Source organism: Candidatus Kinetoplastibacterium crithidii (ex Angomonas deanei ATCC 30255) (assembly GCF_000319225.1).
Lineage (GTDB): Bacteria > Pseudomonadota > Gammaproteobacteria > Burkholderiales > Burkholderiaceae_B > Kinetoplastidibacterium > Kinetoplastidibacterium crithidii_B.
Genome location: NC_019815.1, coordinates 519045 through 576715 on the forward strand (window position 1 = coordinate 519045; position 57671 = coordinate 576715).

General features: G+C 31.0%; 58 protein-coding genes and 1 pseudogene (2 of these 59 cut by a window edge). 31 read left to right on the forward strand and 28 right to left on the reverse strand.

Features of this window, described 5'->3' with window-relative positions; translation table 11 throughout:
- Together CKCE_RS02405 and gpmA are read right to left on the reverse strand one after the other, a co-directional pair.
- Window positions 1–1002, reverse strand: the 5' portion of a protein-coding gene (locus CKCE_RS02405) for a S41 family peptidase (protein ID WP_015389176.1). Its footprint begins 357 nt before the window's first position; the window shows 1002 of its 1359 coding nt (coding positions 1–1002); its start codon is at window positions 1000–1002; its stop codon lies off the left edge, out of view.
- A gap of 55 nt (window positions 1003–1057) precedes the next feature.
- Window positions 1058–1801 carry a 2,3-diphosphoglycerate-dependent phosphoglycerate mutase gene (gene gpmA, locus CKCE_RS02410; protein ID WP_015389177.1) on the reverse strand — a complete coding sequence of 248 codons (744 nt, stop codon included), beginning with the start codon at window positions 1799–1801 and terminating at the stop codon, window positions 1058–1060.
- 128 nt (window positions 1802–1929) lie between these two features.
- Between gpmA and CKCE_RS02415 the strand changes: the two genes are divergently transcribed.
- From CKCE_RS02415 to CKCE_RS02425, 3 genes are read left to right on the forward strand one after another with little or no spacing between them, the layout of a single operon-like run.
- On the forward strand, window positions 1930–2352 hold the full coding sequence (locus tag CKCE_RS02415; protein ID WP_015238733.1) for a rhodanese-like domain-containing protein: 423 nt from the start codon (window positions 1930–1932) through the stop codon (window positions 2350–2352).
- A gap of 53 nt (window positions 2353–2405) precedes the next feature.
- The gene (secB, locus tag CKCE_RS02420; protein ID WP_015238734.1) at window positions 2406–2822 is read left to right on the forward strand and encodes a protein-export chaperone SecB; all 417 of its coding nucleotides are present in this window, start codon (window positions 2406–2408) and stop codon (window positions 2820–2822) included.
- A 19-nt stretch (window positions 2823–2841) separates the two neighbouring features.
- Window positions 2842–3897 carry an NAD(P)H-dependent glycerol-3-phosphate dehydrogenase gene (locus tag CKCE_RS02425; RefSeq protein ID WP_015238735.1) on the forward strand — a complete coding sequence of 352 codons (1056 nt, stop codon included), beginning with the start codon at window positions 2842–2844 and terminating at the stop codon, window positions 3895–3897.
- Here the strand turns inward: CKCE_RS02425 and CKCE_RS02430 are convergent.
- Window positions 3894–4379, reverse strand: coding sequence for a tRNA (cytidine(34)-2'-O)-methyltransferase (locus CKCE_RS02430; protein ID WP_015238736.1), 486 nt, complete (start codon window positions 4377–4379; stop codon window positions 3894–3896). The genes CKCE_RS02425 and CKCE_RS02430 overlap by 4 nt on opposite strands.
- A 98-nt stretch (window positions 4380–4477) precedes the next feature.
- Here CKCE_RS02430 and CKCE_RS02435 point away from each other — a divergent pair, with 98 nt between their 5' ends.
- Window positions 4478–5365, forward strand: coding sequence for a methyltransferase domain-containing protein (locus tag CKCE_RS02435; RefSeq protein ID WP_015238737.1), 888 nt, complete (start codon window positions 4478–4480; stop codon window positions 5363–5365).
- Here the strand turns inward: CKCE_RS02435 and CKCE_RS02440 are convergent.
- From CKCE_RS02440 to def, 4 genes are all read right to left on the reverse strand, one after another.
- Window positions 5362–6054 carry a response regulator gene (locus CKCE_RS02440; RefSeq protein ID WP_015389178.1) on the reverse strand — a complete coding sequence of 231 codons (693 nt, stop codon included), beginning with the start codon at window positions 6052–6054 and terminating at the stop codon, window positions 5362–5364. The genes CKCE_RS02435 and CKCE_RS02440 overlap by 4 nt on opposite strands.
- 290 nt (window positions 6055–6344) lie before the next feature.
- On the reverse strand, window positions 6345–7685 hold the full coding sequence (gene rsmB, locus CKCE_RS02445) for a 16S rRNA (cytosine(967)-C(5))-methyltransferase RsmB (protein ID WP_015238739.1): 1341 nt from the start codon (window positions 7683–7685) through the stop codon (window positions 6345–6347).
- A gap of 12 nt (window positions 7686–7697) precedes the next feature.
- A complete protein-coding gene (fmt, locus tag CKCE_RS02450; protein ID WP_015238740.1) occupies window positions 7698–8666 on the reverse strand; it encodes a methionyl-tRNA formyltransferase in 969 nt (322 codons plus the stop codon).
- Between the two features lie 25 nt (window positions 8667–8691).
- Window positions 8692–9198 (reverse strand): peptide deformylase, encoded by a 507-nt coding sequence (gene def / locus CKCE_RS02455; RefSeq protein ID WP_015389179.1) that lies wholly within the window; start codon window positions 9196–9198, stop codon window positions 8692–8694.
- 114 nt (window positions 9199–9312) lie between these two features.
- Between def and CKCE_RS02460 the strand changes: the two genes are divergently transcribed.
- A complete protein-coding gene (locus tag CKCE_RS02460; RefSeq protein WP_015238742.1) occupies window positions 9313–10014 on the forward strand; it encodes a YggS family pyridoxal phosphate-dependent enzyme in 702 nt (233 codons plus the stop codon).
- A 102-nt stretch (window positions 10015–10116) separates the two neighbouring features.
- A complete protein-coding gene (ilvA, locus tag CKCE_RS02465; RefSeq protein WP_015238743.1) occupies window positions 10117–11625 on the forward strand; it encodes a threonine ammonia-lyase, biosynthetic in 1509 nt (502 codons plus the stop codon).
- A gap of 55 nt (window positions 11626–11680) precedes the next feature.
- On the opposite strand, the gene cydC is transcribed toward ilvA, so the two are convergent.
- From cydC to CKCE_RS02485, 6 genes are read right to left on the reverse strand one after another with little or no spacing between them, the layout of a single operon-like run.
- Window positions 11681–13369 carry a thiol reductant ABC exporter subunit CydC gene (gene cydC, locus CKCE_RS02470; protein ID WP_041572049.1) on the reverse strand — a complete coding sequence of 563 codons (1689 nt, stop codon included), beginning with the start codon at window positions 13367–13369 and terminating at the stop codon, window positions 11681–11683.
- Window positions 13366–14211, reverse strand: a complete 846-nt coding sequence (locus CKCE_RS04025) for an ATP-binding cassette domain-containing protein (RefSeq protein ID WP_015238745.1) — start codon at window positions 14209–14211, stop codon at window positions 13366–13368. The genes cydC and CKCE_RS04025 overlap by 4 nt, the downstream gene beginning before the upstream one ends.
- The gene (locus tag CKCE_RS04030) at window positions 14211–15104 is read right to left on the reverse strand and encodes an ABC transporter transmembrane domain-containing protein (protein WP_015238746.1); all 894 of its coding nucleotides are present in this window, start codon (window positions 15102–15104) and stop codon (window positions 14211–14213) included. The genes CKCE_RS04025 and CKCE_RS04030 overlap by 1 nt, the downstream gene beginning before the upstream one ends.
- Window positions 15105–15128: 24 nt before the next feature.
- Window positions 15129–15230, reverse strand: coding sequence for a cytochrome bd-I oxidase subunit CydX (gene cydX / locus CKCE_RS03945; RefSeq protein ID WP_148283284.1), 102 nt, complete (start codon window positions 15228–15230; stop codon window positions 15129–15131).
- Window positions 15231–15249: 19 nt separating this feature from the next.
- Window positions 15250–16404 carry a cytochrome d ubiquinol oxidase subunit II gene (cydB, locus tag CKCE_RS02480; RefSeq protein WP_015238747.1) on the reverse strand — a complete coding sequence of 385 codons (1155 nt, stop codon included), beginning with the start codon at window positions 16402–16404 and terminating at the stop codon, window positions 15250–15252.
- A gap of 40 nt (window positions 16405–16444) precedes the next feature.
- The gene (locus CKCE_RS02485; protein WP_015238748.1) at window positions 16445–18001 is read right to left on the reverse strand and encodes a cytochrome ubiquinol oxidase subunit I; all 1557 of its coding nucleotides are present in this window, start codon (window positions 17999–18001) and stop codon (window positions 16445–16447) included.
- A gap of 647 nt (window positions 18002–18648) precedes the next feature.
- Between CKCE_RS02485 and lptC the strand changes: the two genes are divergently transcribed.
- The 4 genes from lptC to hprK all read left to right on the forward strand — a co-directional run bounded on the left by lptC (window position 18649) and on the right by hprK (window position 21611).
- The gene (gene lptC / locus CKCE_RS02490; protein WP_015238749.1) at window positions 18649–18897 is read left to right on the forward strand and encodes an LPS export ABC transporter periplasmic protein LptC; all 249 of its coding nucleotides are present in this window, start codon (window positions 18649–18651) and stop codon (window positions 18895–18897) included.
- A gap of 1 nt (window position 18898) precedes the next feature.
- Window positions 18899–19357 carry a hypothetical protein gene (locus tag CKCE_RS02495; RefSeq protein ID WP_015238750.1) on the forward strand — a complete coding sequence of 153 codons (459 nt, stop codon included), beginning with the start codon at window positions 18899–18901 and terminating at the stop codon, window positions 19355–19357.
- Between the two features lie 62 nt (window positions 19358–19419).
- Complete coding sequence (gene lptB, locus CKCE_RS02500; protein ID WP_015238751.1) at window positions 19420–20175, forward strand: LPS export ABC transporter ATP-binding protein; 756 nt, start codon at window positions 19420–19422, stop codon at window positions 20173–20175.
- A 506-nt stretch (window positions 20176–20681) separates the two neighbouring features.
- Window positions 20682–21611 (forward strand): HPr(Ser) kinase/phosphatase, encoded by a 930-nt coding sequence (gene hprK, locus CKCE_RS02505; RefSeq protein WP_041572050.1) that lies wholly within the window; start codon window positions 20682–20684, stop codon window positions 21609–21611.
- A 27-nt stretch (window positions 21612–21638) separates the two neighbouring features.
- Here hprK and CKCE_RS02510 read toward each other — a convergent pair whose 3' ends face one another.
- On the reverse strand, window positions 21639–22154 hold the full coding sequence (locus CKCE_RS02510) for a methylated-DNA--[protein]-cysteine S-methyltransferase (protein WP_015238753.1): 516 nt from the start codon (window positions 22152–22154) through the stop codon (window positions 21639–21641).
- Window positions 22147–23085 (reverse strand): 16S rRNA (cytidine(1402)-2'-O)-methyltransferase, encoded by a 939-nt coding sequence (gene rsmI, locus CKCE_RS02515; protein WP_015238754.1) that lies wholly within the window; start codon window positions 23083–23085, stop codon window positions 22147–22149. Before rsmI ends, CKCE_RS02510 begins: the two co-directional genes overlap by 8 nt.
- Window positions 23086–23239: 154 nt before the next feature.
- Here rsmI and CKCE_RS02520 point away from each other — a divergent pair, with 154 nt between their 5' ends.
- The 4 genes from CKCE_RS02520 (at window position 23240) to CKCE_RS02535 (ending at window position 27704) form a co-directional block, all read left to right on the forward strand.
- Window positions 23240–23866 (forward strand): BON domain-containing protein, encoded by a 627-nt coding sequence (locus tag CKCE_RS02520; protein ID WP_015389182.1) that lies wholly within the window; start codon window positions 23240–23242, stop codon window positions 23864–23866.
- A gap of 209 nt (window positions 23867–24075) precedes the next feature.
- Complete coding sequence (gene argB, locus CKCE_RS02525; RefSeq protein WP_015238756.1) at window positions 24076–24972, forward strand: acetylglutamate kinase; 897 nt, start codon at window positions 24076–24078, stop codon at window positions 24970–24972.
- Between the two features lie 188 nt (window positions 24973–25160).
- Complete coding sequence (locus CKCE_RS02530; protein WP_015389183.1) at window positions 25161–26651, forward strand: DASS family sodium-coupled anion symporter; 1491 nt, start codon at window positions 25161–25163, stop codon at window positions 26649–26651.
- Between the two features lie 9 nt (window positions 26652–26660).
- Window positions 26661–27704, forward strand: a complete 1044-nt coding sequence (locus CKCE_RS02535) for an Ldh family oxidoreductase (RefSeq protein WP_015238759.1) — start codon at window positions 26661–26663, stop codon at window positions 27702–27704.
- Window positions 27705–27744: 40 nt separating this feature from the next.
- Here CKCE_RS02535 and rodA read toward each other — a convergent pair whose 3' ends face one another.
- From rodA to CKCE_RS02560, 5 genes are all read right to left on the reverse strand, one after another.
- Window positions 27745–28899 (reverse strand): rod shape-determining protein RodA, encoded by a 1155-nt coding sequence (gene rodA / locus CKCE_RS02540; RefSeq protein WP_015238760.1) that lies wholly within the window; start codon window positions 28897–28899, stop codon window positions 27745–27747.
- Window positions 28900–28948: 49 nt separating this feature from the next.
- The gene (gene mrdA / locus CKCE_RS02545; protein WP_015238761.1) at window positions 28949–30697 is read right to left on the reverse strand and encodes a penicillin-binding protein 2; all 1749 of its coding nucleotides are present in this window, start codon (window positions 30695–30697) and stop codon (window positions 28949–28951) included.
- Window positions 30698–30802: 105 nt separating this feature from the next.
- Entirely contained in the window at window positions 30803–31351 is a 549-nt protein-coding gene (gene mreD / locus CKCE_RS02550; protein ID WP_015238762.1) for a rod shape-determining protein MreD, read from the reverse strand.
- Between the two features lie 5 nt (window positions 31352–31356).
- Complete coding sequence (mreC, locus tag CKCE_RS02555; RefSeq protein ID WP_015389185.1) at window positions 31357–32199, reverse strand: rod shape-determining protein MreC; 843 nt, start codon at window positions 32197–32199, stop codon at window positions 31357–31359.
- 38 nt (window positions 32200–32237) lie between these two features.
- Complete coding sequence (locus CKCE_RS02560) at window positions 32238–33281, reverse strand: rod shape-determining protein (protein ID WP_015238764.1); 1044 nt, start codon at window positions 33279–33281, stop codon at window positions 32238–32240.
- 187 nt (window positions 33282–33468) lie between these two features.
- Between CKCE_RS02560 and gatC the strand changes: the two genes are divergently transcribed.
- From gatC to gatB, 3 genes are read left to right on the forward strand one after another with little or no spacing between them, the layout of a single operon-like run.
- A complete protein-coding gene (gene gatC / locus CKCE_RS02565) occupies window positions 33469–33777 on the forward strand; it encodes an Asp-tRNA(Asn)/Glu-tRNA(Gln) amidotransferase subunit GatC (protein ID WP_015238765.1) in 309 nt (102 codons plus the stop codon).
- A gap of 2 nt (window positions 33778–33779) precedes the next feature.
- Entirely contained in the window at window positions 33780–35306 is a 1527-nt protein-coding gene (gene gatA, locus CKCE_RS02570; protein WP_015238766.1) for an Asp-tRNA(Asn)/Glu-tRNA(Gln) amidotransferase subunit GatA, read from the forward strand.
- Between the two features lie 9 nt (window positions 35307–35315).
- Window positions 35316–36761, forward strand: coding sequence for an Asp-tRNA(Asn)/Glu-tRNA(Gln) amidotransferase subunit GatB (gene gatB, locus CKCE_RS02575; protein ID WP_015238767.1), 1446 nt, complete (start codon window positions 35316–35318; stop codon window positions 36759–36761).
- A gap of 12 nt (window positions 36762–36773) precedes the next feature.
- Here gatB and pyrE read toward each other — a convergent pair whose 3' ends face one another.
- The gene (gene pyrE, locus CKCE_RS02580; protein ID WP_015238768.1) at window positions 36774–37451 is read right to left on the reverse strand and encodes an orotate phosphoribosyltransferase; all 678 of its coding nucleotides are present in this window, start codon (window positions 37449–37451) and stop codon (window positions 36774–36776) included.
- 103 nt (window positions 37452–37554) lie between these two features.
- On the opposite strand from pyrE, the gene CKCE_RS02585 reads away from it, so the two are divergent.
- The 5 genes from CKCE_RS02585 to CKCE_RS02605 all read left to right on the forward strand — a co-directional run bounded on the left by CKCE_RS02585 (window position 37555) and on the right by CKCE_RS02605 (window position 42842).
- Complete coding sequence (locus CKCE_RS02585; RefSeq protein WP_015238769.1) at window positions 37555–38340, forward strand: exodeoxyribonuclease III; 786 nt, start codon at window positions 37555–37557, stop codon at window positions 38338–38340.
- A gap of 161 nt (window positions 38341–38501) precedes the next feature.
- Entirely contained in the window at window positions 38502–39137 is a 636-nt protein-coding gene (locus CKCE_RS02590; protein ID WP_015238770.1) for a LysE/ArgO family amino acid transporter, read from the forward strand.
- A 49-nt stretch (window positions 39138–39186) separates the two neighbouring features.
- A complete protein-coding gene (locus CKCE_RS02595) occupies window positions 39187–39909 on the forward strand; it encodes a uracil-DNA glycosylase (protein ID WP_015238771.1) in 723 nt (240 codons plus the stop codon).
- A 297-nt stretch (window positions 39910–40206) separates the two neighbouring features.
- Complete coding sequence (locus tag CKCE_RS02600) at window positions 40207–41610, forward strand: DEAD/DEAH box helicase (RefSeq protein ID WP_015238772.1); 1404 nt, start codon at window positions 40207–40209, stop codon at window positions 41608–41610.
- Between the two features lie 17 nt (window positions 41611–41627).
- On the forward strand, window positions 41628–42842 hold the full coding sequence (locus CKCE_RS02605) for a class I SAM-dependent methyltransferase (protein WP_015389187.1): 1215 nt from the start codon (window positions 41628–41630) through the stop codon (window positions 42840–42842).
- On the opposite strand, the gene CKCE_RS02610 is transcribed toward CKCE_RS02605, so the two are convergent.
- Complete coding sequence (locus CKCE_RS02610) at window positions 42819–43916, reverse strand: tRNA nucleotidyltransferase/poly(A) polymerase-related protein (protein WP_015238774.1); 1098 nt, start codon at window positions 43914–43916, stop codon at window positions 42819–42821. The genes CKCE_RS02605 and CKCE_RS02610 overlap by 24 nt on opposite strands.
- Window positions 43917–43999: 83 nt before the next feature.
- Here CKCE_RS02610 and CKCE_RS02615 point away from each other — a divergent pair, with 83 nt between their 5' ends.
- Entirely contained in the window at window positions 44000–44638 is a 639-nt protein-coding gene (locus CKCE_RS02615; protein ID WP_015238775.1) for a 5-formyltetrahydrofolate cyclo-ligase, read from the forward strand.
- A gap of 79 nt (window positions 44639–44717) precedes the next feature.
- Here CKCE_RS02615 and CKCE_RS02620 read toward each other — a convergent pair whose 3' ends face one another.
- Window positions 44718–44921, reverse strand: a complete 204-nt coding sequence (locus CKCE_RS02620; protein WP_015389188.1) for a DUF1289 domain-containing protein — start codon at window positions 44919–44921, stop codon at window positions 44718–44720.
- Window positions 44922–44955: 34 nt separating this feature from the next.
- Complete coding sequence (gene metK / locus CKCE_RS02625; protein WP_015238776.1) at window positions 44956–46113, reverse strand: methionine adenosyltransferase; 1158 nt, start codon at window positions 46111–46113, stop codon at window positions 44956–44958.
- A 391-nt stretch (window positions 46114–46504) separates the two neighbouring features.
- Between metK and dapF the strand changes: the two are divergent.
- From dapF to hslU, 6 genes and pseudogenes are all read left to right on the forward strand, one after another.
- Window positions 46505–47394: pseudogene (gene dapF / locus CKCE_RS02630) on the forward strand (diaminopimelate epimerase).
- A 58-nt stretch (window positions 47395–47452) separates the two neighbouring features.
- Window positions 47453–48394 (forward strand): tyrosine recombinase XerC, encoded by a 942-nt coding sequence (locus CKCE_RS02635; RefSeq protein WP_041572053.1) that lies wholly within the window; start codon window positions 47453–47455, stop codon window positions 48392–48394.
- A gap of 180 nt (window positions 48395–48574) precedes the next feature.
- On the forward strand, window positions 48575–49591 hold the full coding sequence (locus CKCE_RS02640) for a CobW family GTP-binding protein (protein ID WP_041572055.1): 1017 nt from the start codon (window positions 48575–48577) through the stop codon (window positions 49589–49591).
- A 67-nt stretch (window positions 49592–49658) separates the two neighbouring features.
- Window positions 49659–50123 (forward strand): RNA polymerase-binding protein DksA, encoded by a 465-nt coding sequence (gene dksA / locus CKCE_RS02645; protein ID WP_015238781.1) that lies wholly within the window; start codon window positions 49659–49661, stop codon window positions 50121–50123.
- Window positions 50124–50167: 44 nt separating this feature from the next.
- Window positions 50168–50701 carry an ATP-dependent protease subunit HslV gene (gene hslV / locus CKCE_RS02650; RefSeq protein WP_015389192.1) on the forward strand — a complete coding sequence of 178 codons (534 nt, stop codon included), beginning with the start codon at window positions 50168–50170 and terminating at the stop codon, window positions 50699–50701.
- Window positions 50702–50739: 38 nt separating this feature from the next.
- Window positions 50740–52083, forward strand: coding sequence for an ATP-dependent protease ATPase subunit HslU (gene hslU / locus CKCE_RS02655; RefSeq protein WP_015238783.1), 1344 nt, complete (start codon window positions 50740–50742; stop codon window positions 52081–52083).
- A 75-nt stretch (window positions 52084–52158) separates the two neighbouring features.
- Here hslU and CKCE_RS02660 read toward each other — a convergent pair whose 3' ends face one another.
- The 3 genes from CKCE_RS02660 to CKCE_RS02670 all read right to left on the reverse strand — a co-directional run bounded on the left by CKCE_RS02660 (window position 52159) and on the right by CKCE_RS02670 (window position 54437).
- A complete protein-coding gene (locus tag CKCE_RS02660) occupies window positions 52159–52419 on the reverse strand; it encodes a YbeD family protein (RefSeq protein ID WP_015389193.1) in 261 nt (86 codons plus the stop codon).
- 9 nt (window positions 52420–52428) lie between these two features.
- A complete protein-coding gene (locus CKCE_RS02665; RefSeq protein WP_015238784.1) occupies window positions 52429–53667 on the reverse strand; it encodes a D-alanyl-D-alanine carboxypeptidase family protein in 1239 nt (412 codons plus the stop codon).
- A 119-nt stretch (window positions 53668–53786) separates the two neighbouring features.
- The gene (locus CKCE_RS02670) at window positions 53787–54437 is read right to left on the reverse strand and encodes an alpha/beta hydrolase (protein WP_015238785.1); all 651 of its coding nucleotides are present in this window, start codon (window positions 54435–54437) and stop codon (window positions 53787–53789) included.
- Between the two features lie 264 nt (window positions 54438–54701).
- Here CKCE_RS02670 and CKCE_RS02675 point away from each other — a divergent pair, with 264 nt between their 5' ends.
- Together CKCE_RS02675 and CKCE_RS02680 are read left to right on the forward strand one after the other, a co-directional pair.
- Complete coding sequence (locus CKCE_RS02675) at window positions 54702–55514, forward strand: biotin--[acetyl-CoA-carboxylase] ligase (RefSeq protein ID WP_225968699.1); 813 nt, start codon at window positions 54702–54704, stop codon at window positions 55512–55514.
- Entirely contained in the window at window positions 55498–56295 is a 798-nt protein-coding gene (locus CKCE_RS02680) for a type III pantothenate kinase (protein ID WP_015238787.1), read from the forward strand. The genes CKCE_RS02675 and CKCE_RS02680 overlap by 17 nt, the downstream gene beginning before the upstream one ends.
- Before the next feature lie 222 nt (window positions 56296–56517).
- Here the strand turns inward: CKCE_RS02680 and aspS are convergent, their stop codons facing one another.
- Window positions 56518–57671 carry the 3' portion of an aspartate--tRNA ligase gene (gene aspS / locus CKCE_RS02685; protein ID WP_015238788.1) on the reverse strand. It continues 631 nt past the right edge of the window, so only the last 1154 of its 1785 coding nucleotides appear in the window; its start codon lies off the right edge, out of view; the stop codon is at window positions 56518–56520.

Here is a 57671-nt window from a genome sequence, read left to right on the forward strand (position 1 = left end):
AGAACCTTTACCAAAAGTTATGTCACCAAAAATCTTTGCCCTATCATAATCTTGTATAGCTCCCGCGACTATTTCTGAAGCAGACGCAGATCCAGAATTTACTAACACCAACATTGGAATATTTCTAAGTGAAGATCTAATGTTAGTAAAAGAACTATAGCAACACTCATTACAAGAGAAATAATCAATATTTGATTCTACTGTTCTTCCTCTTGTTGATACGATCAAAGCCTCAGAATCCAAGAAAACACCTGCTACTTCTATAGCACTACTTAGAAGACCTCCAGGATTATCTCGCAAATCTAAAATCAAAGCTCTAATTTCTTTCTGATTATTCATTTGTTTAAAATGCTCAATCATTTCTAGCATAGTTTTTTCCTGGAAATGCATGATACGCATATATAACACATCGCCATTAATCATTTTACTTCTGACACTATCTATTTTAACAACTTCACGAACAATATTAAATACTAATATTGTATCTGGCTTCTGCCTCAATATGCTTAACACAACTGATGATCCTGGTTCCCCTCTCATCATTTTCACTGCTTCATGTAGAGTCATTCTTTGAGTTAGCACATGATCAATTTTTATTATCTGATCTCCTTGAATTATTCCTGCCAAATCAGCAGGAGATCCTTCAATAACAGATATGACATTTATAAGACCATCAATAAAACTAACCTCAATACCAAGCCCCCCAAATTTACCATTAGTAACAGACTGGATTTCTTTGTAATCATCCATATTTAAATAAGAAGAATGTGGGTCTAGATTTGAAGCCATGCCAGATATAGCATTATCTATCATCACTTTATCATCAATATTTTCAACATAGTTATTCTTAATAATAGCAAAAACATTACTAAAATATCTAAGCTCATCTAATGGCAAAACAGAGTAACTTTTTTGAGGTAAGCTACCTGACCTGGCATTAAAAAATAGAATTGTAAAGCAACAACATAATACTAAAAAAATAAATAATCTTTTAATTTTCATTCATTATTCACTGACAAAATCTTATACAATTTCATGATCAATGCTATACGTTAATCTACGCTTTGCCTTGGTTTTTCACAGAATCTAAAGATTTCTCTATGTCCTCTGGATTACCCAGATAGTAATTTCTGATTACTTTTAAATTTTCATCTAATTCATATACTAGAGGTTGCCCTGTTGGAATATTTAAATTCATTATATCTCCATCAGGTATATTATCTATATGTTTTATCAAAGCTCTTAAACTATTACCATGAGCAACTACAAGAACATTTCTCCCAGCACGTATAGCTGAAGATATGGACTCATTCCAAAAAGGAACTACTCGATTTACGGTGTCTTTTAAACATTCAGCTGAAGGTAGATATTTTTCTGGAATTTTGCTATACCTAGAATCAAATCTAGGATGGCGACTATCTTCCAAAGATAAAGGTTCAGGAGCAATATCATATGAACGTCTCCATATCAATACTTGTTCTTCTCCATATTTCTTAGCAGTATCTGACTTATTTAAACCTTGTAATTGTCCGTAGTGCCTTTCATTAAGACGCCAACTTAGACCTATAGGAGTATGCATAATATTCATACTATCTAAAGCTACCCATAAAGTCCTTATCGCTCTTTTTAACATAGAAGCATAAGCTAAATCAAAATTATAACCAGCCTCCTTCATAAGGAGACCAGCTTTGTTAGCCTGCTGACGTCCTTTTATTGTTAAATCAACATCAGACCAACCAGTAAATCGATTTTCTGCATTCCATTCGCTCTCTCCATGGCGCATTAAGACCAACTTATACATAAATCACTCCAAAATACAATATTCATGAACAATAAAATCATTTTATAATGAAATACTATTAATATAAATTTAAAATAAAATGAAACATTAAGTATAATTATCAATTAAACCTATTTAAAGGATATTAAGTGAATTTCATAAATTTTGTTACCCAAACAAAAAATATATTTTTTTTTGCATCTGCTCTATTAACAGGTATCTATCTAATAATAGGCGATAAGAAAAATATTTTTGCAATTGATGTACTAGAAACAATAAATCTAATTAATAACAAACATGCTATCATCTTAGATCTAAGAATATATTCTAATTTCGAAAAATATCATATAGCTCAATCCACAAATGTTCAGTTAGATACTTTGGACTCATATTTAAAAAAAATTTCTCCAGATAAGAATATTATATTTATACATGAAGATAATAGCTTAATAGAAAAACTAATAATAAACTTGAGAAAAAAAGGTTTTATAAATACATTTTATTTGTCGAACGGTATGGATACATGGATTAACAATGACTTGCCTGTGATTAAAGGCACTAACAAAATATAACACTTTATCTCTAACTAAAAATATTAAACATTATATAAATAGAAAAATACAAAATGAACCAAAAAGCAAAATTTAGTTTACAACGAATATATCTAAAAGATTTATCCATAGAAATGCCGAATGCACCAAAAATATTTATAGATCTAGATAAATATAAAATAGATGTTAATGTTCAAGTAAATACAATTAAATTATCTGACAATATCTTTGAATCCAGCATAACAGCAATAGTTAAATCAACAGTGCATGAAAAGATTATTTATATAATAGAAGCAACACAGGCTGGAATCTTTGAATTTGAAAACATCAGTCAGAAAAATATAGATGAATTATTAAGCACAAACTGTTATACAATAATATATCCATATCTAAGAGCAAATGTTTCTGATTTTATATCAAGAACATCACTGCCTCCAATTAATTTGGAAGAACTAGATTTCAATTATTTGTATCAAAACAGTACTAACTAGATAATATAGTTCTATAAAAATGGATATTGATATTAAGAATAAAAAAAAATCTCTAAATATACTTGTTCTTGGCTCTGGTAGCTGGGGAACATCACTTGCTCTAGCAGCTAATAAAAACTATAGCACCTGCCTATGGTCAAGAGATAGTAACCAAGTACAAAGTATGTATAAAAATAAAGAAAATTCTAAATATTTACCTGGAATAAGGTTGCCTAAAAACCTTAAAATTACAGATGATATAGATAATTCTTTATTCGCATTAAGCAACAAAGAAAATAAATCTTTGATTATAGTAAGTGTACCTATATCTGGAATCAAAAATATTTGTTCTATTTTACGAGAAAAAATAACTAAGCTTGACCTCCTAGACACTCCAATTATTTGGACATCTAAAGGATTTGAAAATCATAGCGGTAATTTATTGCATGAAACTGTAGAACAAAATTTGAATATAACAAATTTGAAGTATGGGATTCTTTCTGGTCCATCTTTCGCAAAAGAAGTAGCGCTAGAACTCCCAACTGCTCTAACTATTGCTAGCAAAAATACTGAGGTTTGCGAATTAGTTATACAAACTCTACATAGTGAATCATTACGTGTTTATAGTAGTCACGATATTATTGGTGTCGAAGTAGGTGGAGCTTTAAAAAATGTTATTGCAATAGCATGTGGCATTTCAGATGGACTTAAACTTGGTTCTAATGCCAGAGCGGCACTTATCACAAGAGGATTACATGAAATAAAACGTTTTGGAATTGCATTGGGTGCGCAAGAAACTACCTTTTTAGGATTATCATGTTTGGGAGACTTAGTTCTAACATCTACAGGTAACTTATCAAGGAATAGAAATATAGGCATACAAATTGGACAAGGTTTTCCAATTAATGAGGTAATAAATTCCAATATTACAACCGAAGGTGTAAGATGCGCCCTTGCTATCAAAGATAGAGCAAGAAAATTAAATATAGAACTACCAATTATAGAAACTGTTTGTTCAATACTTTTCGAACAGCTAGACCCAAAACAAGCAGTATCCATATTACTACAAAGAAAATCAAAATATGAAAATCTTTAAATTTGTTTATTAATACAAGATCCATCGTAATCATTCTGACGCCATGCTTCATATACAGTTACAGCCACAGCATTTGATAAATTTAGACTTCGCTGTGTCTTAAGCATAGGAATTTTTAAAAGCTGCTTATCTTTTAAAAAGTGAATATCTTGTTTGGAAAGTCCTGCTGTTTCTCTACCAAATATAAAAACATCACCCGGGCAAAATTTAACATCTGAAAACCTGTTTTCTGATTTCGTAGTAAAAGCAAAGCACCTATCAACACTAATACCAATAAAGTCTAATGCATTATCCAAACTTTCATGCAATCGAACTGGCTGCCATTCATGGTAATCTAAACCAGCTCTTTTTAATTTTGCATTATCCATATCAAAAGAAATAGGCTTAACCAAATGCAGAAATGATCCAGTATTAGCACACAACCTAATAATATTACCAGTATTAGAAGGTATCTCTGGGGAAACTAATATTATATTAAACATAGCTATAAAATTAATAATGTATTATACAAGTAATCATTATATAAAAAACTTGATAAATAATCCTTATTTTCTAGAAAAATCATTTAACAACTAATCATATGAAAAAAATATTGCATAAAAACATAAATACTAATCATGTTATTAGACAATTTACAAAACGAAAAAATCTAGCAAAAGCACAATTTCTATATAATGAAATAGCTAATAGGATGATTGATAATTTAAAATTTATCAAAATAAAACCAGAAACTATACTAGATGTTGGGTGTGGATCTGGTGAAAACATTAATCTATTGAGGTCTTTATATAAAAAAAGTAATTATATAGGTTTGGATCATTGCTCTGCTCTACTAAATGAATCAATCAAGCAGTTTAAAACATTAAAATTTTTTATTAAACAATTATTAACAAGAGAAAATATTCCTTCTTTTATTCAATCTGATATGTCTTCAACGGCTTTCGATGCAAATTCATTTGATCTTATATGGTCTAATCTTTCTATACATTGGCATCCAATGGTTTATCATGTATTCAAAGAATGGTCTAGAATAATAAGACCTAATGGCCTAATAATGTTTTCTTGTTTTGGACCTAACACTTTAAAAGAAGTTAAATTAGCTCTAAACATGGCAAAATTAAATACCAAAATGATTGATTTTATTGACATGCATGATTTTGGCGATATGTTATTAGATATTGGTTTCGAAAATCCAGTCATGAGTCAGGAAACAATAAATCTAACTTATCAAACTCCACAAAATTTGATAAGAGATATTTATAATCTTGGAGGTAATCCTTCAATAGGTCGTAAATCTAGTCTTACTAGTAAAAAATGGATGAACAACTTGTATGAACAAATAGAGCAACAACGAGATCAATCAAATTCAATTAATCTCACAATTGAAATAATATATGGACAAGCATGGAAAAAAATAAATAACTATAACGAAAATATAAAAACTATTCCAATCAAAAAAATATTTTAGGTTTTATCTACATTTCTTTTACGAGAAGTTGTGGTGATACCTAATTGCTTCAGCTTCCTATATAAATGCGTACGTTCCAGACCTGTTCTTTCAGATACCCTAGTCATACTATAACCATCTTTCATTAAATGATATTCAAAATACACCCGTTCAAATGCATCTCGAGCATCTCTTAACGGCAAGTCTAATGATACACTACCTAGTTTACAACCGGCGTTATATTCCACAGGAACTAGACACGACTCTACCCAAGAAGAGTTATTTTTACTAGGGCTAGAATCTTTAACTATATTCCTAGTTGTTTTTACATCTGGCAATATTGTTCTGTTACGTAATAAACCAGCGGAAACTGTTTTTAACAAACGTTGTGGAGAAATTGGCTTTTCTAAAAAATCTGTTGCCCCAATGCGAGTAGCTTCTACAGCAATATCGATACCTGCATGCCCACTCATCATAATCACTGGCATATCCAATAAACCCTGTGATATCCATTCCTTTAAAAGGCTGACACCATCGGTGTCTGGCATCCATATATCTAATAACACCAGGTCTGGCCTTGAACGTAAACGAGCTTCTCTAGCTTGAGCTGCATTCTCTGCCTGTTCAACAGCATGACCTTCATCATATAAAACTTCCGACAATAACTCTCGGATTCCAATCTCATCATCAACCACCAGAATTCTGGCCATATACTTTCCACCTATGCCAATCTATCATTAACCCTTAAATATAACATATTGAACTAATCATTCACAGATCTTAATGATCAAATTGGTCAATAATCATAATATGCATGATCTAATTATTCATAAATCTTATCTATAAGATTCACAAAGATAGAGTTAATGACAAATAATCATTATAATTCCATAAATAATAACAAAATACATTGCAAATAATTTTATAAAAAATTATATCTAGCATTATAAATATACACAACATTGCTTTTTTAATTTTTATGTCTAATCAAAATATAATATTAAATTTTAGCCTTGGTCAATAAAGCAAAGAAAAAACCATCATGGCCAACTGTTAAAACATTACTTATAGTAGGTAAAATTTGACCTGGAGAATCTAAAAGCAAAGCATCGTTATGTTTTTCCAAGAACAACAAAATTTGATAAATACATTCCTCTGGAAATATAGAACATGTACTATATAAGAAGCGTCCTCCTGGAACTAATGTTTTCCAAAGGGAGTCCATTATGCCACTTTGAATCAATCTAACAGTTTCTATATCATCATTCTTCTTTATCCATCTTATGTCAGGATGTTTTCGAACAATTCCTGAAGATGTACAAGGTACATCTGCAAGAATAATATCAAATAATTTTCCATCCCACCATTGACCTATTTGCTTAGCATCTCCTTCTATAATCTTGATGTTTTTAGAATACAAATTTAAACGATCCAAGTTTTCCTGCAAACGTCCTAACCTAGATTTATTAGAATCTAAAGCCATTAGGTCAATTTCAGCTAATTCTAGCAAGTGAGATGTTTTACCACCTGGTGCAGCGCAAGCATCCAAGACTTTCATTCCATCCTTAACACACAATAAAGGAGCAGCTAATTGCGCTCCAGGATCTTGCACTGACCACATGCCTTGTTGAAATCCTGGTAAATCTTTAATAGAATAAGATCTACCAAGTACAATACCACTAGAGCTAAACGCTTTGGCCTCAACACCATTGTCATTAAAAAGATTTAGTACATTATCTCTATTACTATTCTTGATATTAACTCGTAATGTCAATGGAGCCTGTATATCAGCACAAGATAATATTTCCGTCCATCGAGTTGGATAGTTAGTTTTTATTTTTTCTATCCACCATTCCTGGTAGTTCCAAGTAGCCTTAGAAGACTTTTTTGCTAGCATTGATATTCCTGAAGCATCTCTTAAAAATGATCGCAAACTAGCATTTAATAAACCTTTATATGGTCTAAGGAAGGAAATAGAATTAGCTACTTTAACACTTTCATTTACTATAGTGAAGTCCGTATAAACTGGAACTTGCAAATCTAAGTTTTTGCTACAAGTTGACGAGAATTTTAATAAAGTTAATGACAGCAAAAACAAAGATCGAAAAAGACTATTTGGATAAGATTTGACTAAATGGTTGCCAACAAAGTCAGCCCAACCTAAATGTCTAAGAGCATGAAAAGTTAAAGACTGTACTGACGGCCTAATAGCATGGTCCAGACTATCTAAAAAGAAGTTAATTGAACGACCATTTAACACCTCATCTAAAGCACAAGAAGATATATACATCTGAGAAGATAACGTATCTCTTTTAAAATGAAATTTATATATAGGTTCCATATATGTAATCAATTATTTTGAATATTCGAAATCTATAACTTTCATACCTAATAATAATCTATCCTTATGACCCCTAATAAAATCGGATGCACTACATTTATTACAACCTGATTTCTGAACTTCTTTTAAACGCAAAATACCTTTCCCTGTCGATATATCTATACCTTGATTAACACTAATGTCTGTAATTACTCCTGACGGCCCTTCGAAACTAGAATTAATAGCTAAGGCTTGCCATACTTTTATTGGTTTATCAAAAGATGGCAATCTAATTATAACTCCTGGAAATGGATTAAAAGCTCTTATCTTTCTTTCCAAAGACAAAGCATCATTTGAGAAGTTTAATATTGATTCTGATTTTTCGATCTTTTTAGCATAAGAAACTCCATCTTCTGATTGGGGATTAACAGGCAATTCATTAATATTTTTAATAACATGAACAAGAGAATTAACACCTTCAGAAGCCAATCTTGCCTCAAGATCTTTAGAACAGAAATCATCCGAAATAGGAACTATAGACTGTAATAATATACAACCTGTGTCTAAACCAGAATCCATTTTTATAATTGTGATGCCACTATATTTATCTCCATATTCAATAGCTCTTTGTATAGGAGCAGCACCTCTCCATCTAGGTAATAAACTAGCATGAACATTAATACATCCTAATTTAGGTAATTTCAGGAGCCAAGAAGGCAAAATCAAACCATATGCCACTACAATAACAATATCTGGAACTTCTTTGGTTAAAAAATCTCTAATATCATCAGACAAACATTCCTGATTTAAATTAGAAGGTTGAAAAACCTTTAAACCAGCTTCTAAAGCAAGTTTTTTTACCGGGCTACTTGACAAATGCATCCCTCTACCAGATGGTCGATCTGGTTGTGTAAAAACTGAAGTAATGTCATAACCTAATGACAGCAGATGTGCCAAATGAAATCTAGCAAAATCTGAAGTACCAGCGAAAATTATACGCATATTTACTAAACTATTTTAAGAGGTTTTATTTTTTTAATTTATTAAGTTTTTTTATTCTACTAGAAATACGATCTCTTTTAAGAGAAGATAAATAATCTATAAAAATTCTACCATTTAAATGATCTATTTCATGTTGTATACATCTTGACAATAAACCATAAGCATCAATCGTTTTTGCAACACCATATTGGTCATACGCTTTACAAGTTATACTACAAAACCTTTGGACTTTTTCATAAGTATCAAAAACAGACAAACACCCTTCTTCTGATAGTTCTTTTGTATCACTAAAAGTAACTATTTCTGGATTAATCAATACCATCAAATTATTACGCTCTTCTGAAATATCTATAACAATAATTCTTTTATGAATATCAACTTGTGTTGCAGCCAAACCTATGCCATTAGAATGGTACATAGTATATGCCATATCTTCAACAATTTTAGCTATTTGCTCATTAAAACATGTAATCTGATCTGCCACTATACGTAAGCGCTCATCTGGGTATTTAAGAATAGGAAGTAATATCATTGATTTAAAAATTAATAATTAAAACACTGTCTTCTGATATTATAATCAGTAAAATCTGCTTACTAGTCAATAATAGGCGATTATTTTTTATTTTGTTACTTTTTTCTACATACTATGAATAACGACAAATTCCTACAAGAAAGATTAGAGTCAATTAATGAGAGAATAACAAAAACATGTCAAAGAATTGGATACGGTAAACAAATTTCTATTTTACCAGTTAGTAAGACTTTTAATTCCGAAGTTATCGCAGAAACTCTAAAAATTCTCAAAATGAAAAGATTTGGAGAAAATAGAGCCCAAGAAATAAAAACTAAATACTATGACCTATTAGAACATAATATTGAATGGGTCATGATAGGTAATCTACAACTTAATAAAGTAAATTCAATAATAAATTGTATAGGAGAAATACAATCTTTGGATAGACTTGAATTAGCAAAATCCATTGATCATCAGCTTCAAAAAAACAACAGAACAATAAAAGCATTGGTCCAAATTAAAACGTCCCCAGAACCCAGCAAACATGGTATATACCCAGATGATTTATTAACATTCCTTCAAAAGGTATCTGATAATTTTCCAAGAATAAAAATCTCAGGTCTCATGACAGTTGCTGAATTAACTGAAGACAAAGATAAGATCAGATCATGTTTTCGAACAATTAGAAAATTAAGAGATAAGGTTTCGAAGCATAATATAGAATCAGTAAACATGGACAATCTTTCTATGGGCATGAGTAAAGATTTTGAAATAGCCATTGAAGAAGGGTCTACAGAGATAAGATTAGGATCTATTCTTTTCGGACATAGATAAATATAAAATATAATAATTTAATATTTTGTTAAAATGAAATAAATTGTTATTGTATTATCTTGGATAAGTATTTTTAATTTTAACTTTTTATATTCTACAAATATGTCTACAGATTATTTAAAACGCATACTAACAGCAAAAGTGTATGATGTTGCTCGCGAAACACCATTAGAGGCTATGCCTTTACTTAGCAATCGTATTTCAAATAATATTTTCATAAAACGTGAAGATACCCAACCAGTGTTTAGCTTTAAACTGAGAGGGGCTTATAATAAAATGGCTAATTTATCTCCTGAAGCCATTAAGCGTGGAGTTATAGCAGCATCAGCTGGAAACCATGCACAAGGAGTTGCTTTATCTGCAAAAAAAATGGGATGTCGTGCTGTTATAGTAATGCCAACAACTAGCCCTCAATTGAAAATAGATGCGGTAAAAAGATTAGGAGGAGAAGTTGTTCTTGTAGGAGAAAGCTATACAGACTCCTATAACCATGCTGTCTTATTAGAAAAAGAAGAAAAATTAACATTTGTACATCCATTTGATGATCCAGATGTAATTGCTGGCCAAGGAACTATTGGGATGGAAATCCTAAATCAACATACTAAGCCTATAGAAGCTATATTCTTAGCTGTAGGTGGTGGTGGCTTGATTTCTGGAGTTGCTGCTTATGTTAAACAATTACGTCCTGAAATAAAAATAATAGGAGTACAGACAGAAGATTCAAACGCTATGTATCAAAGTGTTAAAGCTGGTCAAAGAATTGAATTAAAAGATGTTGGTCTGTTCTCTGATGGAACAGCAGTAAAACTAGTTGGAAAAGAAACTTTTAGATTAGTACAAAAATATGTTGACGATTTTATTATAGTTAATACAGATTCTATATGTGCTGCTATAAAAGATGTATTCCAAGAAACACGTACAGTACTAGAACCGGCTGGAGCAATGGCAATTGCTGCTGCAAAGAAATATGCATCCGAAAAGAAAATATCAGGTAAAAACTTAATAGCTATATCTTGTGGTGCAAACATTAATTTTGATAGGTTGAGATTTGTTGCAGAAAGAGCAGATGTAGGAGAAATGAAAGAAGCAGTTTTTGCTGTCACAATACCAGAAAAAAGAGGAAGCTTTAAAAAATTCTGTGAACTATTAGGCAAAAAAAATATTACAGAATTCAATTATAGAATATCAGATGAAACAAATGCCCATATTTTTGTCGGAATAGGAATATCTTCTCTAGAAGAAAAAAATGAACTAGAAAATACTTTTAAAAATAATGGTTTTAAAGTAATGGACCTAAGTTCAGACGAATTAGCCAAAGCACACCTAAGATATATGGTAGGAGGCCGTTCTAATTTAAGTAGCAATGAACTTTTATATAGATTTGAATTTCCTGAACGCCCAGGAGCTCTTATAAACTTTCTTAATACCACAAATCCTGAATGGAATATCAGTTTATTTCATTATAGAAATCATGGTGCAGATTATGGAAGAATCCTTGTAGGGATTCAAGTTCCAGATTCTGATAAAGAAATATTTGAGAACTTTCTAAAGAAGTTATCTTACCCTTACTGGGATGAGAATAATAATCCTGCATACAAGATTTTTTTATAAAAAATTGTTTGATTGAGTCTTTGAAAAAATATTTTCAATAATAGCCAAAGACTCATCAATCTTTATTAACTAACTTACCCATATTCAATCTATATATGTTGTGAAATATACCATCTGGTATTTCAGCATGTGTCACTAAAATAATACTTCTCTCATAGAATTTATTTATATTTTTTAGATCTCTGAAAAAATCTTGCTCTAGCTTATAGTCAAGACCAGCTGTTGGCTCATCCAAAATTAATATAGAAGATTTTGACAATAAAGCCCTTGCTAAACATAATCTTCTTGCTTGGCCTACTGATAAATTAGAGCCATATTCTCCTATCCAAGTATCCAACCCATATGGTAATGAATTTACAAAACTATTTAATTGCACATGAGTAAGGACCTGCCATAACTCTTCTTCACTAGCTAATGAATTACCTATAATAAGATTGCTTCTAATACTACCCATGAAAACTGGGGAATCTTGGCTAAGCAATAAAATTCTTTTATGCAATTCTGACTGAGAACTTTCCTTAATATTACAACCACCAAAACTTATTGATCCAATAGTTGGATCTTCCAATCTAATTAACAAGCTTAATAAAGTCGATTTACCAGAGCCACTTGGACCAACAATAGCAATTTTTTCTCCAATACTTAAGTCAAAACTTAAATCTTTTAAAACATAATCACTAAAACTTAATGTCCTATCACTGTGATAACTAAAACTAAGATTTTCTACCGATAAAATGCCTTGTAAAGGTAATTTTTTGGGACTAATTTGATCAGATATACTAACTTCGCTACTCAAAATCATATCGACTCTATCTGCACTACTAATTGCAGTCCCCAATTTAGTAGATCCCCTAATAATAGAATTAAATATTTCTAAGAAACCAAAAACACTTAGCAAAATCCCTACAAAAACAGGAAAATCAATTACCTTGTCATCAATATAGCAAAAAGTTACAAATAACATCCCAACTATCAATAAGCCTGCTAGCAAATTATTTAAATAAATAGCTGTACTTGAAATAATAGAATATTTTTTTTTGTTTGAAGATAGATTCTTACATAATTTATCAAAATCATACTGTCTTTGTTTAAACATATCAAATATAACAATATCAGAATGAGATCTCATTGATTCTAAAATTGATTCTCTAATTTCAGCTGAAAATTTTTGATTATTCAAACCTAATTTTTTAGAAAAAATAATTACTATGTAAGGAATAATAAAGATTGTTAAAACTATAAAAGGTAAAACAACAAATACACCTATAGGCATAAATTGTAACAAAAAGATAATAAAACAAATACTTAGTACTAAGGCTATAATCATTGGTTCTAAAAACAAAAGAAATACAGTGTCCAATGTATCTATATCATTAGTCATTCTAGAAACTAAATCTCCATTCCGATATTTTGCTAGATCTTTTGGAGTAAATCTAATTAGTGATTCAAATAGCTTTACACGAATATCTGATAAGAGATGTAATATAGCATTATGACCTGTTATTTTCTCAATATATCTTGCTATTACCTTTATAATAGAAAAAAATCTAATCAAAGCAGATGGAACAAATAGGTTAAAATACATACTAGATACAACTAAAGCAGATGCCGTTAGAAGCCACCCAGAAACATATAATAAAAAAATCCCAGACAAAATAGTTATGAATAAAAAAAGCAATGAACATAGCAAATTAAGTTTTCTATTCTTAAAAAAAATCCATAAAGTATTTAATAATAATTTCATATATTTCTAATTAAATTTTTTTCTAAAAACCACCTAATAGAAAATTTTTCAGAAACTTGTTTTGAATGAGTAACAACAAAAAGAGTTTTGTTTTGAGAGAACGAAATAATCTCTTCTATTAAGAGAAGCTCTGTTACTGCATCTAGATGTGCAGTTGGCTCATCTAATAATATAAGAGCCGGTCTTCTTAAAAATAATCTTGCAATTGATATTCTCTGGATTTGCCCTCTTGATAATCCTCTGCCATTTTTGCCTAGCATCGTATCCAAACCATCTTTTAAATTATTTGCAAAATCCAATACTAAGGATTTCCTTGCTGCTTCTAATAAGTCATTATTTGTCGCATATGGATTACCAACCATTATATTTTCAGCAATAGTACCTTCAAATATATATGGATTTTGCCCAATTAAACATGTTTGCATACGCAAGCATTTCTTCGGCCATAATTTCGAATCAGTATTGTTTAAATCAATATTACCAGAATAATCTCTAAGTCCAACTATAGCTTCCAACAAAGAGGTTTTCCCAACTCCACTAGGACCTAACAAACAAACATGTTGTCCTGGTAATATATCTAAATTAATATTTTTTAATACAGAATTAGAGTTGCCTTCATAATATAAATCTAGGTTCCTAATACTTAACTTGATTGAAACATTATTCAGCTCTTCAGAAAAACTTTTATCAGTTGATATTTCATCAATAATATTTCTATTTGGATCTAAATTAGGCAGGCCATCAAATATATTCCTAATATTATCTGATGCAGCACGAGCAGCAGCTCTATCATGATAATGTAAAGCCATTTGCCTTAATGGAAAATATATTTCCGGAGCCATTAACAAAAAAATAAACCTATTTGTAATACAAGTATATTATTACTATTGAGGAAACCTAAAAAGTTCAATCCTATATATAAAGCAACACTAGCAACACCAAGAGATGCAAAAAACTCCAATGCAGCAGATGAAATAAATGCAATCTTTAAAACATCCAATGTACTATATCTTAAAGAATCACAAACCTCCTTCAAATAGGTTAATTCTGATTCTTCCCTGCCATACATTTTAAGAGTATCTAAACCTCTTACTCTGTCAGCAAAAAAACCTGATAATCTAGCAAAAGATTTCAAATGTTTTTTACTTGCTTCTTCTGCTCCAAATCCAATTAGAGCCATAAATAACGGTATTAAAGGAATAGTAACCAATAATAATATCCCAATTATTCTATCAAAGAATATAATAAAAATAGAAAATGCTATAGGAGTAACAACAGCATTTATTACAACTGGAACATACTTAGAAAAGAAACCATCTAAAACTTCTACCTGATCAATTATACTAGCAGCAATTTCGCCTGAAATTTTGGCCTTAGACCATTGTGGACCCTGGCTCCATATGCGATAAAATAATAATTGTCTTATATGATATTTAATGTTTTCTGACGCAAATATACCGGCCATGTCGCCTAAATAAATAGCAGTATATCTTAATAAATACAAAAATATAAAAACAAATATTTGTTTATACAAATCTGAAATTGTCAAATGCTCTATAACGATACCTGATACTATTTCAGAAAAGAACCATAATTGCAAAATCAAAAAAACGCCACTTACCAACGGTGCTAATATAGCAACAAACATTGGAAGAGGCGTGAATCTGACTAACCCTCTAAGCCAAGACCCTAGGGCCTTGGCTATCTCTTTCGGCAATTTATTTTTTATTTCCACAGAAAAAAATCATAATTATAATGTTTAATTATCTTCCGCTTTATTTTGATATTCAAATAAAACAGCACTAATTATGCTAAGAGAAGCAGCAAAACATAGGCCAATTATCCATGAAAAATACCACATAAAACTCTCCGAAATATTATTAATAAGAATTTGGTGTTTCATTAACAGAAGTTTCTGTAACAACTCCTCTCATAACCCTATATACCCAAGCTGTGTACAATAATACAATTGGCAATAAGAATATTGCTACTAACAACATAATCCACAAAGTTAAGCAACTTGAAGAAGCATCCCATAAGGTTAAACCTCCTCTACAATCACCTAAAGACGATGGCAATAAGAAAGGAAATAAGGAAATCCCAACAGTCACTATAATACCTATTATTGCACAAGTAGAACCAAAGAAAGCTACCCTGTAACTCTTACTTAGGAAACCCATAATAGATAACAAAGAACCAATAATTCCTAAAATAGGAACTAGCCATACAGCAGGAAACTTATCATAGTTAAGCAACCATGCTCCTTTCTTAACTTCTACTATCTTCAACAAAGGATTCGAAGCAGCATTATAATCTATATTATTCACTATAACTTGACCGTCCAAGCTCTTTACCCAAAAACCACCTGCTATAAAAAGCAAAGCTGTCAACAAAGCAAAAATAACTCCGAATTTCCAGGCTCGATCCTGAATAACACCATCAGTTTTAATTGATAAAAAAGCTGCTCCATGTGTTACTAACATAGACACACTCAAAAGACCAGCCAACAATGCAAAAGGACTAAATAACTGCAAAAAGGAACCTTCATAAATAACACGCAAAGTAGCTTGATCAAAACCTAGTGGAACTCCTAATATAACATTACCAACAGCCACCCCAAACACAAGTGAGGAAACTAATCCAGTAAATGATAATGCCATGTCCCATGAATTTCTCCAAGATGGAGATTCTATTTTACTTCGATACTTGAAAGCAACAGGTCTTATTATTAAAGCTACTAATAGCAAGAGCATAGCCAAATAAAAACCAGAAAAAGAAGCTGCATATATTAATGGCCAAGCAGCAAAAATAGCACCTCCTGCAGTTATAAGCCAGACTTGATTGCCTTCCCATATTGGCCCGACTACATTTATGACAACTCTTCGTTCATTATCACTCTTTGCTACTAAAGGAAGTATAGCGACAATCCCAAGGTCAAAACCATCAGTTAACGCAAAGCCAATTAGCAAAACTCCCAATAGCACCCACCAAATTACCCGCAAAGTCGCATAATCTAAAAACATGATAGATTCCATAACAATCTCTCTTTAATTATTGAATTTCATTCTGTTTATTTTATCGAGAAGTTATTTCAGAAATAGAAACATCATCTGCTAATACCGGCCCTTTTCTAATAGCATTCAACATAACTTTAAAACCCAATATAAATAAAACTGTATATATTAATAAAAATATTGCCAAGCTAATTGAAAGGTCTAAAATAGTCAAACCAGAAGCGGCATAACAAGTAGGAAGAACTCCTTCAATAACCCATGGCTGCCTACCATACTCTGCAACTAACCAACCACAGTCTATTGCGACCCAAGGAAGAGGTAAAGTAAATAATGCTAATTTCAAAAGAAATTTAGATTTACAAAGTTTGTTCTTCCATGATAGCCATAAAGATACTGAGAATAAAACTATGAAATAAAAACCTAACAACACCATAATTCTAAAGGCATAGAATAAATAAGTTATACCACCAGGAATTACATAAGAGGCAGCTTTATCGATATCTTCGTCTGTTATATTATTAAAATCTGATTTATAACGCTTTAGCAAAAGACTATATCCAAGATCATTCCAATGAGCATCAAATATTTTCCTAGCTTCATCATCTTGAGGATTAGATCTAATTTTTTCAAGTGAATTATACGCAAGAAGACCATTTTTTATTCTAATCTTAGCTAACTCTACCAAATCATTAATACCAATTAATTTTTCATCTAACGAGCGAGTTGCTATTATACCCATCAAGTATGGGATCTTGATCTCAAAGTCATTCTTCTTTTTTTCTGCATTAGGCCATGCCAATAAATTAAAACCAGCTGGAGCAGGCTCAGTTTCCCACATAGACTCAATAGTAGCAAGCTTCATTTTCTGATGATCACTAGCTAAATAACCGCTCTCATCACCTAATATAACTGCTGATATAGAACCACAAAAACCAAATGCTACAGCAACAGCAATAGATCGCTTAGCGATATCAGTATATTTATTTTGTAATAAATACCATGCACTAATAGCAAAAACAAATACTGCACCAGTTATATAACCAGCGCTAACAGTATGCACAAATTTTGACTGAGCAACAGGATTAAGAAGAACCGCAGCAAAATCTGTCATTTCCATACGCATAGTATCTGGATTAAAAACAGCACCAACTGGATTTTGCATCCAAGCATTAGCAATTAAAATCCATAAAGCTGAAAGATTTGAACCTATAGCAACTAACCAGGTTGCTATCAAATGACTAATTTTTGATAAACGATTCCATCCAAAGAAAAATAATCCTACAAAAGTTGCTTCTAAGAAAAAAGCCATTAAACCTTCGATAGCAAGGGGAGCTCCAAAAATGTCACCAACATAGTGACTATAATACGACCAGTTCATGCCGAACTGAAACTCCATCACCACACCAGTCGCAACACCAAGAGCAAAATTTATACCAAATAATGTCCCCCAGAACATCGTTATTCGCTTCCATACTTCTTTACCTGTGATTACATAGACGCTTTCCATTATTGCTACTAATACCGACAACCCCAATGTTAAAGGGACAAAGATAAAATGATAAAAAGCCGTGGCAGCGAATTGAAATCTAGACAGGTCAACTACATCAATATCAAACATTAAATCGCCCCTTAATACAAAGATAAGCAAATAGATTTAGATAAAAATAGCAAGTTTGCTAAAACCTTGTCTTAAAAACAAATTATTTAACAAAATAAAAACAATTCACTTTAAAACCGTAATATTATAGCTCACCTTGCAAAAGACTAATAATATTATGTTGTCTTATGACAATATATTAGAATAAAACTTCATATTTAAATACAAAAATAAATTAGATAAGCCATAACAAATTTCACTAAATCACATAAAAACTTGAATAACTACTAAAGGACAAAGTAGTCGCTGTATCAAATCAAGAGAAATGCTGATAATATCCATACAATTTAATATAGTAGCTAAGGATTTGATTTTTTAAATTAATCAAAAAAATTATATATTTTAAATAAAAGATAAATAAACAACAGACCATTGTTGTCAATGGTTATTTACAATGCAAATTAAATTACCATAAATAAAATAATTTCAGGTCATCAAATACAATAATAAAAGTTCAATAAAAAACCAGATAGAACTATTTCTTCTAAAAAAATTAAATGCTGAACATATTAATGATGATAAATCTTTGATAAAATATCTGACTTAGCTATAAAAAGAAAACTACTAAATATGTAAAACTCTATAAAATCACAAATGATGGTTTAAACATGGCAGCAACAAGAACATTAATGATTATATTATTACTAATCAGTTGGTCTCTGCTCTCTGAATACAACCGTATAGAAACAGAAGAAAAAAACTGCAAACAAAAAGCTGTAGGCACAAACTTTAAAATCATAAAAACTGATTCTGAAGGACATATCAAAAAAGTATTAACAGGAGATAGTATTACACAGATAAATAACAAAGATATTGAAGCTATAAAACCTAATATTAATATTTCAAAAAGATCTTAAAATGTCCGATTGGAACGTTACTAGAATCAAGTATTGTTCTATTTTTTTATCAATAACTAGCATTGTTTATATACTAATAAATGCTGCCATGGCTGCAAATATAACAATAAAAAATGAATGGCAAATTAATGAAACAATAATAGCGGCCAGTAGTTTTTATTATGATAAAAATAAGAAATTATACAAATTTTGCAAAGATGCCACCCTATCTAATAATCTATTTAAGATTACAGCAGATGAAATTTTTCTTGATGACATTAGTCAAGTTTATGAGGCAAGGTCATTAAACAGCGTTGCTTTCTATTTATCAAATCAACTAGGATATGATCTAATAAATGGAATATGTAGTGATCTTAAATATAACAATGTTACAAATACACTATATCTAAGCGGCAAAGTAAAAATAATTTATCTAGATCTGCATATCGCGACGAATAAAGAGATAAATATTGTAAAGTAAATAATGAATTTTATTGAATACTAGCTACTATTCTTAACCCAGTATTATGAAAAATCCAACATATGAAAAATGATGATAGTAGAAAAATAAGAACTCTAAAGGCATCTAAACTAAAGAAAATTTATAATGAAAGAATTTCGGTTAATGACATCTCTTTAGAAATAAGCAGTAATGAAATTGTAGGCTTACTAGGTCCTAATGGATCAGGTAAGACAACAATTTTCTATATGATTCTAGGACTAGTACCAGTAGATTCAGGCTTAATTGAAATTGATTCTACTAATATAACAAATTTTCCAATACATAAAAGATCTAGAATGGGTTTATCTTATTTACCACAAGAAGCTTCAATATTTAGAAACCTTAATGTAGAACAAAATATCAAAGCTATATTAGAAATATCTAGCAATAAGAGCTTATCTAAGAATGAGATTAATCACCATACAGATTTATTACTAGAAGAATTGCAAATAACTAGATTACGTAAAGCGATGGCTCTCTCTCTGTCTGGAGGAGAAAGAAGACGTGTAGAAATAGCAAGAGCATTAGCAACAAATCCAAAATTCTTACTTTTAGATGAACCATTTGCTGGAGTTGACCCTGTGTCTATTATCGAGATACAACAAATTATAACTTTTCTAAAAAACCGTGGCGTAGGAGTATTAATCACAGACCATAATGTAAGAGAGACACTGAAAATTTGCAACAGAGCCTATATCATTAACAACGGGAAAGTTGTAACTAGCGGTAGCCCATCGGAAATAGTAACAAATCACTCTGTAATAAAAGTATACCTAGGAAATAATTTCCAATTATAACATCGACAAGTTTGCCCATTTATTAAACTAATTAGTATATTGAATCATCAACACAAGTATATATAAAGAGAGAAAAAACAAACTAAATATACAAATTAAATAAAACAAAAAATAATTTATCTTTTAACTTCTACAGAGAATATAGGATATATGTTTGACATAATACTACCAATTAAAAATATTAAACTCCTCAACAAACAACAAAAAAATCACTTAAAATAGCCAGAATGCTTTCAAAAAACAATAGAATTACTAAAGTCACCAATTCTTACTCAGTATTTACATAAGAAAAACAGCTACACAAATATCAATGCAATATATAACTTATGTTATCATAACCATCTTATATTTTTATATATCCTTTGATTTCTTCATAGGGCCTTCAAAATCAATTTCCTTGTTAATCAAAAGCAAGCAATCACTAAAACAATCGAAGGGAAAATATATCTATTTCCATTCTTTGCAAAAAAATCATAATTTTTTTAAAAACTATTAAGAATATGACAATGCTTACACTAAAAGAAATAATAACTGAAAATAATGAAGAGATTGGATTCCAATGGATAACTGGACAAGAATATGAAAAAAAATATATATCATATGGGGACAAGGCTTCAGCAACAAGCCTCATAGGACATTTAAACTTAATTCATCCTTCTAGAATCCAAGTATTAGGAAATGAAGAACTTGAGTATTATACTCGACTAGATGTAAACAGAAGACTATATATCATTGAGGAATTAGCCACTGGGAATGTTTCTGCAATATTAATAGCAAACAATTTGCCAATACCAAATGACCTAATAGAAAAATGCTCCTATTATAAAATACCATTGTTATCTACTAAAACTGATACTGCTCAATTAATAGACTTATTGCGATCTTATATAGACAAAAAACTAGCACCAACTGAGATAATACATGGTGTATTCTTGGATGTGTTTGGAATAGGAGTGTTAGTTATAGGAGAATCAGGTCTCGGAAAAAGTGAACTTGCCCTTGAATTAATTTCAAGAGGTCATGGCTTAATTGCAGATGATGCTGTAGAGTTATTTCAAATTGCACCAAATTTTATAGAAGGAAGATGTCCCTCACTTTTGCAAAATCTATTGGAAGTTAGAGGTTTAGGATTGCTTGATATAAAGACTATATTCGGAGAAATCGCTGTTCGAAGAAAAATGCGTCTTAAGCTTATAGTACACTTGCTAAGAACTGTTGCGAATGATAACTATGAAAGGCTACCTCTTCAAAATAATATAACACAAGATGTTTTAGGAGTCCCTATAAGAAAAGTTATGATACAGGTTGCAGCTGGACGTAACTTAGCTGTAATTGTAGAAGCAGCAGTTAGAGATATGATACTCAAAATGAGGGGAATAGACACTCTAAATGATTTTATAAATAGACAAGCTATAGCAATATTGAATAATAATTGATATATAATTAAATCTTAATTAATAATATCAAACTTCATATTTTTTTCTGCAATATGCATATGATATAAAATTCTCTCTATATAATAGAACCTTTTTTCGCCATAGTCCTTGTGCAAAACCTTTCAATTGATTATTCTTCCCAATAACACGATGACAAGGAATGAATATCACGATTGGATTTTTAGAAATCGCTGTACCTACTGCTCTATATGCTTGATTAATCCCTATATTTCTAGCTATATCACCATAACTTACAGACATACCAAAAGGTATAGTACTTAAAGATTCCCATACCTTGTTCTGAAAAGAAGTTCCATACGGCTTCAACGGCACACTAAAGCTAGTTCTATCACCTAAAAACCATTGTTTCAATTCTAAAATAGCATGATCTAATAAATTATCTTCTTGTATTCTTATCATAGAATGATCTTTAATCTTTTCAGATTTTGAATCTAAAAAATAAGCTCCAACAATACTGTTTTCAGAAGAAACTATTCTTATGGGCCCCAAAGGAGTAAAGTCATCTTTATAAAACTTATACATTTTTTGAAACTAATTTTATAGAATGTTCATAAAGTTTACTTTTAGAAACACCTGTTGTTTTGGCTATCACCTTAATTATGTCACTCAAAGATAATCCATCTGAGATTAAAGACAAGATATCATCATCGAAGCTACCAATTAATTCGTCATTATTATTATGATCTTGGCTCGAATGAATTATTACAACAAATTCTCCTTTATTGTCGTATTTTGTTGCAAATTTCTCAAGATAATGCTGCAACTGAAAAGTGGAAATTTCTTCAAATTTTTTTGTTAACTCTCTCGCTATTGTTACAAGTCTTAATGGACCGAAGATATCAAGCAGATCATTTAAACTACTAACTATCCTATGAGGAGAATCAAACATTACCAAAGGAATGTTTAGATTCTTATTTTTTTTAAAAAAGCTCAATCTCTGAATACGTTTAGTTGGGATGAATCCAGCAAAAAAATAACCAGGGTTCTCATAGTTTGTTATTCCAGCACCCATTAAGGCTGTTGTCACCGCACTAGCCCCGGGAATAGGCACAACCTTATAACCTTGATTTCTAACAAATTCTATAACTGTTGAACCAGGATCACTGATTACTGGAGATCCTGCATCAGATACTAAAGCTACCCTATTACCTGATGATAATTCTTTACAAATTTTAACCGCAACTTCTTTCTCACTATATTTATGTGCAGAAATCAATGTTTTTTTTATCCCATAAAAATTAAATAAAATATTACTTACTCTAGTGTCTTCAACAGCTATCAAATCCATAATATTCAAACAAAATAAAGCTCTCAAAGTAATATCACCGAGATTACCAATGGGAGTTGCTACTATGTATAAAACAGATCGTGGCCAGCTTTGTAAACTAATATTATCTAAAGAATTAACTATCTTACTTACATAAACATCAGAATATTTTTTTTCACTTAACATAAACTTAGACTATATATTATGAAAACATAAAACAATAAATTTCATATAAATATTCAAACAAAACTATAATTAAAGAATTATTAGTTATAATCAATTTGAAAAGATTTATGACTAAATAAGTTTTAATAGAAATTACATATATGAAAATTACAAAATGATATCAAACCAAAACAGACTTATAAAACATTGTTTTAAACTATTTTTAACTTTAATTATAGCATCATCATTATCAGCATGTTCATTGATGCCAGTTATTATAGGAGGAACAACATTAACAACTATATCATTAGTCAGTGATAGAAGAAATATGCTTACTCAAATTGAGGATTGTGCTTTAGAAATAAAAATAAACAATGCTATTAATAAAGCCTTAAAAAACAATAACTCTCAAAAATTTGCGATAAATGTAAAATCCTATAATAAAATGGTATTGATTACAGGATATGTAGAAAAATCGTCAGACATCGCACTTGTAGGCAAAAAATCTTCTTCAATTAGCAATGATATTATGATAATTAATCAATTGCAGGTTAGAAAACCTACCAATTCTTTTGAAAGATCAAAAGAAAGATTCTTAGCTTCAAAAATCAAAGCATCTTTATTAAGAAACAAGGATGTGCCATCTGCTACAATAAATATTATTGCTGATCAAAAAAGAGTATTCCTTATGGGAAGAGTTACTAGACTTGAAGGAGAAAAAGCAGCTCGCATAGCAGCTAATACTAATGGAGTAGAGCATGTTATCAAATTATTCGAATATATAGATAATAAAAATAAATAATCCTTAACAAAAATCCCTCCGTCTTTGAAAACATTCAATATAATATTTAATATCCAAGGTGATTAATGTTAATATTAGTTTATAATAAACATGATATGGAGAATTAAATTCCTAAACAGAAAAATATTTTATGATTATGCAAGTATCTTAGATAAGTCATAAATTTCCATTAAACAAATTGATTTATTAAATACTTATATCTTTTTATTATGAATGATATCTATAATAACATGCACAAAATTTCCTCAGAAATAAAAGCCTGTATTCTCTCTGAAGCGCTACCATATATTAGAAAATTCCATGGAAAAACCATAGTAATTAAATATGGCGGCAATGCAATGACTGATAGTAATCTACAAAGAAGCGTAGCAAACGATCTAGTGCTTCTAAAACTAGTAGGATTAAAACCAGTCTTAGTACATGGTGGCGGACCTCAAATTGATAATGCTCTTCTTAAAATAGGCAAAAAAGGTTCTTTTATAGAAGGGATGAGGGTTACAGATTCTGAAACAATGGAAGTTGTTGAATGGGTGCTTGGTGGTCAAGTTCAACAAGATATTGTAATGATGATTAATGAGTTTGGTGGTAAAGCTGTAGGATTAACAGGTAAAGATGGAACATTAATTCAAGCAAGAAAAAAACTTATTCCTAGTAAAGAAGATGTCAGTAAATTTCTAGATCTAGGATTTGTTGGAGAAGTTGATAAAATTGACACCTCAGTTGTAAAAGCATTACAAAATGATCAGTTTATTCCAGTAATATCACCCATTGGTTATGGAGAAGATGGAACTGCTTATAATATTAATGCTGATCTTGTTGCTGGCAAACTTGCAGAAACATTAAAAGCTGAAAAATTAATTATGATGACTAATACAAGTGGCGTTCTAGATAAAAATGGAAAACTGTTAAGAAATCTTACAGAGATAGAAATTGAACGTTTGTTCAATGATGGCACAATTTCTGGCGGAATGATGCCGAAAATATCATCTGCACTAGAAGCAACAAAAAACGGAGTTAATTCCGTTCATATAGTAGACGGCAGAGTACATCATTGTTTACTTTTAGAATTATTAACTGATCAAGGAGTAGGTACCATGATTTCATAAATAAGTATTTTATGAAATTTGCTTAGCATTATGTTAGTAAAATAAAATTTCTTAGATATATATTTATCAACTTGTTTTGATTAATATCAATAAAATATCTAAAAAATTTCTGTCAGAAGTATTAAAATTAGTATTTTAATTGTTGATTTTCTTTTTAAACTTAAATTAAGCTGTATTGGAGAGTAAGTATGACTAAGTCAAAAGCAATTCCTCCCTCCCCAGCGGGCAAATCTAAGCTTCCCATTGGATTATTGATGGGAGTCTTTGCTCTTATTGGGGTTCTTTTAATGCCTCTGTCGGGAGATCTTCCGGTAGCAGGACATCGTATGCTAGCAATATTGGCTTTTGCTGTGATTGTTTGGGTTACTGAAGCTGTTTCATATGAAGCTAGTGCAATAATGATTACAGTTTTAATGGCCTTCTTAATAGGAACGGCCCCTAATGTTAAGAATCCAGATGTTCTATATGGAACATCAACAGCTATGGGTTTTGCATTATCTGGGTTTTCTAATTCCGCATTAGCATTAGTTTGGGGAGCCCTATTTATTGCTGGAGCCATGACTTTTACAGGGCTTGATAAAAGAATAGCTTTATATACTTTATCAAAAGTTGGAACCAGCACTAAACGTATTATGATTGGAGCTATAGCAGTTACAATTATACTTAGCTTAGCTGTTCCTAGTGCAACTGCAAGAAGTGCTGCTGTTGTACCAATCATGATGGGCATAATAACATCTTTCGGCATTAATAAAAGATCAAACATAGCTGCTGGAATAATGATAGTAGTAGCACAAGCAACAGGCATATGGAATATAGGAATTAAAACTGCCTCAGCACAAAATCTACTTACCTCTGGATTTATGAGTAAAATGCTGGGAGAAGCCCCTTCTTGGTCTGATTGGTTCTTGGCCGGAGCTCCTTGGTCAGCAATTATGTCAGTATTCCTAATAGCATTAGTTCTAAAAATGTTACCACCAGAACCTAATGGCATAACCTTTGGAAAAGAAGCTGTAGAGAAATCTCTTGTAGAACTTGGTCCAATGAGTTCTCCACAAAAACGTTTGCTACTAATTTCTCTATTTTTGCTGTTTTTCTGGGCTACCGAAGGTAGTTTGCATAATTTTGATACTACATCAACAACATATGTAGGTTTGGTGTTATTAATAATGCCTGGTTTTGGTGTAATGTCATGGAAAGATATACAATCTCGTATACCTTGGGGTACAGTAATAGTATTTGGTATAGGTGTAAGCTTAGGAACAACCCTACTAACCACAGAAGCTGGTCAATGGTTAGGAAAACAAGTTGTTTTAAATACAGGTATAGATCAATTCTCTCCTGTCGCTATCTTTGCTATTTTAGCCGCATTCTTAATTATAATACATCTTGGTTTCGCTAGCGCTACAGCCTTAGCATCAGCTTTGTTACCAATAATAATATCAGTTTTAACAACAATGCCTGGTGACTTTAACAGAGTAGGCATAACTATGTTATTAGGGTTTGTTGTAAGTTTTGGATTTATTTTGCCAATAAATGCACCTCAAAACATGGTTTGTTTAGCTACAGAAACATTTAATGTTAAGCAGTTTGCAATTATAGGAACAATTATAACCATAGTAGGGTATCTTCTAATGTTACTATTTAGTGTTACTTACTGGCATTGGTTAGGACTTTTATAGGCTAAAAATATGAAACTAGATATCCAACAAGCTATTACTTTTGGTCAAAAAATACTAATAGCACAGGGAGTACCTGTGGATATTGCATTTGACGTTTCTGAACATTTAGTTACTTCCGATCAAGTAGGATATACAAGCCATGGTTTGTCTATCCTACCAACTTATCAGAAAGTTTTAGCAAATGGCTTTATTAAAGCAGATGGTAGGCCAGAACTTTTTAACGATCAACCTGCTATTCTAGGTTTTAACGGGAATAAAGGCTTTGGTCAACATGTTGGAAAAGTTGTTATAAAACAAGCAATTGACCGTGCAAATAAACATGGTCAATGCATAGTTACAGTTAATAACTGCCATCATTTAGGAAGAATGGGCTATTATGGAGAAATAGCAGCAGCATCTGGAATGATTTTGCTAGCATTTACTAATGTCATTAATCGTGAGCCTACAGTAGCTCCTTATGGAGGGGCTACTGCTAGAATGACTACAAATCCACTATGTTTTGCAATACCATTACCAAATGGGCGCCCCTATTTCATAGTTGATATGGCAACCAGTTCTATGGCTATTAATAAAGCTAGGGTTTTAGCTACTAAAGGACTTAAAGCTGATAATGGAAGTATGATAGATGCTAATGGTAAACCAACCAATGATCCAAATGTTTTGTTCACAAATCCACCAGGTGCATTATTGCCGTTTGGTGCACATAAAGGATATGCATTAGGTTTAACTGCGGAACTGTTAGCAGGTATCCTAACAAATGGTGGTACTATCCAGCCTGGTAATCCAAGGCTAGGAGCTGCTATGAATAATATGTTTGCCATAATTATTAACCCTGACCTTGTAAATAAAAACAATAACTGGAAAGATTTAGAGAGTAATGCTTATATAGACTACTTGCATTCTTGTCCACCACAGCCTGGAATTGATAAAGTTCAATATCCTGGTGAGTATGAATACAATAGCAAAGTTAATAATAACGAATCTATAGAGTTTGAAGATTCAATTTGGAAAAACATATCGTCCTTAGCAACTAAACTTAATGTTACTTTGTAAATCAGTTATTTCTAGTACAAAGGATTTAAACATAAAGATATTAAATCCTTTGTACTTTTGTTTTAGATTCATTTTTAATATTCATTAAAAGACCACAAGATATCCCTATATTTAAAAATGCTGACCCACCGTAACTCATAAAAGGTAATGGAACACCTACTACAGGTAATATTCCAGTTACCATTCCTATATTTACAAATACATAAACAAAAAACATCATTGATATAGAAGCTGATAATAATCTAGAAAATGAAGTTTTTGCTGACATAGATATTTTTAAACCAAATAAAATTAATAAAAAATATATAATTAGCAAAAAAACACAACCATATAAACCAAACTCTTCTGCAAATACAGCAAAAATAAAATCAGTCATCCTTTCTGGAATAAAATCCAAATGTGACTGGGTACCTTGCATATAACCTTTTCCATATAAACCTCCAGATCCAATAGCTATCATAGATTGTATTGTATGAAATCCATTTCCTAAAGGATCAGACAAAGGGTTTAATAAAGTACAAATTCTATTCTTTTGATAATCATGAAAAAAAAACCAACTAACGTCTGAAGTACAAAGAAAATCTTTATAAAAAAGCAATATACATATTAAAGAAATAACTAATACTACAATAGGAACTATTATTCTGAATGATAATCCAGCAAAATAAATAACAAAAAAGCCTGATGCTAATACTAACAAAGATGTTCCTAAATCTGGTTGTAGAATAATAAGCGAAAATGGCACCATCAAAATTACAAATGCAATAAAAAAATCTCTTTTATGCAATCTATCATTATTTTGCACTTTATCAAAATACCATGCTAACATCATAGGTACAGCAATTTTCAACATTTCTGAAGGCTGTATTCTCGTAAACCCTATACTTAACCAACGAGTTGCTCCCTTAGTAGTTTCTCCAAAAAACTCTACGCACAAAAGTAGAAATACGCCAAATATGTAAAAAGGCAATGAAAAATTTTTCAACCATGCTGGAGGAAGCATAGAAACAAAAAGCATTGCTGAAAATGCAATAATACAATTATATATTTGAGCTGAAAAACGCAAATCATAGTACCCCACAGCTGACCGCAAAGCAACTAGACCCACAATAGAAAGAGCAAAATATATAAATAATATAAAAAAATCCATACTATTGATGAATCTATGAAAAATATCGTAAAAAGAAAATTTCATAAAAACCCTTCTATCCTTCTATATAAGCAAATACTATCTTCAGATAACACTAATTATTATTTAATAACCAATAATCAAAAATTTTACGAGCTATAGGGGCAGCTTCTTTTGAACCCCACCCACCATTTTCAACAATAATAGCTACAGCAATCTTAGGATTATCTGAAGGAGCAAACCCCATAAATAAGGCATGATCACGTAGTTTCTCATCTATGAATTTAGCATTGTATTTACTACCTCGCAAACTAAATACTTGAGCAGTTCCTGTTTTTCCTGCTACAGAATAAGGAGCTCGTAAGAAAGCATTTTTAGCTGTACCATAATTTATGACATCTTTCATAGCAGATTTTATGAAACTAACATTATCATAATTTAACGGCACTTGATGTAATGGTTCATAAAAGATTCTTTCTTCATTTTCTAAAGTAGGTGACTTAGTTTTATAAACTAAATGAGGTTTTCTATATAATCCATTATTTGCTAAAACAGTAAGACCCTGTGCCAATTGTAATAAAGTAAATGAATTGTAACCCTGGCCAACCATTAGAGAAATAGTATCTCCTAAATACCATTTTTGCATTTTTTTGTTAGAATATTTTTTACGTTTCCACTCAGTTGATGGTAGAATCCCTTGTTTTTCACCATCTAAATCTATATCTAATTTTTGACCAAAACCGAACTGTTTAATAAAATCGTGTAGTTCATCAACACCTATATCTAGGCCAAGCGAATAAAAATATGTATCTGAAGAAACAACTATAGCTTTATACATATCGACCAAACCATGAGCAATACTGCCTGGATTACGAAACTTCTGACCACCACATTCAAAATACCCTGGATCCATAATTTTATCATTAGAACTTCTTTTTCCTAACTCTAAAGCTGCCAAAGCTACGAATGGCTTATAAACAGACCCTATTGGATAGGTTCCATATAATGCCCTATTTATTAATGGATAATCATGTGAGTTATTAAGTGAGTCCCAGCTATTTTTATCTATACCGTCTATAAATAAATTTGGATCAAATGATGGCACAGAAACCAATGCCAAAATTTCCCCTGTATTTGGATCTATTGCAACAACAGCTCCTTTTTTAGAGGCAAAAGCATTATAAATAGTCTTTTGTAATCCTATATCTATAGAAAGAAAAATATCTTTACCTGGAATAGGATCTACTGACTTTAAAATACGAACAGGTTTTCCTGCTGCTGTTACCTCTACTTCTTTAAAACCTGTATAACCATGCAAAGTTGTTTCCCAAGTTTTTTCTATACCTTTCTTCCCGATTAATTGACTACCACGATAATTAGCTATTTTACTATCATCTAAAATTCTAAAATCATTATCAGATATTCTACCTATATAACCAACAACATGAGAAACTTCATAACAATAAGGATATTCTCTTATCCATCTTGACTTTATTTTTAATTCTGGAAACTTAAAGGCATGGGAAGCAAACCAAGAAACTTCAAATTCGTTTAACTTATTTCGAATAATTATAGGCTTATATCTACCATACTCTATAACCTGACGAGCTATTCTTCGCTTATTGTTTTCACTAATTTTAATTGCTGGTTCCAATTCTTTGAATAAAGATTCTAACTTGTCAGCTTTTACTGAAGACATCTCTAATGTATAAACACAATTACTACAAGCAAGAATCTCACCATTACGGTCAAAAACACTACCCCTCTTAGGAGGCATAGGAACAACAGCTATACGATTATTGTCTGCTTTCTCAGACAAACCTTCATATAAACTAACTTGCAAATACCATAATCTAACTATCAATATACAAAAACCAAATAAAAAAATAAAATACCTATTATTATTCTTTCCGAGAATTTTTTTAGTACTTTTACTTGATTATTAAGCTCAAACATAGAAAACAAATTATTAAACTGTTGGCGAATCAGAAATAACCTCTGGACGTTGAGGAATAAGTAAAAACCAACCAACCAATGGCCACATCAAAAGAATGAACATAACTTCTTTTGACCATCCCCATCCTACCCAACGAATATTTATCCAAGAAACAAAAAGTTTACTAATAAACGAAGAAAAAAATAATATAGGAGCAATATGCACAGTTTGGCTAAATAATCCAAAACGTAATAATCTTTTACGAATTACTAAAGCAAAATAAGAAAAAAGGGTAAAGAATAAGGCATTTTCTCCTAAAAAAAATGTTCCTTGTACGTCTACCAAAATACCAAAACAAAAAGCAGTTAATAATCCTATTCTTGAAGAGTCATGCACACACCAAAACACTATTACCGTAACTAATAAATTCATAGAAAAAAAAGGTACTAAAGATAACATCCAAGATAAAAATATACTACTCCAAACAAATTTAGCCTGAGCTGGTCTAGCTACTTTATCAGGTTCAACATTACTTGGCATACCAATTCTTCTATGTTGGGATAAATGTTTATCTGTTTTCATTTTATTTAATTTATTTCTATTTTTAAAACAATAAAGTGACGATAATATTCAGGATGAGCAACAGATTCAGCAATAGCGCGGGAATATCCCGATATATGATCTTTTTCAACTTTTATAACTTTAGCCACAGGTAACCCAACTGGGAAAATACCTCCTATCCCACTCGTTACCAACAAATCATCAATTTTTATATCAAAATTATCAGTCAAATAACGTACTTCCAATAAGCCAGGTATTCCCAACCCAAAAGTGATCAAACGAAGACCATTTCTAGTTATCTGCACTGGAACCGATACATTATGATCAGATACTAAAGCCGCTTCAGAAGTTACTGGAGTTACCCTAATAATTTGACCTACAACACCTCCTTCACTAATTACAGACATTCCGGGAGAAACACCAACTTTACTACCTTTATTAAAAATCAGATGTTGGCTAAAACTATTATTCGACTCATATAAAATCTCAACTACTATTGAAGATTCCTTTATAACATCTGTAATCCCTAGTAATTTACGTAGTTTATAATTTTCTGCTGTCAGCTGTGAAAGTCTTGTTGTAATTTGGGCCATTTCAATATATTGCTTTTGCAACAACTCATTTTCTCTACGTATCATATTTGCTGCATTAAACCAGTTATTAATACGTTGGAAAATATCTCTAGGAATCAGAACTATACGCTGAAAAGGATAAATAACAACTGACACTAGTTTCCTAACTGGTTCTACCGTGTTAGGAAATCTAGCATCACAAGTTAATAAAATTAAAGCTACTAATAAAGCAATAAACAGCTTGATTTCTAAAGATATTCCACGCCTAAATAAAGGCCGTATCCCTTGACGCTGCATATCCATGTATTACTTTATTACAATAAATATAAAAATCTTCAATCGTTGATAAAAATAGAACCAAGCTTTTCTAAATGTTCTAATGCCTCGCCACAACCTCGTACTACACAGGTTAAAGGATCGTCTGCAACTACTACAGGCAAACCAGTTTCTTCTTGCAAGAGACGATCTAGATCTCTTAGTAAAGCGCCTCCGCCCGTAAGCGATATACCTTTATCTGTAATATCAGCACCTAGTTCAGGAGGAGTTTGCTCTAAAGCAATTTTAACTGCTGAAACTATTTGATTTAAAGGATCTGTAAGAGATTCTAGAATTTCACCAGAAGATACTGTAAACCCTCTAGGAACACCTTCCGCTAAATTTCTACCTTTTACTTCTATTTCTTTTACATCAGAACCAGGAAAAGCAGAACCTATACTTTTCTTAATAAGTTCAGCTGTAGGTTCCCCTATCAACATACCATAATTACGTCTTATATAATTTACTATGGACTCATCAAATTTGTCACCGCCAACTCTCACAGAGCCTTTATAAACCATACCTCCAAGAGAGATTACAGCAACTTCAGTTGTCCCTCCACCTATATCTACAACCATAGAACCACTAGCATCTGAAACAGATAAACCTGCACCGATAGCAGCAGCCATAGGCTCTTCTATTAAATAAACATGAGATGCACCTGCTCCTAAAGCAGATTCTCTGATAGCTCTCCTCTCTACCTGAGTAGATCCACATGGAACACAAACAATAATTCTTGGACTTGGAGCAAGCATATTACGTGGATGTACCATCCTAATAAACTGCTTAAGCATCTGTTCTGTTACAGTAAAATCTGCTATAACCCCATCTTTCATAGGACGTATTGCTTCGATATTCCCTGGCACCCTACCAAGCATTTGTTTAGCCTCATGTCCTACAGCTTGAATAATCTTCTTACCATGAGGGCCTCCATCATGTCTAATTGCAACTACAGATGGCTCATCAAGAACAATACCTTTACCTCTAACATAAATAAGAGTATTAGCCGTTCCTAAATCTATTGCCATATCACTGGAAAAATAACTGCGCAAAAAACCAAACATCTTAACTCAGCTTAAAAATAATTTCTTAAAATTTTATCAAACTATTAAAATATAAATTTATAATACTTACGTAATATGCTATAAGCTATTATAATTTTCAATAGTAGGATAAACTGTTTTTATATTAAACAACTGCCAAAACATAATTGCAAAACATCATTGAACATTCTAACACATACATTTTTTTATGGCTCTTAATAAAATAGATATTAATAATATTGCCACTATTTCTAGAATTGAAATCACAAAAGAAGAAATTGGAATATTTGAAAAAGAACTAAATAAAGTTATCAAAATAATTGAGAAAGTACAAGATATAAAGATAGATGATATAGAACCTTTAGTAAGTCCAATTTCTATAATAGATACTTTTAATAAGCATTTACGTGAAGACATAAACCCTCAAACATGTTCTCAAGAATTTATGGAAACAATTATTCACAATTCACCAGAATTTGAAAACAATCTATTTATAGTACCGAAAATTATTGAATAATCATGACAAAAAAACCACTACATACACAATTTGATGGAATAAATGAATTACGCGATGCAATCTTAAAAAAAGATATTAGTGTATTAGAAATTACAAAAAGTGCTCTAGAAAAAGCCAAGGATTTAGAATATCTCAATATATTTTTGCATTTAGATGAAGAACTGACATTGCAACAAGCTAAGGAAGCAGATAAAAATTCTTCAGATTCATCAAAAATATTAACTGGAATACCTATAGCTCACAAAGATAATATTGCAACAAAGCAATGGCATACAACTGCAGGCAGCAAAATGTTAGAAAATTACATTAGTCCATTTAATGCTACTGTAGTTGATAAATTAAAAGAATTTGGAAGTATCTCATTAGGCAAGTTGAATTGTGATGAATTTGGCATGGGTTCAAACAATGAAAACTCTGCTTATGGACCAGTCAAGAACCCTTGGGATATTAGAATAACGCCTGGAGGATCTTCTGGAGGTTCTGCTGCAGCTGTTGCCGCACGCATAGTTATGGCATCAACAGGTACAGATACAGGTGGGTCAATAAGAATGCCTGCTGCACTGTGTGGAGTTTGCGGGATAAAACCAACTTATGGAACTGTTTCAAGATACGGCGTTATAGCATTTGCTTCTAGCCTTGATCAAGTTGGAGTTTTTGCTAACAGTAGCTTAGATTTATTAGAAATACTAAACACTATTAGCGATTATGATCATAAAGATTCTACAAGTATTAAAAAATATTGCTCAGAAGAAATAAAAACTGGTTGGATAAAAAAATCTTTTAATAATACCAAAAATTCTTTCAGAAAGAATTCTAGCTCTCCGTTAAAAGACATAAGGATAGGCATCCCAAAAGAATTTTTTGACATGCCAATAGATGAAGATATATTAAAAACAACTAAAGAAGCAATACATACATTCGAAAAGCTTGGTGCAGATATAATAAACATATCTATACCACATACAGAAATTGCAATACCAACTTATTATGTAATAGCTTCAGCAGAAGCATCTAGCAATCTAGCTCGTTACGATGGTGTTCACTATGGTTATAGAACATCAACATTTAAAAACATAGAAGAAATGATCTCTCGCTCTAGAGCAGAAGGTTTTGGAAATGAAGTTAAGATCCGCACATTGCTTGGAAATTATTTGTTATCTAAAAATAATTATGAACAATTTTATTTAAAAGCTCAAAAAATAAGAAGAATCATACTTAATAGCTTCCAAAAAATATTTCATACTGAATGTGATCTTATCATGGGTCCTGTGACCATGAAAAATACCAAAAAAATTGGAATAAAAAATATAAATGATACAGACTGGCTAGATGACATATACACAGTAAGTGCTAACTTGGCAGGGTTACCAGCAATGTCAATACCTTGCGGGTTTAACAAAAGTGATGACTCACATCCTATCGGCTTACAAATTATTGGCAACTATTTTTCAGAACCTCTTATGATAGCAATATCAGATTGTTATCAACAAAATACTAATTGGCATAAAAAATTACCAGATAACATATAGGATACGCAAATGAACTCCAAATGGGAAACAACGATAGGTATTGAAACCCATGTGCAACTCTTAACAAAAACAAAGATATTTTCTAGTAGCAATTGCTCTTTTGGTGAAAAACCCAACCAAAATACCAACGAGATAGATATAGCATTACCTGGTAGCTTACCTGTTGCTAACATAGAAGCTATAAAGTGCGCCATAAAATTTGGTTTAGCAGTAAATGCAAAGATATCTTGTGATTCAAGATTTGATAGAAAACACTATTTTTATCCTGATTTACCAAAAGGATACCAAACAAGTCAATTCCATAAGCCAATTTTACAAGGTGGAAATATCTGTTTTTATGAAGATGATATAAAGAAAACAATAAATCTTGTAGAGGCACATTTAGAAGAGGATGCTGGGAAATTAATACATCAATCATTCTCAACTGGCATCGATTTAAATAGAGCAGGAATGCCCTTATTAGAAATAGTAACACATCCAGAAATCTGCTCAGCACAAGAAGCTGTTGCTTACGCAAAAACATTGCATAACTTAGTCGTTTGGCTTGGTATATGTGATGGTAATATGCAAGAAGGATCATTTCGTTGTGATGCAAACGTATCTGTAAAACTAAAAAATACAAAAGAACTTGGAACAAGGACAGAAATTAAAAATATAAACTCTTTTAAATTTCTAGAAAAAGCAATATTATTTGAATCTAAAAGACAAATTAACTTGTTAGAACAGAATAAATTAGTTATACAAGAAACTAGGTTATATGATTCTGAGAAGAATGAAACTAGAAGCATGCGCAACAAAGAAGACGCAATAGATTATAGATACATGCCTGACCCCGATTTACCTGTCATATACATAACACCAGAATTAATAGAAACAACAAGAAAAAACTTACCAGAATTACCTGATAATAAAAGGATAAGATTCGAGAAAGAATACAACTTAACAAAATCTGATGCATCACAATTATCAAGCAGCATAAATATAGCTAATTATTTCGAATCAATAGTATCTCAACTTCCAAAAGGCAATGAAAAAATAGTAGCTAACTGGATGATTGGCGACCTAAATGCATTTATGAATAAATATAATAAAACTATAGAAGAAATACCCATAGAAGCAAAAACTATAGCTACTATGATAGAAAAAATAATAGATGGTACGTTGTCAAATAAAAATGCAAAAGATGTATTTGAAATATTATGGAATAATGAAAAAAGCAATATTGACGATATTATAGAGAAAAATGGACTAAAGCAAATAAATGATGACAGTATTATTATTGATATAATAAACTCTATTTTAGCCAATAATAGAAATATAGTAGAAGATTATAAATCTGGCAAAGAAAAAGCTTTCAACTCACTAATAGGAAAGATTATGAAAGAAAGCAAAGGGAGAGCTAATTCCTCACAAATACGTGAACTACTTAAACAACAGCTCTGCAAAATTAATTAAAATATTATGAAATTAACCTATACCATATAATGATCTATATTTAGCTACTTTTTCAGCATGTTCTGCGAAATCTTGATGTTTTTGTACTAAACTTAGTATGTTTTCGAGAGAAGCTATGCTAAGAACAGGCAAACCATACTTACTAGATATGTTATTTGAAGCAGAAGTTGTTGCCTCTGAAACACTAGAGATTAAATTTGGTTTTTCCATTCTATCTAAAGCTACTATTACAGCAACTGGCTCTGCTCCTTCAGCATGAATGATCTCTATAGACTCATTCACAGAAATACCTGAGGTTATTACATCATCTATAATAACAACTTTGCCATGAAGTGACGCTCCTATTAGTCTACCTTTTTCGCCATGATTCTTAGCCTCCTTACGATTAAAAGCAAATGGGACTTTTTCATGTATACACCTATCACTTAAAATCATAGATGTTGATATAACTAAAGGTATACCCTTATAAGCAGGGCCAAAGAGCATATCAAATTCTATGCTTGATTTTTGCAAAATATTAGCATAAAACTCCGCTAATTTTGCTATGGATTTTCCATTATTAAATAAACCTATATTAAAAAAATATGGACTTATTCTATCTGATTTGGTTTTAAAATCTCCAAATTTTAAAGCACCTACATCTAATGCAAATTTAACAAAATCTAAAGCCTGATGCTCATCAATAACCATATAAATCCCTTTTTATGTTAAGCAAAAAAATTCATAAACTATTAATATTATTGTAATAATACATACATATTATCTTATGTGCATTCTAACTGGAAACCAAATTGTGTTAAGAATAACCTCTATAAATGTCAACGGAATAAGATCTGCAATTAAAAAAAAGTTCCTAGATTGGCTATACAATAAAAACCCTGATATTGTTTGTTTGCAAGAAATCAGAATTGCCTCTCATGATATAAAAAATGAATTGCTTAATCCTCTAGGATTCAAAGGGTTTTTCTATCCAGCGCAAAAAAATGGTTATAGCGGTGTAGGTATATATACAAAAAAACAACCCATGAAAATAACTAGAGGGTTAGAAGATAAAAATATTGATTCAGAAGGTAGAGTCATAAGAATAGACTGGGAAAAAATTTCGATCATAAATGTTTATTTCCCATCTGGTTCAAATGATGAAAGACAAAAAGCGAAATTAATTTTCTTACAAAAGTTCGAATTATATTTAAAAGAAATTTACTCTGAATCCATACTATCTAAACGCAATTTACTAATATGTGGTGATTGGAATATAGCACACACACAAATGGACATAAAAAACTGGAAAAATAATCTTAATAAACCTGGATTTCTTCCTGAAGAAAGAAATTGGCTCTCTGAAATTATAAATAATTATAATCTGGTAGATGTTTTTAGAAAACTACATCCTCATCAAGAGCAATACACTTGGTGGAGTAATAGAGCAAGATCATGGGAAAGAAATGTTGGATGGAGAATAGACTATCAAATGGCAAACAATTCTTTAGCAAATCTTGCAATCTCCTCTGAAATTTATATGGAAACAAGGTTCAGCGATCATGCACCACTAACAATAGACTATAAAACTGAAATTTAATTGTTATATTAAAAATTACGTGATATATTTCCATCATCTGTAATTATCTAAATTAATGTTTACAAAACTATTGTAATAACAAACCTTTATTGTATAGTACAAATCTTTTTAGATCTTGTTACTTGCTAATATTGTTAATAATATTTTTTTGAAGTTTTAAAATGCTAACTTCATTTTTTTCATCTATTACTTTCCAAGCTTGGTTTAATGGACTTTTAACAGGACTTGGATTGTTTGCAGTAGTAGGAGCTCAGAGTGCTTTTATAATCCGCCAAGGATTAATGCGTTCTCATATAATGACAATTATAATAGTTTGTTGTCTAACAGATGCTATTTTTATTTTTGCTAGTGTAATAGGATTAAAAGAATTAATATTACTTGCTCCTTGGTTTAAAGATTTCATCCTTATACTAGGAATAATTTTCTTATTATGTTATTCATGGAAATCTGCAAAAAAAGCATTTAAAAAATCTTCTAATATAGAATCTACAAATTATATAATATATTCAAAACAATCTGTAATATTAACGACTTTAGGATTTAGTTTATTAAATCCGCATTTTTGGCTAGATATGATCTTAATTGGATCATTGGCCAACGTATATGAAAATGCTAGTATGGCATATGCTTTTGGTTCTTTAACTGCTAGCATATTATGGCTTAATCTTTTAGGATTGGGAGCAAGATTATGTGCTCCTATATTCTCCAAACCAAAGGCTTGGAGAATATTAGATGGAACTATTGCCATTATTATGATAGTGATGGTTATTCTTCTACTCAGACAATATATGAGTTAGTAATTTGATATATAGTTTTTAATATTTAAATATACATCTTCATTAATTTATGAGTAATAAACTAATTAAAAAAACACTATATAAAGATTTTAATAATCTAAATCCAATCTGGAAAAACTGTTTTTTGCAAAACAAACTTGAACAAAGTTTTAAAGAAATTTTCAGTTATGTTGAATCAGAAATAGATAAGGGTGTTACAATATATCCAGCAAATCCTTTTAGATCACTATATAATATAAAAAATTTATCAGAAATTAATGTTGTTATATTAGGACAAGATCCTTATCATAATGAAGGACAAGCTGATGGTTTGGCTTTTTCTGTTCCAGCTAATTGCACAATTCCGCCTAGCCTTAGGAATATCAACAAAGAACTGAAGCAAGAGTATAATAATGATTTAGAAACAGCAAAAGATCTATCATTCTGGGCAATGCAAGGAGTATTGTTATTAAATACTATTTTAACAGTGGAGCATGGCAAAGCAATGTCTCACGCTAATAAAGGATGGGAGTTAATAACAGATACAATTATAAAATTAATCGCAACCAATAACTCACCAAAAGCATTTTTATTATGGGGTCTCGCTGCACAAAAAAAAACAAATCTAATTACAAATAACGTTCATCTAATATTAAAATCTAATCACCCATCTCCATTATCTGCTTATAGGAAACCATTTCCTTTTATAGGATGTAATCATTTTATAAAAACAAATGAGTGGCTGATTTCACAAAAAAGAAAACCAATCACATGGCTAATACCTAAAAAATGAAATATTACTGTTTGCTTTTACATAATTTTCATGATAAAGTGAACAGATTAGAGATAATGTCCAATCTAATATTTTTTGGAAATTATCAAACTTCGGTAGCTCTGAAAATATATAATATCTAAGTTTTACTTAAATATTATCATCGATTATCTGACCTCCTTTAGCCTTGTAAGTTATAAAATACACCGTAACGAACGGTTGATGGGTCGGCACGATATTGTTACCCTTTCAACTGTCAGTAAATAGTTTTGTTCACATCTATTTACTGATGTAACTATGTATTAGCAAGGAAAATAAATGTCTTTTGAAAATCTTGGTCTAAACGCAAATATACTAAATGCAATCAAAGCCACAGGGTTCGAATCACCTACACCAGTACAACAAGCAACAATTCCTAAAGCTATACTGAAACAAGATCTAGTTGTTTCAGCACAGACTGGTAGTGGCAAAACTGCTGCTTTCATGCTACCAATCTTACAGCATTTGTCAGAAAAGAAAGCTCAGAATACATCCATACAAGTATTAGTGCTAACTCCCACAAGAGAATTAGCTATGCAAATTACTAAAGCAGCCTCTGTTTATGGAAGTAATCTTCATTGGTTACGAGTAGCTACAATAGTTGGCGGCATGCCATATAAGGCTCAAATCAAAGCTTTATCCAAAAGAATTGATATTCTAGTAGCTACTCCTGGTAGATTGATTGACCAAATGCAATCTGGCAGAGTAGATTTGAAGAATGTCCATACCCTAGTTTTAGATGAAGCTGATAGAATGTTGGATATGGGATTTATAGATGATATACAAACGATAGTTGCTGAATTACCTAAAGAAAAACAAACAATGCTATTCTCCGCCACAATAGATAATAGCATTATGAATCTGGCTAAACAAATGATGAATAACCCAGAGAGAATTAGCCTAAATAACAATAAACAAAGTCATAATAATATTGAACAAAAATTAATTTATGTGGATGATTATAAGCATAAAATAAAAATTCTCCAGCATTTATTAGGCAATGAAAATCTTGACCAGGCAATCGTTTTCACTTCAACAAAGAGAGGTGCTGATGATTTATCTAACCATTTGTCAGATAATGGATTTGCTGTTGCTGCTCTTCATGGTGATATGAACCAAAGACAAAGAACAAGGACTCTATCACAGTTGCAAAAAAAACAATTGCAAATATTAATAGCTACTGATGTAGCTGCTAGAGGGATAGATATTCAAGGTATTAGCCATGCTATTAATTTTGACTTGCCAATGCAAGCGGAAGATTATGTTCATCGCATAGGTAGAACAGGCAGAGCTGGTCGCAATGGGGAAGCCCTGACTCTTGCATCACATTCAGAAAAACATAAGGTTCGAAGAATAGAAAACTACATCGGCAAAAATATTAATATAGAAGTAATAATTGGTTTAGAGTCTACAAATACCTTTAAGAAAAACATCAAGGAAAGCAAACCTAGAAGTTATAGTTATAAAACTGATAACAATAAAAAAACTAGATCCTATAGTAATAAGACAGCTAAACCATCATTTAGTGACAGAGCTAGAGAAGATAGACTATCTACCTCTAAGACCAATAATGATAACAAAAAGAGAAGTGGCATAAACTTTACAAAAAAAACGTCATCCTCTCCCAAAGTGGTAAGAAACAAAGGATTTGCTCCATATAGAGAACATTCCAATAATTTATAAAAAATATACTCTGATTAATGCAAAGTACAATTTATTGTTTACTAGACTCATTAGATGAAAACTCCAAACAACAACTTCATCTAATGCAGTCCTATTTGGTTGAACAAATAAAACAATCTAGAAATTGTATAATACCCTTTGAATCATGGATGGATAAAGCGTTATATACTCCTAATCTAGGTTACTATTCATCCAAAAATAAAATTTTTAGTTCTAAACATCAAGAATCGATGAAATATCCACTAGGAGATTTCATCACAGCACCTGAATTAACATCAATATTTGCAAAAACATTATCCATACAAATAGCTGAAGTTCTAAAAAAAACCAATACAAATAAAATTCTCGAATTTGGAGCAGGCACAGGTAAATTATCTTTTGATCTAATAACAGAATTAGATAATATGGGCATCAAAGTAGAATATGAGATCATAGAAATATCTGATCATCTTACATTTTTACAAAAAAAAACTTTAGAGCCATTTATAAAACAGGTAAAGTGGCTGAAAAACATGCCATATGACTTCAATGGTTGTGTAATAGCAAATGAACTTATAGATGCTATGCCAGTAAAACTATTTCAATGGGATGAACATAATTGTTTGTTAGAAAAATACGTTGGAATAAACAATAAAGAAGAGTTTACTTTGTTGAATAAAGCTGCTGATAATCAATTAGCAGATATTGTATCTAGTAGAATGAAACCAATACCAGGATATTCATCAGAAATCAACCTAATTGGAGAAACTTGGCTCACAAGCATTATAAAAAATATTACAAATGGTGTAGTATTTATAATAGATTATGGTTTCCCACAGGAAGAATTATATCACCCTCAAAGATATACAGGAACATTGATGTGTCATTTGCATCATATGGCTTACTCAGACCCATTTATTGCTCCAGGCATACAAGATATAACAACTCATGTTAACTTTACAGCATTAGCAGCAGTAGCTTTAAAAGAAAAATCTGAGATTCTAGGATATACCTCTCTAGCCAGATTTTTACTAAACTGTAACATACTAAAAATAATAGAACAAATGGATATGTCTTCTACCAGCAAACAAATTGAAATACTAGGTCCGATTCAAAAATTATTATCAGAAAATGAAATGGGGGAATTATTCAAGGTACTAGCTATAGGGATAAACTGGAAAGAAAATGATAAATTAGTTGGATTTGCAAGCAGAGATAGATCAGAAAAATTAATTACCACTCTGAAAAACTAATAATCTAGCTTTCCTGACTAAATCTTTGCGTTTCCTTTGATCAGATTCAATCAAATAATCTCCTAAATTAATATTTAAGACATTCTCTAATCTAGACAAAATATCATGCACATCAATCTTTAATATTAGTTCACAAGATTTTAATAAATCTATAAAACGATCATATCTTCTAAATGCATCACATTTTTCTAAAATTAAAAATTTTTCACTTAAAGAAGTATTATTCTCTAATATCTTTAAAATATATGGCAATAAATCTGCATAATTTTTACACATAGATTGAACAGCCAAACGCCTACTTAATAAAGATCTATCTACTGTATCCATACATAGAAAAGCATATCTTGTATACAAATCTATTTCATCTGGAATGTTTTTTAAAAAATTATTTACACGACTAGATAAAATTAGTTCAGGCATAATTAGATCTAGCGCCTCTACTTGCTTTAGAAAATTAAACATATTTATAGGTGTTTTCGTCATAAGTCCTTTAGAAATTTCTTTCCAAATACGTTCTTTACTCAAAGAAATTAACTCTCCATTTTTTGTCATTATTTTACAAAAATCCATGGTATCTTTAGCAATGCTGAACTTATCAAATTTTGCACTAAAACGAGCTAACCTAATTAGTCTAAGAGGATCTTCTCTAAAAGACGAACTTACATGACGCAAAATACCACATCTAATATCTCTAAGGCCGTTAAAAGGATCAATAATCTCTCTATTTATACAATCATAAGCAATAGCATTTATAGTAAGGTCTCTCCTAAATAAATCATCCTTGAGAGTAATATAAGAACCAACATTAAATTCAAAACCTTGATGTCCAATGGCGATCTTATATTCTGTTCTTGCCAAAGCGTACTCTTCCTTAGTTATTGGATGCAAAAAAACAGGAAAATTTTTACCAACTTTCTTAAAGCCTCTGTTTTCCATTTCTTCTGGACTAGACCCAACCACAACCCAATCTCTATCTTCTTGTTGATGCAAACCCAATAGTTTATCTCTCACAGCACCACCAACAATATAAAACTTCAAACCTTTTGTAAACGAGTCTTCTTTTATATCAAACATTTCTTTTAGAATTTAATATCTTGTATCATTTAGATTTATATAGGTAAAAACCTATAAGCTAAAAATAACATTAGGAACATAAAATGACAACATTAGAAAATAAACATAATAATCTTTCTAAAATAATAAGATCAAATTTGATACAAATAAGATCTAAATTATCAAAAGATGAAATGCAAATTGGGAGTAAAAAAATAGAATCATTACTATTGAAATGGATATCCTCAATCACGAATAATATACATTTAAAAACACATACTGATAAAATAAATCTTGCCGGATTTTGGCCATTAAAATATGAACCTTGTCTTATAGATTTTTTACATATATGTTCATCAAATCAAAAATTAAATATCTGTTTACCTACAATAGAAAAAATAGATCATCCTCTTTCATTTAAACTATGGAAAACAGAAACAATTATGAAAACAGGAAAGTTTAATATTTTAGAGCCATTATCTACCAAATACCTAATACCAAACATAATACTAATACCAACATTAGGCTTCACCAAAAATGGAGATAGAATAGGATATGGAAAAGGTTATTATGACAGAACATTATCAAACCTAATGGAGAACGGACAGAAATTTATTTCTATAGGAATATCTTGGGAATGTGGCTTAATCACAGATATCGCTTATAAAGCAGCTCCACATGATATACCATTAGATGCTATTCTAACAACAAAAGGATGGGAAAAAGAACTGCAATTAACTTAAAAAATCAGCTTCCCATTAGAATATCTACACATATAATTCCAACATAACATTAACAGAAGATTCTTACAAAACAGATATTTCAGCGTTTTGGATAACCTTGTTTTCTAATTCTATTCCATATTTCTACCTTTTGTTTATCGGTAAATGACACCCAATGAGAAACCTCATAAGCAGTCCTGCCACAACCTTTACAAATATCATCAAACAAGGTTGAACAAACTGCTATACAAGGAGAATCTGAAATCAAAGACACACTATCAAACTGATTTTTTTTATAAGACATGGCTTGTATGATGATGCATATATAAAACTACATACTATAAACTATCTCTAAAAATAGCAGTTTGATCAATATTTTCCCAAGTAAACTCTGGTTCTGAACGACCAAAGTGTCCATAAGTAGCTGTTTTAGAATATATAGGCCTTTGCAATTTTAATAAATTAATAATACTCTTTGGGCGCAAATCAAAATTATCACAAACTAGTCTAGACAATTTCTGATTAGGCATAATATATGCATCACCTGTATAAACACTAACATTTATTGGTTCAGCTATGCCTATAGCATAACTAATTTGGACTTGGCATTTTCTTGTTATTCCAGATGCAACTATATTTTTTGCAATATATCTTGCCATATATGAAGCAGATCTATCTACTTTAGATGGATCCTTTCCTGAGAAGGCCCCTCCTCCATGAGGACATGCTCCACCATAAGTATCAACAATAATTTTACGACCTGTTATCCCGCAATCTCCTTTAGGTCCACCTATAACAAAACGACCAGTAGGATTGACTAAGAATTTTGTTCTATTATTAATCAATTTATCAGGAAAAGATGGTTTGATAATCTCTTCTATCACAGCTTCTCTCAAATTATTTATTTCTATATCTTTAGAATGCTGTGTAGAAAAAACAATAGTATCTACTTCAACTGCCTTGCCATCTATATAACGAAAAGTTACCTGTGATTTTGCATCTGGCCTTAGCCATGGTAATCTCCCGTCTCTTCTAAGCTCGCTTTGTCTTTGTACTAATCTATGAGAATACCATATTGGAGCAGGCATAAAATCAGGAGTATCATCACAAGCATAACCAAACATCAATCCCTGATCACCAGCTCCTTGATTTAATTCCTCCTCTGCAAATAATCCAATAGCAATATCAGGAGACTGCTGGTTATAAGCCAAAAGAATATGGCAATTTCTATAATCCATTCCATCATCAATATCTTTATAGCCGATATTCTTAATAGAATTACGCGCTATATCTATATAATCAACATTCGCATCAGCAGAAATTTCACCAGTTAAAACAACTATATTGTTACCGCATAAAGTTTCTGCAGCGACACGAGCATCGGGATCCTGAACTAAAATTTCATCCAATATTGCATCAGAAATCTGATCAGCAACTTTATCAGGATGTCCTTCAGAAACAGATTCTGATGTAAACAAAAAATCTTCACTAATCACAAAAAATCCTTCTAAATTTCTATCTTTTATTTAATTTGGTACTAATTATATTACTAATATGTAGGGCTTTAGATAATAACAATAATCATTATTATTATGTAGAAAAAAACAAATTTTTAAATTTATATTAATCTAGAAGTATCATATATCTAAAAAATTTTTAAATAGAAATTACTATAATAAAAAGACTACATCATATAGACTAATTCTGATAAAAATCATAAATTTACAAACAAAGTTACTTAAATAAGAATCAACATAAAATATTACGATAGTTTATATAATGCCTGAAATACCAAATCTAAAAAATACACTTGAAATTTGCATAACATGTATTATATAAATGGCATTACTAGATAATAACAATTTAAAATATTAAATAAGGTTTAATATGACACATCTAAATTTTACCAAAATGCATGGCATTGGTAACGATTTTATAGTGATAGACTGCATAAATCAAAGTTTCAAGATGACAACAAAAATTGCAAGATCTATCGCTGACCGCCATTTTGGCATTGGAGCAGACCAAATCCTACTAATAGAAAAAACTGCTCTACCCAATGCTGATTTTAAATACAGAATATTTAATTCTGATGGCAATGAAGTGGAGAATTGTGGTAATGGGGCGCGCTGCTTTGTTAAATTCATACATCAAAAAAAATTAGTAATAAAAATCCTATTGTAGCAGAAATAAAAAATGGATTAATTAGCCTTAATGAAAACTCTGATGGTTCTGTAACTGTCAATATGGGGAAGCCTTCTTTTGAATATAAAAGTCTACCATTTAACACCGACAACTTAACTTATACTACAAAGTCATTAGAAAAAATATGGGCAATAGAAACTGAAAATAATGGAATAGTCCTCTTGTCTGTATTATCTATATCAAATCCACATGCCGTGATAGAAGTAGATAATATCAATACAGATTTAGTATCTATAATTGGACCAGTCATAGAATCACATAATAGATTTCCTAATAAAGTAAATGTTGGTTTTATGCAAATAAAAGATTCCAACCATATCCTTTTACGTGTTTATGAACGTGGAGCGGGAGAAACCTTAGCTTGTGGAACTGGAGCATGTGCAGCAGTTGTATCTGGAATAAGAAGAGGATTGCTTCACTCACCTGTTAATGTACAGACTAAAGGAGGATCAATATCAATAAATTGGGATGGTGGAGATATTAAAATGACAGGACCTGCAAGTTTTGTATTCGATGGCAAAATAGAGTTAGATAAACTATTAAGAGAATCTGTTGCTACAACTCTACTATAAACACCACAATATCCTTCTATAATTGTATGGCTTATAAAAATAGTGAAATAAAAAAACGATAGAACAATGGTTACTGTACTTAAGTGCAAACTTGAGGTATTCAAAAAATACTATTGAGAATTATAGAAGGGACATTACACAATTATGTAGGATGCTTGAATTAGAAGATTTGGACATAAAAGATCTGAATTCAGAATTAGCAAGAAAATTTATATCAAAAAAATATTCTTTAGGCCTAGGTGCTAGAGGACTAGGAAGAATGATATCATCATGGAAAAATTTTTATAGATGGTATTCTCTGCAAATACAAACAAATCTAACTCCACTCAATGATATAAAAACTCCTAAGCCAACAAAAGAGCTACCAAAATCTATCTCGGTAGATCAAATGAAATCTTTATTAGATGGGAATTTAGATAAGATAAAGATAAAAAATGCAGATCCCATAATAATTAGAGATCAAGCCATATTAGAATTGTTTTATTCAAGTGGATTACGCTTATCAGAACTAATTTCCACAGACCTACAATATACAAAAAATAAGAATTATACATCTAAAAGCTGGCTTTATATGGATCGCGCTGAAATTATAGTTTTAGGAAAGGGTAATAAACAACGTATCTTGCCAATAGGCAAAACTGCTCTATTTAGTTTAAAAAAATGGATAGAGGTACGAGACAAATTTATATCAAATAAAACTAGAGAAGAAGATATTCCAGCCTTATTTTTAGGTATAAAAGGCCAAAGAATTTCACCTAGAGTAATACAAATTCAACTAAAAAAAATATCATTAAATATGAATATACCAGGCAGTATCTCACCTCATGCCATAAGACATAGTTTTGCTAGTCATTTACTACAATCATCCCAAGATTTAAGAGCTGTACAAGAACTTCTTGGACATAAAAGCATTACTACCACTCAAATATATACAAAACTAGACTTTCAACATTTATCCTCCATATATGACAAGACGCATCCAAGGGCAAAAAAATCATAAAACATCAAATAATATTGACGCAAGATTTTCTATAAAATATGCTTACACTTTTTAAACAAATTAAATAATTGCTATTAAAAAATATTAGTTATAAAGCAATAACAATGTAATTACTTTCAAACAAAACATGCTAATTACTGGTTAATAAGCAGTATGTGTATGTCAATTAGGAATATGTTTATGACTCCAGCAAAAAATTTACAAAGCATTATACCTGTAACAATTATTACAGGATTTCTAGGTGCTGGTAAAACAACCCTATTAAATAAAATTTTATCAACAAAACACGGGCTCAAATTAGCAGTAATAGAAAATGAATTTGGATCAGAAAATATAGATAATGAGATTCTTGTGCAAAATAATAATGAAGAAATCATAGAATTATCTAATGGTTGTGTGTGCTGTACAATACGAGGAGATATGGTAGAAACATTATCAAATCTTCATAAAAAACTACAAACAAACCAAATAAATTTTGATCGTGTAATAATTGAAACAACTGGATTAGCAGATCCAGGACCATTATGCCAGACTTTTTTTATAGATGACTATATTGCAAAGCATTATATGTTAGACGCAATAATAACATTAGTAGATGCTAAACATGCTCCAAAAACTCTTGATGAACAAATAGAATCTCAAAAACAAATAGGCTTTGCTGATGTCATATTAATTTCTAAATGTGATTTAGTTTCAGAAGAGGAATTGCTTAAATTACAAGATCGTTTAATTCATATAAATCCAAGAGCCTCTATCAAAAAATTATTATTAGACTCTATCGATATACCATCAATTCTTAATATAAGCGGTTTTAACTTAGATGACATATTAAATATAGACCCACAATTTTTAAATCAAGAACATCATGAATGCACAGAAAAATGCAGTCATCATCACGATGACATAGTTTCTTTCACATTTTACAGTGATAAACCATTTGATTCAGAAAAACTAGAAAAATTCTTATCACAAATATCACAAGAATTTGGTCCTGATATGTTGAGATATAAAGGCATTTTATATATAAAAGAATTAGATAACAGAATTCTTTTTCAAGGAGTACATATGCTCATGGGAGCAGAACCAGGGAAGCCCTGGAAGGGATCAGAAAAACCAAACACTAAAATGGTATTCATAGGAAGAAAACTGCCTAGAGAATTATTTATACATGGGTTAGAATTATGCACCGTAAAGTAAATAACAATAGCTTTAAATTTCTAATTCTATAGCAGGTGACAATGGTAACCTATGGTGGAGTATTTGTATGACAACAAATAAAACAGTCAATATAAAATCTAATGCTTTGACAAATAAAATAAACAGTTTTAGTGAAAAAGATATATTAAATATGCCTGAAGAAGCATATATGAATGAAATACAACTTGCTTTCTTTAAAAAAAAATTACAATCTTTAGAACAAGAAATTTTATTAAAAGCAGAGGCAACTACAGAATATCTTAGAGAAACACAATTTGTACCTGATCCAGCAGATCGTGCAACAATAGAAGAAGAGCACGCATTAGAATTAAAAAGTAGAGATAGAGAGAGGAAACTTTTAAAGAAAATACAAAAAGCTATAGAATTAATAAACAATGGCGAATATGGCTGGTGCGAAGAAACTGGAGAACCTATAGGAATACCTAGACTGCTAGCAAGACCTACAGCAACATTATCTATAGAAGCACAAGAGCGAAGAGAAATGCGTCAGAAATTATATGGAGAACAATGAAAAATATTTATTCATCTAGCCAAAAAATATAATAAGGATATTCAATGGAAAATTTTCACGCTACTACCATAGTATGTGTTAGAAGGAAAAACCAAGTGTCCATAGGGGGTGATGGACAAGTTACTATGGGTAATATAGTTATAAAGAGCACGGCAAAAAAGATACGTCGGTTATACAAGGATAAAATATTAACAGGATTTGCAGGAGCAACTGCTGATGCCTTTACTTTACAAGAACTATTTGAAACAAAACTAGAAAAATATTCAGGAAATCTTACTCGTTCCGCAGTAGAAATGACGAAAGAATGGCGTACTGATAAATTTCTTAGAAAATTAGAGGCCATGTTAATAGTTGCTGATGACACAAAAACTTTTATTCTTACAGGCAATGGAGATGTTTTAGAGCCAGAGGATGGTCTAGCTACAGTAGGCTCAGGAGGGCCTTATGCACATGCTTCTGCTTTAGCATTACTAAGAAATACTGAACTGTCTCCTAAAGAGATAGTAAAAAAGTCATTAGAAATAGCAAGCGATCTTTGTATTTATACAAATAATAATCATATTATTGAAACTTTATAGAACAAATATAATTTGCACAAAAAAGGAAATCACCTATTATGCTAACATCAGATCATAGCAGCATGACCCCTAAGGAAATTGTTAACCATTTAGACAAACATATCATTGGGCAAAACCGTGCAAAACGAGCTGTTGCTATAGCTCTAAGAAATCGCTGGCGTCGCCAACAAGTTGTCAAGGAATTACGTCAAGAAATACACCCCAAAAATATTCTTATGATTGGCCCAACTGGAGTTGGAAAAACAGAAATAGCTAGAAGACTTTCTAAACTATCTAATGCTCCATTCATAAAAATAGAAGCAACAAAGTTTACTGAAGTTGGTTATGTTGGCAGAGATGTTGATACTATAATCAGAGACTTGGTAGAAAAAGCTATTAAACAATCCAAAGAGAATGAAATAGACTCTGTAAGAACAATAGCAGAAGAAGCTGCTGAAGAGAGAATCTTAGATATATTAGTCCCTCCACCAAATAGGAAAGATGAGGAAGAAAAAATATTAGCAGATAACAATACTCGACAAACATTTAGAAAAAGATTAAGAGAAGGGAAACTTAACGAACTTGAAATAGAGATATCAGTTCCTGTATCTGTTTCACATTTTGATATAATGACTCCCCCTGGCATGGAAGAAATGGCTGATCAGCTAAAAAGCATATTTGCTGGTATTAGCCAGGATAAGAAAAAAAATAAAAAAATGAAAATCATAAATGCAATGAAAATTATGATTGAGGAAGAGGCTAATAAAAGAATCAATGATGAAGAAATAAAATCTAAAGCAATTACTAATGTAGAACAAAATGGCATAGTATTTCTAGACGAGATAGATAAAATAGCTAGTAAAAATGGATCTGATAATATTGAGGTATCTCGTCATGGTGTACAAAGAGATCTTCTCCCACTAGTAGAAGGGACTACTGTTAACACACGTTATGGGTCAATAAAAACAGATCATATATTGTTTATTGCATCAGGTGCTTTTCATTTATCAAAACCATCTGATCTAATTCCTGAATTACAAGGAAGATTCCCTATAAGAGTAGAATTAGACTCATTATCAACAGAAGATTTTGTGCATATACTAAGAGATACCGATGCTTCATTAACCAAACAATATCTTGCCCTCATGAAAACAGAAGGTATAGATATATTATTCACAGAAGATGGAATAAATAAAATTGCAGAAATAGCCTTTTATGTGAATGAAAAAAATGAGAATATAGGAGCAAGAAGATTATATACTGTAATGGAAAAACTTCTTGAAAATATTTCTTTCGAAGCCCCTTCTTTAAAAGAGAAAAATCTAAAAATAGATGCTAATTTTGTTGAAAAACAATTAGGAAACATAGTGTCAAAAGAAGATTTAGCATCTTTTATTCTATAATAATATAAAACTCTCTAAATATTTTTAAGACAGCTAGCGTTGTAAAATACACCCGCTAGCCATTGAAAAAACTAATCAGATAACAAATCTGACTAACGGAATATTATTCAATTCATTGTAAATTCTAGTGAAATACTCTCTTGAAGTTATATAAACATTTACAGTAATGCTAATATATTTTCTGGACTTACTAAAATTAATATCGACTTTGTCATCAAAGATAACACTCAAACCAGTTAATACTCTTATAATTTTTTGACTCAAATCGTCCTGATTACATCCTATTATCTTTATAGGAAAATAATCTGGATAATGACTGCTATCATCACTACACATATTATATTTCTACCTAAATAATGATTTGGAAGCTATCCATCTTTTCATATAATCTATAGATATTCCTACCAAACCAGCTTTATTTACGTTTTGCAATGAAACTATAGGTACAACTTTTAAAATATTATTATCAATAATAAACTGTAAGTTACCAACCAATTGACCTTTTTGCAAAGGAGCAATAAGCGGGTCTATACGTTCAACAATAAATTTTACATCAGACAAACGACTTCTTGGAACTGTCAACCAAACTTTCTCAATAGGACCTAGATTAACTTTATCTACAGTACCACCCCAAACCTTGGCCTTAATTTGACTTTCATCAGTTTGCTCACTGATAGAAACTGTATCAAAATTTTGAAAACCCCAATTTAATAACTTCAAACTTTCTTCTGTTCTGGTAGATTCACTATTAGCGCCCAGTAAAACAACCAACATCCGTCTATCTCCACGTATGGCTGTTGCAACAAGACAATATCCAGCAGAATCTGTATATCCTGTTTTTAAACCATCAACAGAACTATCAGACCACAACAATCTATTGCGATTAGTCTGTAAAATATTATTATATTTAAATTCTTTCTGTTTATAATAGTGTAGGAAACTTGAATGATCTTTAATCATTCTTACAGATAATAAAGATAGATCTCTTGCTGTTGTAATATGATTTGTTTCAGGCAAACCTGTGGAATTCATAAAATTACTATTATTCATACCAAGATATTTAGCCTCTTGATTCATGAGAGCTACAAAAGAATCTTCATCACCACTAACAGATTCTGCTAAAGCTATAGAAGCATCATTACCTGACTGAACTATCACTCCCTGTAATAACTCATGAACTGATACCCTAGTTTTAGGCTCTATAAACATCCTTGAACCACCAGTTTTCCATGCCTTATCTGATGGAACTACACTTTGCTCTAAATCCAACCGTTTATCATGCAAAGCATTAAATGCTAAATATGCTGTCATAATTTTTGTAAGAGACGCTGGCTCTAACCTCACATCAGGATTGTATGATGATAAAACTTGTTCACTATTAACATCAACTACAATCCATGACTTAGCTGCTATCTTAGGAACTGGTAACCTAGAAACCTGCACTACTGGTATGGCCAACTTATTAGCATCTCCAGAAATAGATATAACAGATGTATTATCATTCACCTCTATATTAGAGGAAAAAGATATACTATAGACAAAAAATGAAATAATAAAAAATGCTAATCTCAATAATAAATTCATCAGATAATTAACTTTAAAAATACAGCCTAATTTTTCAAAAAACTAAAACATAATTTAAAAATGTTTTAAATATATTTACATTACTACTAATTAAAAACTAATTTTATTACATTTTAATGTCAAATAATACTAGACTTGAGATAAATAGATACCATTTCGCGCAATAATAGTAATTTTCCATGAAAAAAATGAGAACAAGATGGAATCATAATAATTGGTATAGATTTCGGCCTAGCCCAATCCAACATTTCATCAAAAGGAACAATTTCATCTGTTTCACCATGAATTATTATGGTCTTATTTGGCAGATGGATTTCACTAAATTGAAAACGTTGTACGGCAGAGCCAATAAGCATTAAACATCTTATATTAGCAGACTTATTCTCATCATATAACTTTGAATATAATTGTGCAGCAACAGCAGATCCAAATGAAAATCCAGCAAGAAAACAAGGCAACTCAGAAAGCTCAGGATAAACATCAATAATTTGATGCATAAGAGCACTCATATCATGAGTCTCCCCTACCCCATTATCAAAAAAACCATCTGAATCACCAACACCTCTAAAATTAGGTCTGATTGCAACAATTCCTTGTCTTAGACACTCTCTAGAAATCGTAGTTATTACTTTATTATTACGATTGCCGCCATACAATGGATGAGGATGTAGTATCAAGGCCCAACCAAGAATTTTATGTTCAGGCCATTCAATTGCATAATCAACTGATCCAGCATAACCAATTAATTTCTTTGTTGTCTTAATTAGCATAAATATAAAAGTCCAAAAACGTTGTAATTTACATCAAAATGAAGATAAATTTACCATTTGATAAGTTTATCTCAACTTCATATGAGAGAATATCTTTTTTTCATTATCTTTCTAAGAAGTAAGTACATATAATAATTAAATATGATATTTCTTTCCAATTAGAAACTCTATACTGAATAAATAACAGTTAATATCATCTAATTCTTTAAACTTGTCATAATTTTTATCAAGATGGTTTACGTAGACATTTTAAATCGCAAAAATATGTTGCAAATTTTGAAAAAAAACTTACCGATGTTTCATGACATTGAATGGACTGAGTCAACAGATTCTACTAATACAAGCTTGATAAAAAAAATAAGAGGTAATGATATTAAAACGCCATATCTGGAAGGAACTAACAATCAACTTGCTGGTAGAGGAAGACAAGGGAAAAAATGGATTAGCAATAATAATGATCTCACATTTTCTTGTGCTTTTAATATTAAAATCAATCCTATTAATTTACCATCAATCGCTATTGTAGCAGGCATAAGCGCTTGTGAATCATTAAAAGAATTGGTCTATCATAATAATTCACATCTGTCACTAAAATGGCCAAATGACATCCAATGGGACAACAAAAAAATCTCTGGCATTCTAGTAGAAACAATTAAAAATCATAAAAGAGATAATTGTTACTTTGCAATTATAGGCATAGGTATTAATTTAAATAAAGCTATCGATAAGTCGACTGATCTTAATAGACCAATCACTGATTTCTCTGAAATAACCAATCAACACATTATTAAATGTGAAAAAACTATACAAATAATAACAACAATATCAAAGTCATGGTACAAGGACATATCTCTTTTGGAAAAGAGTGGTTTACAAGATTTCTATGAGCGATTCAAGAAAATTGATTATTTGTTTGGAAAAAGGATCAGGATTGAAAAAGAAGGTAAAACTATCCAAGATGGCATAGCAAATGGTATAGATGAATTTGGACATCTAACCTTGAAAACAATATCTGGTGTAAAATCAGTATATTCTGACAATATATCTATCAACTATAAAAATGATTGTTCTGATTGACTCTGGTAATAGCCGAATAAAAATTGGCTGGTTAGATTATAGAATGAGTGTCGCCCATCGTGAACCTCATGCCGCCATATTTGATAATTTAAATATAAAATCTCTTGGACAGTGGATTACTACATTACCAAAAACTCCAGTATATGCAATTGGATCTAATGTGGCAGGAAAACAAAGAGAATCCATCATTACTCATGAGTTAAATTCCGTTGGTTGTAAAATAAGATGGATATCTGCTGAAAAAAAACTATTAGGATTAACAAATAATTACGAACAACCATTATTGTTAGGATCTGATAGATGGGCATCCATGATAGGGGTCCTATCTAGACAAGCAAAAGAACATCCACCTCTTATTGTAGCTAGTTTTGGTACAGCAACCACTATAGACATCATAAGCCCTGACAATATATTTATAGAAGGTATTATACTGCCAGGAACTTTTATGATGAGACAAGCATTAACTAATGGCACGGCTAACCTACCCATGACTCGTGCAAATGCAACAAATTTTCCTACAGATACTGTAAAAGCAATAAATTCTGGCATCGTAGCAGCACAAACAGGAGCCTTATTACATCAATATAATGCAGCGTTTCATCATTATAAACAAGCACCAAAAATCTATGTTACTGGAGGAGTATGGCCAGAGTTAGAAACTGAGATTCGTACATTAATAGAGAAAAATAGATTACCTAATCAACAACCAGCAAAAATTGATTATTTAGATAGGCCTGTTTTGGATGGATTAGCATGTATAGCCAAATTAGATTCTAAATAGAATTAACATGGTTCCTATTACAAGGAATCCCATCCACCAAGTCAGAGATATAATGACGAACAACTCACTTACTTACCTCTTATGAAGTAGAATAAACCAATCAATATACTTCTACATAACTATCATCTGGTTGGATTTAATGCTGATATTATTTCTAATAACCAATATTTTTAACAACCAAGATGATTTCATAAAATGTACTTATTACATATAGTTCATAACTTATTTATCACAATTAATACTAATATGCAATTCTTCTAGCTGCTTATCTTCTATTGATGAAGGAGCATGTGTTAGCAAACACTGGGCTCTTTGTGTCTTTGGAAAAGCAATAACATCCCTAATAGACTCTGAAGAAGTTAATATAGCAACTAATCGATCTAAACCAAATGCGATACCTCCATGAGGAGGAGCCCCATATTGCAAAGCATCTAATAAAAAACCAAATCTAGCTTTAGCTGTTTCTTCTGTAAAATTTAGCGCTTTAAATACTTTCTTTTGTATCTCCTCTTTGTGAATACGAATAGATCCACCTCCTATTTCCCATCCATTTAAGACCATATCATATGCTTTAGAAACTACTTTATTATAAGATCCTTCTTCTAGGAAAACATCATGACCATCTTTAGGACTTGTAAACGGATGATGTATAGCCACATAACGTTTATCATGCTCATCATATTCAAACATAGGAAAGTCTACAACCCAAAGTGGTTTCCAGTCATTAACAAATAACCCATTATCCTTACCAAATTCGCTATTTCCTATTTTTAATCGCAAAGCTCCGAGTGCATCATATACAATCTTGCTTTTATCAGCGCCAAAAAAGATAATATCACCATCTTTAGCTCCAATTCTTTCTATTAATAGATTAAGAGCACTATCAGAGATATTTTTTATGATAGGTGATTGCATACCATCACGTCCATCATCAAGATTGGTAATCTTGATATAAGCCAACCCACGTGCTCCATATATAGCAACAAATTTAGTATAATTATCAATATCATTCCTAGAAATGGATGCACCACCAGGAACTCTTAGAGCAACAACTCTACCATTAGGATCTGAAGCAACAGAAGAAAATATTTTAAAATCAACATTTTTAACAATATCGGTAATATTTGTTAACTTCAAATTAATACGAAGATCAGGCTTATCTGAACCATAAGAATTCAAAGCTTCTTCCCATGAAATCACTGGAAATGGATCAGGTAAATCAATGTTCTTTAAATATTTAAATACATCTCTGATCATTTTTTCAAAAAGAGAACGAATTTCTTCCTCATTTATAAATGATAACTCACAATCAATTTGGGTAAATTCAGGCTGACGATCAGATCGTAAATCTTCATCACGAAAACACCTAGTAATTT

What these genes read in the sequence shown, in the direction of transcription:
- rsmI (WP_015238754.1), bottom strand. Translation starts at nt 23,085, where the DNA reads ATGTTAAGTGAAAAAAAATATTCTGATGTTTATGTAAGTAAGATAGTT.
- lptC (WP_015238749.1), top strand. Translation starts at nt 18,649, where the DNA reads ATGGCAGCAACAAGAACATTAATGATTATATTATTACTAATCAGTTGG.
- CKCE_RS02610 (WP_015238774.1), bottom strand. Translation starts at nt 43,916, where the DNA reads ATGTTTGATATAAAAGAAGACTCGTTTACAAAAGGTTTGAAGTTTTAT.
- CKCE_RS02640 (WP_041572055.1), top strand. Translation starts at nt 48,575, where the DNA reads ATGACTCCAGCAAAAAATTTACAAAGCATTATACCTGTAACAATTATT.
- CKCE_RS02485 (WP_015238748.1), bottom strand. Translation starts at nt 18,001, where the DNA reads ATGTTTGATATTGATGTAGTTGACCTGTCTAGATTTCAATTCGCTGCC.
- hprK (WP_041572050.1), top strand. Translation starts at nt 20,682, where the DNA reads ATGCTTACACTAAAAGAAATAATAACTGAAAATAATGAAGAGATTGGA.
- CKCE_RS02600 (WP_015238772.1), top strand. Translation starts at nt 40,207, where the DNA reads ATGTCTTTTGAAAATCTTGGTCTAAACGCAAATATACTAAATGCAATC.
- CKCE_RS02510 (WP_015238753.1), bottom strand. Translation starts at nt 22,154, where the DNA reads ATGTATAAGTTTTATAAAGATGACTTTACTCCTTTGGGGCCCATAAGA.
- hslV (WP_015389192.1), top strand. Translation starts at nt 50,168, where the DNA reads ATGGAAAATTTTCACGCTACTACCATAGTATGTGTTAGAAGGAAAAAC.
- gpmA (WP_015389177.1), bottom strand. Translation starts at nt 1,801, where the DNA reads ATGTATAAGTTGGTCTTAATGCGCCATGGAGAGAGCGAATGGAATGCA.
- def (WP_015389179.1), bottom strand. Translation starts at nt 9,198, where the DNA reads ATGATATTACTTCCTATTCTTAAATACCCAGATGAGCGCTTACGTATA.
- CKCE_RS02605 (WP_015389187.1), top strand. Translation starts at nt 41,628, where the DNA reads ATGCAAAGTACAATTTATTGTTTACTAGACTCATTAGATGAAAACTCC.
- CKCE_RS02440 (WP_015389178.1), bottom strand. Translation starts at nt 6,054, where the DNA reads ATGGCCAGAATTCTGGTGGTTGATGATGAGATTGGAATCCGAGAGTTA.
- mreC (WP_015389185.1), bottom strand. Translation starts at nt 32,199, where the DNA reads ATGCAGCGTCAAGGGATACGGCCTTTATTTAGGCGTGGAATATCTTTA.
- ilvA (WP_015238743.1), top strand. Translation starts at nt 10,117, where the DNA reads ATGTCTACAGATTATTTAAAACGCATACTAACAGCAAAAGTGTATGAT.
- CKCE_RS02430 (WP_015238736.1), bottom strand. Translation starts at nt 4,379, where the DNA reads ATGTTTAATATAATATTAGTTTCCCCAGAGATACCTTCTAATACTGGT.
- secB (WP_015238734.1), top strand. Translation starts at nt 2,406, where the DNA reads ATGAACCAAAAAGCAAAATTTAGTTTACAACGAATATATCTAAAAGAT.
- CKCE_RS02520 (WP_015389182.1), top strand. Translation starts at nt 23,240, where the DNA reads ATGATATCAAACCAAAACAGACTTATAAAACATTGTTTTAAACTATTT.
- gatC (WP_015238765.1), top strand. Translation starts at nt 33,469, where the DNA reads ATGGCTCTTAATAAAATAGATATTAATAATATTGCCACTATTTCTAGA.
- CKCE_RS02620 (WP_015389188.1), bottom strand. Translation starts at nt 44,921, where the DNA reads ATGTCTTATAAAAAAAATCAGTTTGATAGTGTGTCTTTGATTTCAGAT.
- CKCE_RS02665 (WP_015238784.1), bottom strand. Translation starts at nt 53,667, where the DNA reads ATGAATTTATTATTGAGATTAGCATTTTTTATTATTTCATTTTTTGTC.
- mreD (WP_015238762.1), bottom strand. Translation starts at nt 31,351, where the DNA reads ATGAAAACAGATAAACATTTATCCCAACATAGAAGAATTGGTATGCCA.
- CKCE_RS02660 (WP_015389193.1), bottom strand. Translation starts at nt 52,419, where the DNA reads ATGTGTAGTGATGATAGCAGTCATTATCCAGATTATTTTCCTATAAAG.
- cydX (WP_148283284.1), bottom strand. Translation starts at nt 15,230, where the DNA reads ATGTGGTATTTTTCATGGATAATTGGCCTATGTTTTGCTGCTTCTCTT.
- CKCE_RS02615 (WP_015238775.1), top strand. Translation starts at nt 44,000, where the DNA reads ATGACAACATTAGAAAATAAACATAATAATCTTTCTAAAATAATAAGA.
- cydB (WP_015238747.1), bottom strand. Translation starts at nt 16,404, where the DNA reads ATGGAATCTATCATGTTTTTAGATTATGCGACTTTGCGGGTAATTTGG.
- CKCE_RS02595 (WP_015238771.1), top strand. Translation starts at nt 39,187, where the DNA reads ATGAGTAATAAACTAATTAAAAAAACACTATATAAAGATTTTAATAAT.
- CKCE_RS02590 (WP_015238770.1), top strand. Translation starts at nt 38,502, where the DNA reads ATGCTAACTTCATTTTTTTCATCTATTACTTTCCAAGCTTGGTTTAAT.
- CKCE_RS02435 (WP_015238737.1), top strand. Translation starts at nt 4,478, where the DNA reads ATGAAAAAAATATTGCATAAAAACATAAATACTAATCATGTTATTAGA.
- rodA (WP_015238760.1), bottom strand. Translation starts at nt 28,899, where the DNA reads ATGAAATTTTCTTTTTACGATATTTTTCATAGATTCATCAATAGTATG.
- fmt (WP_015238740.1), bottom strand. Translation starts at nt 8,666, where the DNA reads ATGCGTATAATTTTCGCTGGTACTTCAGATTTTGCTAGATTTCATTTG.
- pyrE (WP_015238768.1), bottom strand. Translation starts at nt 37,451, where the DNA reads ATGGTTATTGATGAGCATCAGGCTTTAGATTTTGTTAAATTTGCATTA.
- rsmB (WP_015238739.1), bottom strand. Translation starts at nt 7,685, where the DNA reads ATGGAACCTATATATAAATTTCATTTTAAAAGAGATACGTTATCTTCT.
- CKCE_RS02675 (WP_225968699.1), top strand. Translation starts at nt 54,702, where the DNA reads ATGTTGCAAATTTTGAAAAAAAACTTACCGATGTTTCATGACATTGAA.
- gatA (WP_015238766.1), top strand. Translation starts at nt 33,780, where the DNA reads ATGACAAAAAAACCACTACATACACAATTTGATGGAATAAATGAATTA.
- hslU (WP_015238783.1), top strand. Translation starts at nt 50,740, where the DNA reads ATGCTAACATCAGATCATAGCAGCATGACCCCTAAGGAAATTGTTAAC.
- argB (WP_015238756.1), top strand. Translation starts at nt 24,076, where the DNA reads ATGAATGATATCTATAATAACATGCACAAAATTTCCTCAGAAATAAAA.
- CKCE_RS02530 (WP_015389183.1), top strand. Translation starts at nt 25,161, where the DNA reads ATGACTAAGTCAAAAGCAATTCCTCCCTCCCCAGCGGGCAAATCTAAG.
- dksA (WP_015238781.1), top strand. Translation starts at nt 49,659, where the DNA reads ATGACAACAAATAAAACAGTCAATATAAAATCTAATGCTTTGACAAAT.
- lptB (WP_015238751.1), top strand. Translation starts at nt 19,420, where the DNA reads ATGAAAAATGATGATAGTAGAAAAATAAGAACTCTAAAGGCATCTAAA.
- CKCE_RS02425 (WP_015238735.1), top strand. Translation starts at nt 2,842, where the DNA reads ATGGATATTGATATTAAGAATAAAAAAAAATCTCTAAATATACTTGTT.
- CKCE_RS02670 (WP_015238785.1), bottom strand. Translation starts at nt 54,437, where the DNA reads ATGCTAATTAAGACAACAAAGAAATTAATTGGTTATGCTGGATCAGTT.
- gatB (WP_015238767.1), top strand. Translation starts at nt 35,316, where the DNA reads ATGAACTCCAAATGGGAAACAACGATAGGTATTGAAACCCATGTGCAA.
- CKCE_RS02460 (WP_015238742.1), top strand. Translation starts at nt 9,313, where the DNA reads ATGAATAACGACAAATTCCTACAAGAAAGATTAGAGTCAATTAATGAG.
- CKCE_RS02535 (WP_015238759.1), top strand. Translation starts at nt 26,661, where the DNA reads ATGAAACTAGATATCCAACAAGCTATTACTTTTGGTCAAAAAATACTA.
- CKCE_RS02680 (WP_015238787.1), top strand. Translation starts at nt 55,498, where the DNA reads ATGATTGTTCTGATTGACTCTGGTAATAGCCGAATAAAAATTGGCTGG.
- cydC (WP_041572049.1), bottom strand. Translation starts at nt 13,369, where the DNA reads ATGAAATTATTATTAAATACTTTATGGATTTTTTTTAAGAATAGAAAA.
- CKCE_RS02495 (WP_015238750.1), top strand. Translation starts at nt 18,899, where the DNA reads ATGTCCGATTGGAACGTTACTAGAATCAAGTATTGTTCTATTTTTTTA.
- CKCE_RS02560 (WP_015238764.1), bottom strand. Translation starts at nt 33,281, where the DNA reads ATGTTTGGTTTTTTGCGCAGTTATTTTTCCAGTGATATGGCAATAGAT.
- CKCE_RS04025 (WP_015238745.1), bottom strand. Translation starts at nt 14,211, where the DNA reads ATGGCTCCGGAAATATATTTTCCATTAAGGCAAATGGCTTTACATTAT.